Origin of the sequence: Streptomyces antioxidans, assembly GCF_000968685.2 — a bacterium.
Classification (GTDB): Bacteria; Actinomycetota; Actinomycetes; order Streptomycetales; family Streptomycetaceae; genus Streptomyces; species Streptomyces antioxidans.
The window spans coordinates 1-57,296 of record NZ_LAKD02000035.1 but is presented as its reverse complement, the minus strand read 5'-3'; the positions used below and the strand labels follow the sequence as shown (position 1 = coordinate 57,296).

Below are 57,296 nucleotides of genomic sequence, written 5' to 3'. Positions count from 1 at the left end.
CGCCGACCTGGTCGGTGACGATCTGGTTGATCTCGCCCTTGTCGAACGCGACATCGGCCGCGCCCACCGGGGACTGCTCGGCGTCGTACTCCACGCCCTGGTGTGTCGGGTCCGCGTCGAGGAGGTCGAGGCCCATGAGATCGGCGTCGGGCAGCCGCAGCACGATGCCGTCGTCGGCGTGCATGACCTGGGCGTCGATGCCGTACCGCTCGGAGAGGCGGGCGCCCAGGGCGAGCGCCCAGGGGGCGTGGACCTGCGCGCCGAAGGGGGAGTGGACCACCACACGCCAGTCGCCCAGCTCGTCGCGGAACCGCTCCACCACGATCGTGCGGTCGTCCGGTACGTGCCCGCAGGCGCGGCGCTGCTCGTCCAGATGCCCGATGACGTTCTCCGCGGCCCAGGCGTCCAGACCGGCGGCCAGCAGCCGCAGCCGGGCGTCCTCCGGCTGCAGCGCGCCCACCTCGCGCAGGAAGGCGCCCAGGGCGCGGCCCAGCTCCAGGGGGCGGCCGAGCTGGTCGCCCTTCCAGAAGGGCAGTCGGCCGGGGACGCCGGGGGCGGGGGAGACCAGGACCCGGTCGCGGGTGATGTCCTCGATCCGCCATGAGGTGGTGCCCAGGGTGAACACATCGCCCACCCGCGACTCGTAGACCATCTCCTCGTCGAGCTCGCCGACTCTCCCGCCGCCCTTCTTGGGGTCAGCACCCGCCAGGAACACGCCGAAGAGCCCGCGGTCGGGGATGGTGCCGCCGGAGGTCACCGCGAGCCGCTGCGCCCCCGGGCGGCCGGTGACCGTATGGGCGACGCGGTCCCACACCAGGCGCGGCCGCAGCTCCGCGAAGGCGTCTGAGGGGTAGCGGCCCGCGAGCATGTCGAGGACCGAGGTGTACGCCGACTCCGGGAGGGAGGCGAACGGCGCTGCGCGGCGGATGAGCGCCAGCAGCTCGTCCACGTCCCAGGTGCCCATGGAGGTCATGGCGATCAGCTGCTGGGCGAGCACGTCCAGCGGGTTGGCGGGCACCCGCAGCGACTCGATGGCGCCCTCGCGCATCCGCTCGGTGACCACCGCGGCCTGCACCAGATCGCCGCGGTACTTGGGGAAGACGACACCGGTGGAGATGGCGCCCACCTGGTGGCCCGCCCGGCCCACCCGCTGCAGGCCCGAGGCCACCGACGGCGGCGACTCGACCTGGACGACGAGGTCCACCGCGCCCATGTCGATGCCGAGCTCCAGGCTGGAGGTGGCGACGACGGCGGGCAGGCGCCCGGCCTTGAGGTCCTCCTCGACCAGCGCCCGCTGTTCCTTGGACACCGAGCCGTGGTGCGCGCGGGCCAGCAGCGCGGGCGCGCCCCGGGCCGCACCGGCCTCGGCCATCACCTCGGCCGGGGAGTGGTCCTCGGGCATGGCCTCACCGGTGGCCCGCTCATAGGCGATCTCATTCAGCCGGTTGCACAGCCGCTCGGCCAGCCGGCGGGAGTTGGCGAAGACGATGGTGGAGCGGTGGGCCTGGACCAGATCGGTGATCCGCTCCTCCACATGGGGCCAGATCGACGGCCGCTCGCCCGCCTCGCCCTCCTGGGCGGGGGCTCCGCCCAGCTCGCCCAGGTCCTCCACGGGCACGACCACCGACAGGTCGAACTCCTTGCCCGACGGCGGCTGGACGATCTCCACCCTGCGCCGCGGCGACAGGAACCGCGCCACCTCGTCCACGGGCCGCACGGTCGCGGACAGGCCGATGCGCCGGGCGGGGCGCTCAAGCAGCTCGTCCAGGCGCTCCAGGGACAGCGCGAGGTGGGCGCCCCGCTTTGTGCCCGCGACGGCGTGGACCTCGTCCAGGATCACGGTCTCCACTCCGCGCAGCGCCTCCCGGGTGGCGGAGGTGAGCATCAGGAACAGCGACTCGGGGGTGGTGATGAGGATGTCCGGCGGGCGGGTGGCCAGAGCGCGGCGCTCGGCGGCCGGGGTGTCGCCGGAGCGGGTGCCCACCCGGATCTCCGGCTCGGGCATGCCCAGCCGGACCGCTTCTTGGCGGATGCCGGTCAGCGGGCTGCGCAGATTGCGCTCGACGTCCACCGCAAGGGCCTTCAGCGGGGAGACGTAGAGCACCCGGCAGCGCTTCTTCGCCTCGGCGGGCGGCGGCTCACCGGCCAGCCTGTCCAGGGCGGCCAGGAAGGCCGCCAGGGTCTTGCCCGAGCCGGTGGGGGCGACGACCAGGACGTCCGAGCCCGCGCCGATCGCCCGCCACGCGCCCTCCTGCGCGGGCGTGGGCGCGGTGAAGGCACCCGTGAACCATCCGCGGGTGGCCGGGGAGAATCCGTCGAGCGCCGAGCCTGCCATGCCCTCCATCGTGCACCGCACCACTGACAATGGACGGAGCCGCAGGTCAGAGGGGGCCCGGGCGGGGGCGCACAATGGTGCCATGGCCAACCGGGAGAGCGCGCGGCACTGGCGGTACCCCCAGCTTCCGGGCGTCGATCTGCTGCGTGCCCGCTACATCGACAAGACCTTCGTCTGGCACACCCACGAGACCTTCGTGATCGCCGCGATCACCGAGGGCGTCGAGGAGTTCCACCACCGCGGCGCCATCGAGCGCACCGGGCCCGGCGGCCTCGCGCTCATCAACCCCGAGGTGCCGCACACCGGACGGGCCGGGGCACCCGAGGGATGGGCGTACAGCGTGCTGTACCCGGCCGCGGACGTGGTCGCCGGAATAGCCGCCGAGACGACCACGCTCCGGGGCACGGCCGGATTCCGGATCCCCACCGTCGACGATCCCCAGGGAGCGCGGCTGGTCACCGCGGTGCACCGGGCCGCCGAGGAGGGCAACGCGCTCGCCGCCGACAGCCTGCTGCGCATCGCGCTGGCCCGGCTGCTGCGCGACCACGGCGGCCCGCTCCCCGAGCGCACGGCGCGCACCGCGGGTGCGCGAACGGCGGCGCGCGCCCGCGCGATCCTCGATGAGCGGATGGCGGACCCGCCGTCCCTGGAGCTGCTGGCGGCCGAGGTGGGCACCGGTCCGTTCGCCCTCCTGCGCGCCTTCCGCGCGGTCTACGGGATGCCGCCGCACACCTGGCTCACCGACGCCCGGGTCCGCCGGGCCCGGCGGCTGCTGGACGCGGGGACGGCGCCCGCCGAGGCGGCCGTCGCCGTCGGCTTCACCGACCAGTCCCATCTGAACCGTCACTTCACCCGCATCGTGGGGGTGCCACCGGGCGCCTACCGACGAGAGCGCGCAAGAACGTACAAGACCGAAGCCGAAACGCTTTCCTAACGTGCACGCCGTGTCAGAACAGATAGAGACAGGAACCGACCCGGCCGCGCCCCCGACGGACTCGGCCGTCGTCCGTGACGCCCTGGGCGTCGGCGTCGCGGTCGGGCTCTCCGGATTCGCCTTCGGAGTGACGTCGGCGGGCGCCGGGCTCGGACTGCTGCAGACCTGCGCGCTCAGCCTGCTGGTCTTCACCGGGGCGTCTCAGTTCGCCCTCGTGGGCGCGCTGGCGGCGGGCGGCAGTCCGTTCACCGCGGCCGCCGGGGCGTTCTTCCTCGGGGTGCGCAACGCCTTCTACGGACTGCGGCTGTCCGGCCTCCTCGGACTGCCGCGCGCGGTGCGCCCCCTGGCGGCCCAGTGGGTCATCGACGAGACCTCGGCCGTCGCCCTCGCCCAGCCCGACCGGCGCACCGCGCGCCTCGGCTTCACCGTCGCCGGACTGACGCTGTACGTCCTGTGGAACCTCACCACGCTGATCGGCGCCCTGGGCGCGTCCGCGCTCGGCGACACCGACGCCTGGGGGCTGGACGCCGCCGGACCCGCCGTCTTCCTCGCCCTGCTGGCCCCCATGCTCAGCGGCACCGTCGAACGGGCCGTGGCCGGTCTCGGCGTCCTGCTGGTGCTGCTGTGCCAGCCGGTGCTGCCCGCAGGGGTCCCGGTCCTGGCGGCGGCGCTCGCCGCGCCCGTCGTCCTTACGGTGCACGGGCGCAGAGCGCGCGGCGCAAATTCGGGTGAGCGCCGATGACCACCTGGATCGCCATCGGCGTCACCGCCGCGGGCTGCTATCTGGTCAAGCTGCTCGGCCTCTCGGTGCCCGCCGGAGTCCTGGAGCGCCCACTGGTCCGGCGACTCTCCGCGTTGCTGCCCGTGGCCCTGCTGGCCGCGCTCACCGCCCAGCAGACCTTCAGCGACGGCCACCACCTCCTGCTGGACGCGAGGGCGGCCGGGCTGGGGGCGGCGGCGCTCGCGCTGGTGCTCCGCGCCCCCTTCCTGGTGGTGGTCGCCGTGGCCGTCGTCGTCACGGCCGGCGTCCGGGCCCTGTGACCGCCGCGGGCACCCGACGCTCAGATCCGCCGTCCGTAGGCCCGCAGCGTCAGCAGCGCCTCTACGGTCGCCACCGACCGCCACTCCAACGTCGCCCCCGGCGTCCACCCACGCCGGGGCGCTGGCCAGCCGCCGTCCTCCTGCTGTGCGGCCACGAGAGCGTCCAGGGACCGCTCCACCTCGGCGTCGGTGAACCACCGGCGCGCCGCTGAGCCGGGCGTACGGGCGATGTCGTGCACCTGGAGGGGCGCACAGGGCCCCGGCGCCGAGGGGTGTTCCTCGGCGGGCCCGGAGGCCGGGTGCGGCAGGATCAGCCGCTCCTCCCGCACCCGGCGGCCCAGCCGCTCGGCCGCCGCCTCGGCGCGGGCCCGGTCCGGCACCCCGTCGAGGAAGGCGACGGCGGCGGCGACCTCGTACGGACGCGCCGCCGCGCCGCCCTCCGCCAGGGCGGTGACCGCCGCCCAGCAGAAGTCCGTGGCCCGGAACAGCCACGCATGCCACACCTCATTGCGGTGCAGCAGCCCCACCACCGGTCCGGTGGTCAGCAGATCACCGCGCGGCTCGTCCGCCGCAGGGACCCAGGGGGCCGCCGGATAGCCGTGCGGCGAGGGGTGGCAGACGGGCAGCGCGCCGTCCGGGGTGGACACGGACGTCAGATAGCGGCACAGGCGCTCCACCCGCTGCCCGCCGCACCGACCGATCCCGTCGAGCACCCGTAAGGCGTGCACGGCATGCGGCGGCTGGCTCACCGGGCCGCGCAGATCCGGATCCAGCGCATGGCCGTAGCCCCCGTCGGTCCCCAGATGGGCGGTCAGCGCGGTCTCGACCGCCTCGGCGCCGCCGCCCAGGAAGTGATACGCGAATCTGCGCTGCTCCAGCACGCGGGCGGTCAGCCAGACGAACCGCTCGGCACGGGAGAGCGCGGAGGCCCGGGCCGATTCGGCGGGTTCGGGCGTCGGCAAGGAGGGTGACGACGGTGAGGAGGGGAGGCTTGCGGATCGATCCATGGACAGACCGTAGGCCGCGGGGCACGGTCCGTAGGGGGCTCACGCACCGGTGCACCCCCGGGAGCGCGATACTGGGCGCATGCGGTTGACGGACTTCTGGCAGCGAATGGCGAATCACTTCGGCGAGGCGTACGCCGACTCCTTCGCGCGCGATCACGTGATGTCGCAACTCGGCGGCCGTACGGTGCACGAGGCGCTGAGGGAGGGCTGGGAGGCCAAGGACGTCTGGCGCGGGGTCTGCGCCGCGATGGAGATCCCCGAGAGCAGGCGCTGAGCGGTCTCCGGGCGCCCCGGGCCCATCAGCTTCCCGGGGTGGCCGGATTTCTTCGACCGGTGTACGCCACACTTGCTCCCGTGGCCCCGACCGAAGAGACCCTTTCCTCCGATTCCTCCGACACCGACGACAACCCGAGCGCCGCTCGGGCCTCCTCGGAATCCCCGCAACCCGCCGCGCGCATGCCGCGCTGGCTGCCCCGCGCCATGGTCCTCGCACTCGCGCTGGTGGCCTGTTACCGCCTTGCGAGCTGGGCCTTCGACCAGCTGACCGGGCTGTTGCTGAACATCCTGATCGCGTTCTTCCTGGCGCTCGCGATCGAACCGGCCGTGGACCGGATGGCCGCCCGCGGTATGCGCCGGGGGCTGGCGACCGGGCTGGTCTTCCTCGCCATCCTCGTCGGCACCGCGGGCTTCTTCACCCTGCTCGGCTCGATGCTCGCCGACCAGATCATCACCATGGTCCAGGAATTCCCGAAGTACCTGGATGACGTGGTCAGCTGGATCAACGACACATTCCATACGCATCTGTCGCGTCTGGAGATCCAGGACAGCCTGCTGCACTCCGACTGGCTCCAGAGCTACGTCAAGAACAGCGCCAACAATGTGCTGGACGTCTCCGCACAGGTGCTCGGCGGGTTGTTCAAGACGCTGACGGTGGCCCTGTTCGCCTTCTACTTCGCCGCCGACGGCCCCCGGCTGCGCCGCGCCCTGTGCTCGGTGCTTCCGCCGACCCGGCAGGTCGAGGTGTTGCGCGCCTGGGAGATCGCCGTCGCCAAGACCGGCGGCTACATCTACTCCCGTGGGCTGATGGCCCTGATCTCCGGTGTCGCCCACTACGTCCTGCTGGAGGCCCTGGGGGTGCCCTACGCCCCGGCGCTCGCCGTCTGGGTGGGGCTGATCTCGCAGTTCATCCCGACCATCGGCACCTACCTGGCCGGGGCCCTGCCGATGCTGATCGCGTTCACCATCGAGCCCTGGTACGCGCTGTGGGTCCTGATCTTCGTCGTGATCTACCAGCAGTTCGAGAACTACCTGCTGCAGCCGAGGATCACCGCCAGGACGGTGGACATCCATCCGGCCGTCTCCTTCGGGTCGGTGATAGCGGGCACCGCGCTGCTGGGCGCGGTGGGCGCGCTGATCGCGATTCCGGCGACCGCGACGCTCCAGGCGTTCCTCGGCGCGTACATCAAGCGCTACGACGTGACCGACGATCCGCGGGTGCACGGGCGCACGCGGCGGCGCGGGGCCTCGGCCCTCGCGCGGATTCGCGCCGCGCTGGTACGGCGTGGTGGTTGACACAAAAATCGAACATCCATTCTGATGGAGGTCCGGCAGTTATCCACAGGCCGAGGACGACAGGGCCGCTTGTCAGTGGCAGGCGCTAGCGTCTTGGACGTGAAGCGATCGACTCAAGCAAACCGGGTGGGACCCATGGCAGGAACCGACCGCGAGAAGGCGCTCGACGCCGCGCTCGCACAGATTGAACGGCAATTCGGCAAGGGCGCCGTGATGCGCATGGGCGACCGGCCGAACGACCCCATCGAGGTCATCCCCACCGGATCGACCGCCCTCGACGTCGCCCTCGGCGTCGGCGGTCTGCCGCGCGGCCGGGTGGTCGAGGTCTACGGCCCGGAGTCCTCGGGTAAGACGACCCTCACCCTGCACGCGGTGGCAAACGCCCAGCGGACGGGTGGCACGGTCGCCTTCGTGGACGCGGAGCACGCCCTCGACCCGGACTACGCGCAGAAGCTCGGCGTGGACACTGACTCGCTGATCCTGTCCCAGCCGGACAACGGCGAGCAGGCGCTCGAGATCGTGGACATGCTGGTCCGCTCCGGCGCCCTCGACCTCATCGTCATCGACTCCGTCGCCGCCCTGGTGCCGCGCGCGGAGATCGAGGGTGAGATGGGCGACTCCCACGTCGGTCTCCAGGCCCGGCTGATGAGCCAGGCGCTCCGCAAGATCACCAGCGCGCTGAACCAGTCCAAGACCACCGCGATCTTCATCAACCAGCTGCGCGAGAAGATCGGCGTCATGTTCGGCTCCCCGGAGACCACGACCGGTGGCCGGGCGCTGAAGTTCTATGCCTCGGTCCGCATCGACATCCGTCGCATCGAGACCCTTAAGGACGGCACCGACGCGGTCGGTAACCGCACCCGCTGCAAGGTCGTCAAGAACAAGGTCGCGCCGCCCTTCAAGCAGGCCGAGTTCGACATCCTCTACGGGCAGGGCATCAGCCGCGAGGGCGGCCTGATCGACATGGGCGTGGAGCACGGCTTCGTCCGCAAGTCCGGGGCCTGGTACACCTACGAGGGCGACCAGCTCGGCCAGGGCAAGGAGAACGCCCGCAACTTCCTGAAGGACAACCCCGATCTCGCCAATGAGATCGAGAAGAAGATCAAGGAAAAGCTCGGCATCGGGGTGAAGCCCCAGGACCCGGCCACCGCGGAGCCCGCCACGGACGCGGCGGGTGGTGCGGGCGTGGCCGCCGCCGCGCCGGCGAAGGCCGTGGCCGCCCCGGCGGCCAAGTCCGGGGCGAAGGCGGCCAAGACCGCCGCGGCCAAGAGCTGATCCATGACGCGGCGGACCGAATGGCCGGACGGCCCAGGCCGTCCCGAGAGCCCGGACCGTCCGGACAGCGGCGCCCCCTCCTCGTCGAGGGCCGAGCAGGGGCCGCCGCCGGGCCCGGAGGAGCAGGCGCGGGCGATCTGTCTGCGCCTGCTCACCGGGACTCCGCGCACCCGTAAGCAGCTCGTGGACGCGCTGCGCGCCCGCGGCATCCCCGATGACGCGGCACAGGAGGTGCTGTCCCGGTTCGAGGACGTCGGATTGATCGACGACGCGGCGTTCGCGGAGGCGTGGGTGGAGTCCCGCCACCATAGCCGGGGGCTCGCCCGGCGGGCGCTCGCCCGTGAGCTGCGCACCAAGGGCGTGGCATCCACCCTGATCGACGACGCCGTGGGACAGCTCGACGCCGACCAGGAGGAGCAGACCGCGCGCGAGCTGGTCGACCGCAAGCTGAGGGCCACCCGTGGCCTGGACCGGGAGAAGCGGATGCGCCGTCTCGCCGGGATGCTGGCCCGCAAGGGCTACGCCGAGGGGCTGGCACTGCGGGTGGTGCGGCGCGCGCTGGAGGAGGAGGGGGAGGATCCGGAACTGCTGGAGCGTCACCTTCCGGACCTCTGAGGGCCCTAGTGGCTCCTGAGGGGCCCAGCGACCTTACGAGGGTCAGGGGCTCCGTCTCGAGAGAGGGGCAGCGGCTCCGTCTAGAGGCTGTGGAGGCGGGGGCGGTCCCTCACCTCACTGGGAGGCCCGCCGCGCGCCACGCCTGGAAGCCGCCGGTCAGATCGGTCGCCCGCGTCAGCCCCAGCTGGCGCAGCGAGACCGCGGCGAAGCTGGACGCATAGCCCTCGTTGCACACCACCACGACCCGCAGATCGTGGTCGGTGGCCTCGGGCAGCCGGTGGTCGCACTGCGGGTCCAGCCGCCACTCCAGCTCGTTCCGCTCGACGATCAGCGCCCCCGGGATGGTGCCGTCACGCTCCCGCAGCGCCGCGTACCGGATGTCCACCAGCAACGCGCCCTCGGCCTGCGCGGCAGCGGCCTCCAGCGGCTCCACCCGAACGAGCTCTTCGCGGGCCTCGGCCAGCAGCTCGTCCACACTCCGCTTGGTCGTGTTGGTCGTGCCCATGGCGTTATCCCCACTCCTCGGGCCGCTCGACCTGCTCCAGCCGTAGTGTCTGACCGGTGCGGCTGTAGCGACGCATCAGCGGCAGCGGCGGATAGTAGGCGTGCACCGACACCGCATGCTCGGTGTCGGAGGGGTTGATCACCTCATGCACATGATGTGCCCCGAAGGCCCGGCCCTGCCCGGCGGCCAGCCGCCGCTCGCGGTCCACACCGTCGGCCAGCTCCAGGGTCTTCCAGCCCTCGGTGGGCAGACGCGCGGCGAGTGACTGCTCATTGAGCTCGCCCGAGGCCGAGACGAAGGCGCCATGGGAGCCGCCGTGGTCGTGCCAGCCGGTGCCGGTGCCCGGAGGCCAGCCGATCAGCCAGGCCTCGCTGCCGCCCGGCCCGTCGAGGCGCAGCCAGGTGCGGCCCTCCGGATCGAGCGGCAGCGAGGCGACGAGCTCGGTGTCGGCGGCGGCCCGGCGGGCGAAGTCGAGCAGTTCCGCGGCGCTGGGCGGGGCAGCGGGACCGGCTCCGGGAGCCGTGATGATGTCTGCGGAGGAGCGCGCGGGACTGGAGGGGGAAGTGCGTACGTCGGGCACAGAGAACCGTCCTGAATGATCACGAAAGGAGCGCGGCCGTGCCACGCGGGAAATGAGGTGGATCAGCAGGACGGACGACAGACACAGCCCGCGTAGCGGACCAGGTCCAGATGGACCCTCCGCCAGAAGCGAGGCAAGCAGGTGTCAGTCACGCTGCGAAGTGAATCATGTGCCGGAAAGGAAGGTCAACCTCACCGGCTCGGCTCCGGAAGCGCACCCCGACCACGCACGCCGGAGAGGACCGCCCGCGCTCGCGAACCACCTCCCGCACCCGGTCAACGACCGCGCGCGCCCGGAGGCGCACCAGGCGCCCGAGCGGGGTCCCGGCCCGCCCCGCTGGGCCCGCGACGTTTCCCACGCGCCCTGCTAGCTCGCGCGGCCCCGCTGGCCCCCTGAGCCCGCGCTTCCCGCTCCTACCGCCGCGCGCTCGCCTCCGCCGGGGCGCCCCTGGCCGCGTTCCCGCCCCGGGCCGCGTCCGCGCACGCGTACAGCGCGCTCGGCCGCACCCCCGACAGCGCCGCGGCGAGATGGCCGTCCGGCCGCACCAGCAGCACGGTGTGTGCCGGGGCGCCCGGGTACGCCTCGGTGACCAGCAGCTCGGTGCGCAGGGGCAGCGCCGCGACGGCCGCCGCCAGCCGCGGCATCAGCCCGGCGCGCATCCAGTGGCGGCGGTCCCACACCCCGGTGCCGGGGGCCACCAGCACCACCAGCAGCTCACGCCCCAGCCGCTCGCGCAGCCGTACGACGGAACCGTCCGGAGCGGTCACCGGCACGTCGGCCACCGGCGCCCCGAGCGCGGTGCCCACCGTGACCGAGCCGTCCGGCGGCGCGGCCGGGGCCAGCGGCGAACGGTCGTAGACCGGCGGCGCGCCCAGCGGGCCCCGCCCGAGGTGCCCCTCGGTGAGCAGCGCGTCGTGGCCGCGCGACCCGCCGGGCCGCACCGTGCGCCGTACCGCGTGCCAGCCGCCAGCCGCCCGCACCAGCGGCAGCGCCTGGTCCGCCGCGCGCAGCCGGGCCCCGACGGCTCCGCGCCGCTCCGCCTGATAGCTGTCGAGCAGGGCGTCCGAGGCCCCGTGGTGCCAGGCGAGGGACAGCTTCCAGGCCAGGTTGTCGACGTCCCGCAGCCCTTCTTCGAGCCCCTGGGTGCCGAGCGCGCCCAGCAGATGGGCGGCGTCCCCGGCCAGGAAGGCGCGCCCGACGCGCCAGCGCAGCGCGAGCCGGTGGTGCACGGTGTGCACGCCGGTGTCCAGGAGCTCGTAGGGGGTCTCGGATCCGCCGCACCACCCCGCGAGGGTGTCGCGCACCCGCACCATCAGGGCGTCGGGGGTGACGAGATCGCGGCCGGGCGGCAGCAGCCAGTCGATCCGCCACAGGCCGTGCGGCAGCGGCCGGGCGGTGACCTCGGCGTCGATGCTGCGCCAGGGCGGGGAGCGGTGCAGCAGGGCCTCGCCGGGCCAGGGGAGTTCGGTGCGCAGCGCCGCGACGGCGTGCCGCTCCACCGCCGTACGGCCAGGGAAGCGCACGCCCAGGAGCTTGCGGACGGTGGACCGCGGCCCGTCGCAACCCACCAGATAGCTGCCCCGCCACCAGGTGGCCTGGGTGCCCCGGGTGCGCACCCCGACCCCGTGGTCGTCCTGTTCCAGGTCGTCGATCCGGGTGCCGGAGACGATCCGGACGATGTCCTCGTCGCCCATGGCGGCCAGCGAGCCCCGCAGCGCCCGGGTGAGCTCGTGCTGGGGCAGATGCAGGGGTGAGGGCGCCGACACCGGTGCCGACTCGTCCTCCGGGGCGCGCGCGTCGCCTCCGGGAGCGTCCATGGCCTCCGTAAGGCCGCCGTCCCAGCCGCCGGTGCCGCGCCCGGGCGGTGGCGAACCGCCGAAGAGGCCGCCGGGGGTGAGGGGCACCTGCCGCACCAGCTGCCGCCGCCGCATCGTCCGCCATCCGGTCCACGGCCGGGTGCGGGCGGTGACCCGGCAGCCCAGCCGTTCCAGCAGGGCGGCGGCGTCCGGGCGCAGCACGACGGTGCGGGCCAGGCGGCTCTCCTCGGCCTCGGTGGACTCGTCCAGCAGGATGACGGGCACCTCGAGGCGCGCGAGGGCGAGGGTCAGGGTGAGGCCGACCGGGCCCGCCCCGGCGACGATCACCGGGTCCACGGTGCGGTTCCTGTGGCCCTGCGGGTCGTACGTGACGTACGGAAATTGGCAGTTGAAACCCGGTGAGCGATCACAGAAAGCATGCAACCCACTGCCGCTGCCCGCGTCAAGCGACGAAGGGCGGTGGCGCGTGCGCCACCGCCCTGGTAGGGGTCTCGCTTGCCCGCCCGGTACCCCGGACGGTCCCTCAGTTCGTCTTTCCGGCGGACGCGTCCGCCGGGGTCGCCGACTGGTCGACGACGTCGAGCGCGTCGCCGGCCGCGAGCGGCTGTTCGGCGCCCGCGACCCGGATGCCGGTCTTGGCGCGCCGGCCGCGCCGCTCGATCCAGGAAGCGAGGGCGGAGAGGGCCAGACACATCGCGATGTAGATGGCGCCGCCGACGATGATCACGGGAACGTAGGGGTTGTCGTCGTTGACGACGGTGTTGCCGGCCAGCTGCTGAAGCTGGAACAGCAGCTCCTGGTAGGTGATGACATAACCGAGGGAGGTGTCCTTCAGCGTCACTACCAGCTGGCTGATGATGGTCGGCAGCATCGCCCTTACTGCCTGCGGTACCAGGACGGTCATCATGACCTGGGTCTTGCGCATGCCCAGGGCGTAGGCGGCCTCATGCTGGCCCCTGGGCACCGAGTTGATGCCCGCCCGCAACACCTCGGCCTGGACCGAGCCGTTGTAGACGGTCAGTCCGATGACCAGGGCCCAGAAACCGGTGTTGTCACCGCTGAGGCCCAGGTCCGAGCGGTAGGTCAGGAAGAGCACCCACAGCACGTAGATGGTGATCAGCAGCGGGACGGCCCGGAACAGCTCGATGAAGCCGGTCGCGAACCAGCGGACGGCCTTGTGGTCCGAGAGCCGGCCGACGGCGAGCAGGACGCCGAGGACCAGTGAGAGGACCGCCGCGACCGCGAACACCTTCAGGGTGGTGAGCACACCGTCGCGGATGCTGGTCCGCACCCCGGCGTAGTTGAAGATGTCCCACATCTCGGGTGCGAACTGGCCCTTGGCGTTCAGCCGCAGCACGGCGAAGGCGATCAGCGCGAGGACGGCCAGTCCGCCGACGACGGTGAAGACGCGGTTCCGGACGCGGGCCTTGGGGCCGGGCGCGTCGTACAGGACGCTCGAACTCATCGGGCGACCTCCAGGCGATTCTCCAGCAGCCGGAAGAGACCGCTGATGGCGAAGGTGATGACCAGGTAGCACAGCGCGATCCACAGGAAGATCCAGCCGATCGCGAAGCCCTTGTCACTCAGCAGCTTCGAGACATTGAACAGTTCGGTGTTGCTGAACGCCCCGGCGATAGCCGAGTTCTTGGTGAGCGCGATGAAGATGCTGCTCATGGGGGGAATCACGGACCGGGTGGCCTGGGGGAGGACTATCAGCCGGAGTGTCTGGATGAAGGTCATCCCCAGGCTGCGGGCCGCCTCCGCCTGGCCGAGCGGCACGGTGTTGATACCGGACCGCACGGCCTCGCAGACGAAGGACGACGTATAGCAGCCCAGCGCGCCCATGGCGAGGACGAAGGGGCTCGTCCCCGGGAAGAAGATCTGCGGGACCACGAAGAACGCGATCAGGAACAGCAGGGTCAGCGGGGTGTTGCGCAGCAGGGTGACCCAGGCCGTCCCGAATGCCCGCAGCGGCGGTATGGGCGACACCCGGAAGCCGGCTATGACGACGCCCAGCACGAGGGCCAGCGCCGCGCTGGCCGCCGTGATGGAGAGGGTTCCCAGGAACCCCTCCCGGAACTGGGGCAAATGATCGAGGAGTACGTTCATCGATTCTCCGCGGTAGCGGTCAGGTCAGCGGCGTGCGGAGCGCACCGGCTTCGAGGCGAACAGGCGGACTGGCGGCCCTGCTCAGTAGCGGGGCAGGGGGGTCTTCGGCGCGACGTAGGAGGAGCCGGACTTGCCGAGCGTGCCTTCGTACGCCTTCTTGTAGTCGCCGTTCTTGATGTGCTTCTCGAGCGAGTCGGTGATCGCGTCGCGGAGCGCCTTGTCGTTCTTGTTCATGCCGATGCCGTACGGCTCCTCGGTGAACGGCTTGCCGACCACGTGGAGCTTGCTGGAGCGCTGGGCGGCGTAGCCCTTGAGGATCGCGTCGTCGGTGGTGACCGCGTCGACCTGGCCGTCGAGCAGCTGCTTGACGCAGAGCGAGTACTTGCTCAGCTCGGTGGTCTTGGCGCCGTACTTCGGCTTCTTGATCTCCTGGAGCGGGGTGGAGCCAACGATCGAGCAGACCTTCTTGCCCTTGATGCTGTCCGGGCCGGTGATCTTGCCCTTGTCCTCCATGCGGACCAGCAGGTCAGCACCGGCCTGGTAGTACGGGCCCGCGAAGCCGACCTGCTTCTTGCGCTCGTCGTTGATGGTGTAGGTGCCGACGTAGTAGTCGACCTGGCCCTTGGAGATGGAGGTCTCACGGACGTTGGAGTCCACCGTCTTGAAAGTGATCTTGTCCGCGGAGAAACCGAGGTCGGCGGCGACCATCTTGGCGATCTCGATGTCGAAGCCGGAGCGCTTGCCCTCGGTGTCCTGGAACCCGAGGAAGGGCTGGTCGGCCTTGGCGCCGATGACGATCTTGCCGCGCTGCTGCGCACTCTTCAGGGTCGGCGAGTCGATCTTCACGCCCTTCGCGACCGTGTAGTCGCCGGTGAAGACTTCTCCGCCCTTCGGCTTGTCCCCGGCGTTGCCCTTCTCGCCGCCACAGGCTGTCGCCGTCGCGGCCAGCGCGAGAACCACCGTGGCCGCCGCGGCCGTCTTACGAATCCTCATGGTGCCCATCCCTCTGTGTTCAGTACGTGCTTCAGATACGCAGTGGCGAACGTGCCGCGGTCGGCCCGAGCCGGCTCGGCTCAGTGGTGCAGGATCTTCGACAGGAAGTCCTTGGCCCGGTCGCTGCGGGGGTTGTTGAAGAACTGCTCCGGCTCGGCCTCTTCGACGATCCGGCCGTCGGCCATGAAGACCACCCGGTTCGCGGCGGAGCGGGCGAAGCCCATCTCATGGGTGACGACGACCATCGTCATGCCGTCCCGGGCGAGCTGCTGCATGACCTCAAGGACCTCGTTGATCATCTCCGGGTCCAGCGCCGAGGTCGGCTCGTCGAAGAGCATCACCTTCGGCTCCATGGCCAGGGCGCGCGCGATCGCCACGCGCTGCTGCTGGCCACCGGACAGCTGGGCCGGGTACTTGTCCGCCTGGGCGCCGACGCCGACCCGGTCGAGCAGTGTGCGGGCCCTCTCCTCAGCGGCCTTCTTGTCCGTCTTGCGGACCTTGATCTGGCCCAGCATCACGTTCTCGAGCACCGTCTTGTGCGCGAAGAGGTTGAAGGACTGGAAGACCATGCCGACGTCGGCGCGCAGTCGGGCGAGCTCCCTGCCCTCCTGGGGCAGCGGCTTGCCGTCGATCGTGATCGAGCCGGTGTCGATCGTCTCCAGCCGGTTGACCGTGCGGCACAGCGTCGACTTCCCGGACCCGGAGGGCCCGATGACGACGACCACTTCGCCGCGGTTGATGGTCAGGTCGATGTCCTGGAGCACATGCAGCGCGCCGAAGTGCTTGTTGACTCCTGACAGCGCAACCAACGCGTTCGCCACCGGTGCGGCGTCCTTGGTCACCGATACTTCGCTCATCGGCGTCTCGCTCCGTCCTCCTCGGTTGGGAGGACCCTAATGAGCGGCCACGACCAGCGTCATTACATCTGAGCTGAAATTGAGGATAACGATATGGCTGCTACGCGACACTCTGCGTGAACGGGACGACGCGCGCTGTACCGGCTGCGTAACGGAAACCACTGTGTGACCGAATGCGTCTTGACGGCTGCCCGTCGATCGGCGTGGATGCCCTGTGGCCATGTTCGTGGCCGCGTGCGAAGACATGGTGACGGAGGCGCGTACGGGGCGCGTCCCCCCAGATGCGGGAAGGTGGCGGAGCGGGCCGGTGAGACTGCTGCTCGTCGAGGACGACAACCATGTCGCCGCGGCTCTGTCCGCCATGCTCTCCAAACACGGTTTCGAGGTCACCCACGCCCGCAGCGGCGAGGAGGCGCTGCAGGCGCTGCTGCCCGACTCCGGCGCCCCCTTCGGCGTCGTCCTCCTCGACCTCGGCCTGCCCGACCAGGACGGTTTCGAGGTGTGCGGCAAGATCCGCAAGCGCACCGCCACCCCCGTGATCATGGTGACGGCGCGCGCCGATGTGCGCTCCCGCATACACGGGCTCAACCTCGGCGCCGACGACTACGTGGTCAAGCCGTACGACACCATGGAGCTGCTCGCCCGGATCCACGCCGTCAGCCGCCGCACCGCCGCCCACGACCCGGGCCACGCCACCGAGGAGGGCCCGGACGGCTCCCACCCGCCGCTGCGGCTCGGCCCGGTGACCATCGAGTTGCCCACCCGCCAGGTCTCCGTCAACGGTATGACCGTCTCGCTCACCCGTAAGGAGTTCGATCTGCTCGCCCTGCTTGCCCAGCGCCCCGGTGTGGTCTTCCGCCGGGAGCAGATCATCAGCGAGGTCTGGCGTACCAGTTGGGAGGGGACTGGGCGCACCCTGGAGGTCCATATCGCCTCCCTGCGCTCGAAGCTGCGGTTGCCCGCCCTGATCGAGACGGTGCGCGGGGTGGGCTATCGCCTCGTCGCCCCGGCCGACTGAGCGACCGGGGCTCCCTCGGTGCGCACAAGGCTCCTCCCGCTTCTCATCGTCCTTATGGCGGGCGTGCTGCTCGCGCTCGGCTTCCCGCTCGCCGGGAGCCTGGCCGCCCGCGAGCAGCAGCGCGTGGTCGTCGACCGGATCGATGACACCGCGCGCTTCGCCGCGCTCGCCCAGTTCGTCACCGCGGGACCCATGGGGGCGGTCGGCGCCGAGGGGGACGAGCGGCTGGACACCCTGCGCGCCGAGCTCAAGCGCTACCACGACCTGTACGGCATCCGGGCCGGGGTCTTCTACCGGGACCGGGACGCACCGCCCATGGCCGAGGCGCCCCGTGGCTGGCGGCTGCAGGACACCGGCGAGAGCGCCCAGGCGTTCGACGAGGCACTTGCCGGGCGCCGCAGCCACGATCCGCCCCAGGTGTGGCCCTGGCAGCAGGGCAGGCTCACCGTGGCGTCCCCCGTCGTCCGCGACGGGGACGTGGTGGCCGTCATCGTCACCGACTCGCCCACCGGTCAGATGCGGTCGCGGATCCTGCACGGCTGGCTGGTGATCGGCGGCGGTGAATGCGCCGCGATGCTGCTGGCCGTCGGCGCCGCCTTCCGGCTCACCGGATGGGTGCTGCGGCCCGTACGCGTCCTGGACACCGCGACCCATGACATCGCGACCGGACGGATGCAGTCCCGTGTCGCGGCCGCCTCGGGGCCGCCGGAGCTGCGGCGGCTGGCCCGCTCGTTCAACGAGATGGCCGACAACGTCGAGCAAGTCCTGGAGCAGCAGCGGGCGTTCGTCGCCGACGCCTCCCATCAGCTGCGCAATCCGCTCTCGGCGCTCTTGCTGCGCATCGAGCTGCTGGCGCTGGAGCTGCCGGACGGCCATGAGGAGATCGCGTCGGTGCGCGCGGAGGGCAAGCGCCTGGCCAGCGTCCTGGACGATCTCCTCGACCTCGCCCTGGCCGAGCACTCCGCCGCGGATCTGCGGCTCACCGATATCGCGGAGCTGGCCACCGACCGGGTGGACGCCTGGCTTCCGGTGGCCGAGCGGAAGGAGGTCGGGCTCGCCTACACGGGCCCCGCGGCCGTCACCGGCTGGGCCGACCCGGTGGCCCTGTCCAGCGCGCTGGACGCCGTCGTCGACAACGCCCTGAAGTTCACGCCCGAGGGCGCGCATGTCGAGGTCTCCGCGCGCACGGAGGGCGACACCGTGGCGATCGTCGTCGCCGACGGCGGCCCGGGCCTCACCGAGGACGAGCTCGCCCGCGTCGGCGACCGCTTCTGGCGCAGCAGCCGCCACCAGAACGTCTCGGGCTCGGGCCTGGGCCTGTCCATCACCCGCGCGCTGCTGGCGGCGGGCGGGGCCACGATCGGCTACGCGCCCAATGAGCCGTGCGGTCTGCGCGTGACCATGACGGTGCCGCGGACGGGTCAGGGCGAGACGATGACGACCGTAAGGACGTGACGCGGGCCGTAAGGACGCGACGGCGGCACCGTCGGGCCAGGAGCTCGGCGGCCCGCGCCAGCGTCTCCGGGGCGGCGGTGTCGGACTACGGCTCGGTTCCCGGGCTACGGCTTGACCGAGCGGTAATAGCGCGCCGCGCCCTTGTGGAGGGCGAGGGGATCGGTGAAGACGGCTGTCCGCAGGTCCACCTTCTGGGCGGCGTGCACCTTCGCCCCGATGCGGTCCCGGTTGTCTATCACCGTGCGGGTGACACCCTCCGCCAGGGCGGGGGCCACCCGGTCCGTGGTGACCAGGAGGTTCGGTACGGCGATCGTCTTGACCGGCTCCTGCCTGCGTATCTCCTCGTACGCGTCGGCGGGCACGGTGGCCGCCCGGTAGTAGCGCGTCACCCCGCCCTGCCGGTGCAGCGGGCCGGTGAGGTCGCCGAGCTGGACGAGCCGGATCGGGTAGGCGTGGGCCAGGGTGCGCACCGCGGTGGTCGGCAGCCCGCCCGACCAGAAGAACGCGTCGAGCTTGCCCTGCCGCAGCAGCCTCGGCATGGCGTCGATGCCGACCCGCTTCGCCCGGATGTCGCGGTCGAAGTCGAGCCCGGCGGCCTTGATCAGCGCCCGGGTGATCAGCTGTACGCCCGAGCCGTCGTCGCCCACACCCACCCGCAGGTGCCTCAGATCGCGGGCCGACCGTACGGACGAGCCCTTGGGCACCACCAGCTGCATGTAGTCGTCGTAGAGTCGGGCGCAGGCCCGCAGTCGCCCCGCTCCCTCGCCCTGGTAGGCGGCGACGGCGTCGGTGGCGGCGATGGCGAACGTGGCCTTGCCCTGGGCCAGCCGCTCGACGTTGTCCGGGGACCCCCTGGACTGGGCCAGCCGCACATCCACGTCGGGGAGGTCCCGGGCGAGGTCCTGCTGGAGCATCCGGCCGTAGGTGTCGTAGACCCCGGTGGAGACGCCCGTCGCGAACGTCACCCGGCCGCTGGGCGAGGGGCCACCGCCCGACGCCAGCAGCCACCACAGCAGCAGCCCGAGGGCGACGAGGCCCGCGGCGGCTGACTGCAGGGCACGGCGCCGGTCCAGGCGCGGAAGGGTGAGGGCCATGGCGAGGATCCTGCCAGGCCCGCTGACCTGAGGGGAGGGGCGAGCCTCGACGGGAAGGCGGGGCGAGCCGCGGATCCCGTTGTACGGGCGCCGCCCGCGCACCCGACGGAGCGCAGCACCCTCCCGGGGACGGATGCGTGGCCCGGTACACCGCCCGGCGGAAGGGCTTCTGCGAACGCCTACCCTTGTTGGGTGACCATCAGCAGCGACCGGAGCCCGGCAGTGGACGTTCAAGCACCCAAGAGCTACGAGATCCGCACCTACGGGTGCCAGATGAATGTCCACGACTCCGAGCGGCTATCGGGCCTCCTGGAAGAGGCGGGCTATGTCCGCGCGCCCGAGGGCACCGGTGAGGGCGAGGCCGACATCGTCGTCTTCAACACCTGCGCGGTGCGGGAGAACGCCGACAACCGGCTGTACGGCAACCTCGGCCGACTCGCGCCGATCAAGGCCCGGCGGCCGGGCATGCAGATCGCCGTCGGCGGCTGTCTGGCCCAAAAGGACCGCGACACCATCGTCAACAAGGCCCCCTGGGTCGACGTGGTCTTCGGCACCCACAACATCGGCAGCCTGCCGGTGCTGCTGGAGCGCGCCCGCGTCCAGGAGGAGGCCCAGGTCGAGATCGCCGAGTCACTGGAGGCCTTCCCTTCCACGCTGCCGACGCGGCGCGAGTCCGCGTATGCCGCGTGGGTCTCCATCTCGGTGGGCTGCAACAACACCTGCACCTTCTGTATCGTCCCGGCGCTGCGCGGCAAGGAGAAGGACCGCCGCCCCGGCGACATCCTCGCCGAGGTGGAGACCCTGGTCGCCGAGGGCGTCACCGAGATCACCCTGCTCGGCCAGAACGTGAACGCCTACGGCTCCGACATCGGCGACCGCGAGGCGTTCAGCAAGCTGCTGCGCGCCTGCGGGAAGGTCGAGGGCCTGGAGCGGGTCCGGTTCACCTCGCCGCATCCGCGTGACTTCACCGACGACGTCATCGCCGCCATGGCGGAGACGGAGAACGTGATGCCGCAGCTGCACATGCCGCTGCAGTCCGGCTCGGACACCGTGCTCAAGGCGATGCGCCGCTCGTACCGGCAGGAGCGCTACCTGGGCATCATCGAGAAGGTGCGCGCCGCGATGCCCGACGCCGCCATCTCGACCGACATCATCGTCGGCTTCCCCGGGGAGACGGAGGAGGACTTCGAGCAGACGCTGCACGTGGTGCGCGAGGCGTGGTTCGCCCAGGCGTTCACCTTCCAGTACTCCAAGCGGCCCGGGACGCCCGCCGCCGAGATGGACGGCCAGGTGCCCAAGGCGGTCGTCCAGGAGCGCTACGAGCGGCTGGTCGCCCTCCAGGAGGAGATCTCCTGGGAGGAGAACAAGAAGCAGGTCGGGCGCACGCTGGAGGTGCTGGTCGCCGAGGGCGAGGGCCGTAAGGACGACGCCACGCGGCGGCTGTCCGGCCGTGCCCCCGACAACCGGCTGGTGCACTTCGCGCGGCCCGAGGAGCCGGTGCGCCCCGGTGACGTCGTCACCGTCGACATCACCTACGCCGCCCCCCACCATCTGCTGGCCGAGGGCCCGGCGCGGGGCGTGCGGCGCACCCGCGCCGGGGACGCCTGGGAGCGGCGGAGCGCGTCCGAGGAGAAGAAGCCCGCGGGCGTGATGCTGGGCCTGCCGACGGTGGGCGCCCCGCCGCCGCAGCCGGCCGCGCCCGCCGCGGGCTGCGGCTGCGACTGATCACACGGCTAGGCTCACGATCATGCTGATCGCCGCCGCCGTCTGCCCGTGTCCGCCGCTGCTGGTGCCCGAGGTCGCCGCTGGAGCCGCTGCTGAGCTGGACGGGCTGCGCGCGGAGTGCTTCGAGGTCATCCGCGCCCTCGCGGCGGCGGGTCCGGAGCGCCTGATCGTGGTGGGGCCCGCCGATCGGGCAGGGCGCGGGCGGCATGCGCAGGGCGCGGCCGGATCGTTCCGCGGCTTCGGCGTGGACGTGGATGTGCGGCTCGCCGTGCCGGTGGCGGGTGGCGGGGTGCCCGGAGGTGACGCGGTGCCCGGCGGGGACGGGGCGTCCGGCAGGGACGACGGGGCGTCCGGCGGCGGCGATGCCGCGGACGGCGGTTCCTCGCGCTCGCTGCCGACGTCGCTGGCGGTCGGCGCCTGGCTGCTGGAACACGCGGGGTGGGACCCGGCGGTGCCCGTGGAAGGGCTGGGTGTGGGGGAACCTCTCGCTCCCGAGCGGTGTATTGAAGTTGGAAGGGAGCTCGCCGGGCGAGCGGAGCGGGTCGCGCTGCTGGTGATGGGCGATGGCACCGCATGCCGCACGCTGAAGGCGCCGGGCTATCTCGACGAGCGGGCGGCCGCGTTCGACGCCGAGCTGGCGCGGTCGCTGGCGGCCGCCGACACCGGAGCGCTGGCCGCGCTCGACGAGGAGTTGGCGTACGAGCTCAAGGCGGCGGGTCGCGCGCCGCTGCAGGTGCTTGCGGGGGCGGGCGCGGGGGCGCGTCTGAAGGGGGAGTTGCGGTATGACGAAGCGCCGTACGGCGTGGGGTATTTCGTGGCGAGCTGGTCGTCCTAGACCGCTCGCGGCCGTGGAGCGTGCGCTCCACGGCCGCGTATCGGCGGGGCCGGCCGGTCCGGGCCCGGCATCGCCCGCCCCCGTCTTCTGTGTCTTATTCGCTTGGCCGGTATTCGCTTGGCCGGTCTTATGCGTCGCCCTTGTCCTTGGGCTTGCGCTCGTCCATCTGCGAGAGGCGGTTGAGAGCGTCCTTCGCCTTGCCCGTGCCAGTCTCGATCTTGGCGCTGTACTTGCCCTTGGTCCTGGTGTCGACCGACTTGGCCGCCTTCTCCAGGCCCCGCCCGATCCTGGCCTCGTGCTGCTGCGCAAAGCCGCCGGCCCTGCCCTTCATCTGACCGGCCTTGGCCTTGAGATTGTCCATCAGGCCCATGTGCCACCTACCCTCGTCGATTGCCTATGCGCGGGCGCCCTCGCCGGTCTCGCTGTCGGCCGCCTCGGCCGCGGACTGCTGCTTGGGGATCCCGGCGCGTTCACCCGCCGGATTCTCCTTCCCGCTCCGCGCGGTCTCAGCCCCATCGGCGGTCCCGGACCCGGTCTCCGCCGTCATGGCGTCCTCCGTGGCCTGGGCGTCCCGCACGGACGGTGCCTCCTCGGACGAACGGCTCGCCTCCCTCGACACACGACGAAACCTGGAAAACACGCCCATATCTACTCCATACCTTACTCGTGTGGGCGAAACTCGCGTGGGCGAAATCCCGTGCCGCCCGGAGTGCCCCCTAGTGCGGTGCGCGGCGACTGCGCGACGCGCGGCGGCCGATTCCCCGAACCGGCGCTCGGAACCTCGCAACAGGCAACGAACCCGGCGGTGCCCCGTCACGTCGCTCGTTCGAGGAGGCCCCCGGGCGTTTGCGAGACTGGCCCGGTGAATACTGCAGGCCATCCGCCGCGAGTCATCGCCGTCGTCGGCCCCACGGCGGCCGGAAAGTCCGATCTGGGCGTCGCACTCGCCAGACACCTCGACGGCGAGGTCGTCAACGCCGACTCCATGCAGCTGTACCGGGGCATGGACATCGGCACCGCCAAGCTGACGGAGGACGAGCGGCAGGGGGTGCCGCACCGGCTGCTGGACATCTGGGACGTCACCCAGACCGCGAGCGTCGCCGAGTACCAGCGGCTGGCCCGCGCCGAGATGGACCGCCTGCTCGCCAAGGGCCGCACCCCCGTCCTGGTCGGCGGCTCCGGCCTCTACATCCGCGGGGCCATCGACGCCCTCGAGTTCCCGGGCACCGACCCCGCCGTCCGGGCCCGGCTCGAGGCCGAGCTGGAGGAGCGGGGCTCCGGGGTCCTGCACGCCCGGCTCGCCGACGCCGACCCCGAGGCGGCGCGCGCGATCCTGCCCAGCAACGGCCGCAGGGTGGTCCGGGCGCTGGAGGTCATCGAGATCACGGGCCGCCCGTTCACCGCCAATCTGCCCGGCCACGAGGCGGTCTACGACACGCTCCAGATCGGCGTTGACGTGGAGCGGCCCGAGCTGGACCAGCGGATCGCCCTGCGGGTGGACCGGATGTGGGACGCCGGGCTGGTCGCGGAGGTCCGCCGACTGGAGAACGAGGGGCTGCGCTCCGGCCGTACCGCCTCCCGCGCGCTGGGCTATCAGCAAGTGCTCGCCGCGCTCGCGGGGGAGTGCGCCGACGAGGAGGCGCGAGCCGAAACCGTCCGCGCCACCAAGCGGTTCGCACGCCGTCAGGACTCCTGGTTCCGCCGCGATCCCAGGGTCCACTGGCTCAGCGGAGCGGCCGACCACAGAGGGGAACTCGTGGCGAGCGCGCTCACGTTGGTTGAACGGGCGGTCACAGCCTGATCACGTCATGGCATCGGGAAGCTCAGCTCGTCATTCGGGCCCCGGCGGGCATGCCATCATCAAGCTCCGATCGTGCCGTGGTGTCTGGAGTGGGGAGGGCGTGTGGCGATGGAGGCCGGCCCTCGCGACGCATCGCAGCAATCGCCGCACCAGGACGCGCGGCCGCTGACCCCGGACGGCCCCGATGAGGCCGGAGAGCTCCATGACCCCGGCGCGCCGGTGCTCGAGGACGGCTCCGAGGGCGAGGTCGGCGCGGACTCGGTCTCCGGGGAGTCGTTCCGGGAGCTGCGACCGCCGCGCCGGCTGCGGATCTGGCAGATCGCGCCGATCGTCGCCCTCGCCATCCTCGGCTCGCTGATGTTCGCCTTCCCGCTCGCCTTCGAGTTCGGCGACGGAGGGGCGGTCGTGGCCATGCTCGGCCTCCTGCTGAGCTGCTGCGCGGCGGGCTGGGGCCTGATGGCCGCCCGCCGGGTGGGCTACACCTGGCCGGGCCTGCCCCCCCGAGGCTCCGGACGCCGCCCGGACTGGCGCTTCGTCGTGCTCTATGTGGTGATCGTGGCGCTGCTGGCCGCCCTCGCCTTCTGGCGGGTGACCCGCCTCCGCTAGGCCCCTCCGGCCAGCGGGCCCCGGGCGGGCCGGGCACCGGGGGACGGCGTGCGCGGTGCCCCGTAGGATCGAGGGATGAGCACCGCACCACGGCTGCAGTTCCTGAAGGGGCACGGCACCGAGAACGACTTCGTCATCGTCCCCGACCTGGACGGCCGTCTGGAGCTGTCCGCGGCCACCGTCGCCCGGATCTGCGACCGCCGCGCCGGTATCGGCGGTGACGGCCTGATCCGTGTCGTGCGGTCCTCGGCACACCCCGGGGCGCGGGCCATGGCCGACCAGGCCGAATGGTTCATGGACTACCGCAACAGCGACGGCAGCATCGCCGAGATGTGCGGAAACGGAGTCCGTGTCTTCGCCCGGTACCTCCAGCGCGCCGGGCTGATCGAGGCGGGCGATCTCGCCATCGCCACCCGGGCCGGGGTCCGCCGGGCCCATATCGCCAAGGACGCCGGTGACGCCGCCCGGCCGGGCGATGCCACGGCCGGGTCCGACGGCCCGATCACCGTGGTGATGGGCGAGGCCACACTGCCCGAGCCCGGCCCCGAGGGGGAGATCACGGTCACGGTGGGTGACCACAGCTGGTCCGCGCGCCATGTGAACATGGGCAATCCGCACGCGGTCGCCTTCGTCGACGACCTCGCCCAGGCCGGTGATCTGCTCGCGGCCCCCGCCGTGCGCCCCGCCGCCGCGTACCCGCACGGCACCAACGTCGAATTCGTCGTGGACCGCGGCCCGCGCCACGTCGCGATGCGCGTGCATGAGCGTGGCTCCGGTGAGACCCGCTCCTGCGGCACCGGCGCCTGTGCCGTGATGGTCGCCGCCGCACGCCGTGACGGGGCCGATCCGGCCGTCACCGACCACCCGGTCACCTACACCGTGGACGTTCCCGGAGGGCGGCTTGTCATCACCGAACGGCCGGACGGTACGGTGGAGATGACCGGCCCTGCCGTGATCGTGGCCGAGGGGGAGATCGATGCCTCTTGGCTGGGCACGGACCTCGGCTGACACTTCCCTCGAATGGGTGATCCGTTTCACTCTGGGCGAGAGCCGGTCGGCCGTGCGTGATGGGCTCGATAGCATCAAGCACCGGCCCCGGGGGAGTACCCACGCCGGTTGACGCTCGACGCCGCCGGAGGTGCCCATGAGCGCAGAGGCCACCGACCAGGCCCCGTTCGGCCGCAGGCGCGGCCTTCCCCGCATCGACCTGCGCAATCTCCGCAGGTTCAGCCGGGCCGCCCTGCTGGGGTCCGCCTCCCGCGGTCGGCTGCCAGACGCGATCGAGCATGTGGCCAAGGTCCACCGCGCCCACCACCCCGGAGCCGATCTGGATGTGCTCCGCAACGCGTATGTACTGGCCGAGTCCTCCCACCGCGGCCAGATGCGCAAGAGCGGTGAGCCGTACATCACCCATCCGCTGGCCGTCACGCTGATCCTCGCCGAACTGGGCGCCGAGACCACGACGTTGACCGCCTCGCTGCTCCACGACACCGTCGAGGACACCGATGTGACCCTCGATCAAGTGGGGGAGCAGTTCGGCGAGGAGGTCCGCTTTCTCGTCGACGGCGTCACCAAGTTGGAGAAGGTCGACTACGGAGCGGCGGCCGAGCCCGAGACCTTCCGCAAGATGCTCGTCGCCACCGGCAACGATGTCCGGGTGATGTCGATCAAACTCGCCGACCGGCTGCACAACATGCGCACCCTCGGCGTGATGCGCCCCGAGAAACAGGCGCGCATCGCCAGGGTCACCGGCGATGTGCTGATTCCGCTCGCCGAGCGGCTCGGGGTGCAGGCGCTCAAGACCGAGCTCGAGGACCTGGTCTTCGCCATCCTCCACCCCGCGGAGTACGCGCGGACCCGCGAGCTCCTGCAGGCCCACGCCGACCGCCCCGACCCGCTGGCCCAGGCCGCCGAGGACGTACGGGGCGTGTTGCAAGAGGCGGGCATCACCGCCGAAGTCCTGGTCCGGCCGCGGCACTTCGTCTCCGTCCACCGGGCCGGGATCAAGCGCGGCGAGCTGACCGGCACCGACCTCGGCCGCCTTCTCGTCCTGGTCTCCGACGACGCGGACTGTTACGCGGTCCTCGGCGAACTGCACACCTGCTTCACCCCGGTGATCTCGGAGTTCAAGGACTTCATCGCTGTCCCCAAGTTCAACCTCTACCAGTCGCTGCACACGGCCGTGGCCGGGCGCGACGGCGAGGTCACCGAAGTCCTCATCCGCACCCATCAGATGCACCGGGTCGCCGAGGCCGGAGTGATCGCCCTCGGCAATCCGTATGCCCCGACGGAGGGCGCCGACGCCCCCGAGGGCGAGCGGGCCGACCCCACCCGCCCCGGCTGGCTGTCCCGGCTGCTCGACTGGCAGAGCGCCACCCCGGACCCCGACATCTTCTGGACCTCACTCCGCGACGACCTCGCCCAGGACCGGGAGATCACCGTCTTCCGCTCCGACGGCGGGACGCTCGGCCTGTCCGCCGGCGCGAGCTGCGTGGACGCGGCATACGCCCTGTACGGCGACGACGCGCACTCCTGTATCGGCGCCCGCGTCAACGGCCGGATCGCGACCCTGAGCACGGTGCTGCGCGACGGCGACACCCTGCAGCTGCTGATGGCCAGCGACACCCGGGACACCGCCTCCCACGGTCCCTCGCCGGAGTGGCTTGACCACGCGCGCACCCCGGCCGCCCGCATCGCCATCAACCGCTGGCTGGCCGCCCATCCGGCATCGCAGCACGAGCCCCGCGAGGCCGCCGAGGAGCCGGAGTCCGCCTCCGAGCTCACCGTCCAGGACGCGCACGACACGCAGGACGCCCAGAACGCGCAGGACGCCCAGGTCACGCCGGGCTCGGAGGCTCCGCAGGGCGGCCAGACCGTCGCCGCCGCGTCGCCCGGTGCGGGCCGCCCCGAGGCGGGCATCGTCGTCGACCTGCCCGGCGCCACCGTACGGCTCGCCCGCTGCTGCACCCCCGTGCCGCCCGACGCGATCACCGGCTTCGCGGTCCGTGGCGGCGCCGTCACCGTGCACCGCGAGCGGTGCGCCGGGGCGGCGCGGATGACCTCGGCCGGGCGCACGGCCGTCGGAGTGCGCTGGGTGGACGAGGACGACGGGGAGGGGGGCGGCGACTACCGCGTGACCCTCTTCGCGGAGGCGTTCAGCAGACCGCATCTCCTCGCCGATCTCACCGAGGCCATCGCCGCCGAGGGCGCGGAGGTGGTGGCGGCCGCCGTCGAACCGCCGCGTGAGCAGCGGGTCCGGCACACCTACACGCTCCAGCTGCCCGACGCGGGCAGGCTGCCGACGCTGATGCGGGCCATGCGGAACGTCCCCGGGGTCTACGACGTGACGCGCGAGGGCCGCAGGATGGCCGCGGCGCGCTGACGGGCGGGCGCGCTCCTGAGCGGCCCACTGCTGACCACCCACCGTCGCGCCGCCTGAACTCCTTCGGCCGTCTGAACTCCTTCGGCCGTCTGAACTCCTTCGGCCGTCTGAACTCCTTCGGCCGTCTGAACTCTTTCGGGCGGCTCAACTCCTTCGGGTGGATCAAGGCCGGGAGCGACTGCGCGGGCGCCGGGGCGCTGGTAGCCGTAGGCCATGACGCTTTCTTCGGGGCGCCGCCCCCGGCCGCCGCGCACCGCGCGCCGCAGGACCGCGTCGGTGGCCGCTGCCATGGCCGCCGTCTTCCTCGCGGTCGGCCCCTCCTCCGCCGCGGGGTCGGTGTCCCCCGCGCACCCGAGTCCCCTGGGCATCGGCGACCCCCTCTTCCCGCAGCTCGGGAACCCCGGATACGACGTCACGGCGTACGACATCGCGTTCGCCTACCACCGTCAGGACCGGCCGCTCGACGCCGTCACCACCATCGACGCCCGCGCGACCGCCCCGCTGCGTACCGTCAACCTCGACTTCGCCCAGGGCACCGTGGACTCGGTGCGGGTCGATGGAGCGCGGGCCAGGTTCGCGACGGCCGGTGAGGACCTGGTGATCACTCCGTCCGCCCCGCTCCCCAAGGGCGCCGCCTTCCGGGTCACTGTCCACCACACCAGCGATCCGCAGAGCGGTACGGACGGCGGCTGGGTCCGCACCAGCGACGGGCTGGCCATGGCCAACCAGGCCAACGCCGCCCATCGGGTCTTCCCCTGCAACGACCACCCCGCAGACAAGGCCCGCTTCACCTTCCGGATCACCGCTCCTGAGAGCCTTACGGTCGTCGCGGGCGGAGTGCCCGGGCAGCGCGTCCGCAAGGGATCGCGCACCACCTGGACGTACCGCCTCGCCCACCCCATGGCCACCGAGCTGGCGCAGATCTCCATCGGCCGCTCCGCCGTGCCGCGCCGCACCGGGCCCCATGGGCTGCCGGTGCGCGACGTCGTCCCCGCGGCGGACCGCGCACGGCTGGAGAAGTGGCTCGCGCGCACCCCCGGACAGCTGGCCTGGATGGAGAAGAAGGCCGGGCGCTACCCCTTCGAGACCTACGGCGTGCTGATCGCCCACGCCACCACCGGCTTCGAGCTGGAGACCCAGACCCTCTCCCTCTTCGAGCGCGATCTGTTCACCAGCGGTCAGCTGCCCCGGTGGTACATCGAGTCGATCATGGTGCATGAGCTGGCGCACCAGTGGTTCGGCGACAGCGTCAGCCCGCACCGCTGGTCCGATCTGTGGCTCAACGAGGGCCACGCCACCTGGTACGAGGCGCTGTACGCCGATGAGCACGGTAAGGCGAGCCTGGAGCGGCGGATGCGCAAGGCGTACGGGCAGTCCGACGCCTGGCGGGCCGAGGGAGGGCCGCCCGCGGCCCCCGAGGCCGCCGACCCCGGCCAGCCGATCGGCATCTTCCGCCCGGTGGTCTACGACGGCAGCGCGCTGGTGCTGTACGCGCTGCGGCAGCGGATCGGCCGGGCCGCCTTCGAGCGGCTGGAGCGGCAGTGGGTGCTCCGCCACCGCGACGGTGTGGCCTCCACCGCCGACTTCGTCCGGCTGGCCTCCACGGTGGCGGGGCGCGATCTCAGCGGATTCCTCCATCCGTGGCTGTACGGCAGGAAGACGCCGCCGATGCCGGGACACCCCGGCTGGAAGCAGACGGAGAAGGAGACCACGAAGGGCGCCGCGCTGCCCGGCGCGCGGGCGGGGCGGCACGCGGAGCGTCACGCGGTGCCATGGGCCGTGAAACCCGGGTGACGGCCCGCCTGCCGCGTGCGACCATCAAGGGGTCGGCGCTCGCGGTCGGCTCCGGCGGGGGAATCCCGCGGGCCCGCCACGCGTTGTCGACAGTGACGGTATTCCACGACGTAAGGATTCCTTTGACCCACCCCTCTTCCCTTCCGCAGGACCGGCAGCGCATCGCCGAGAGCCTTCGGGCCGACGCCCTGATGGAAGAGGACGTCGCCTGGAGTCACGAGATCGACGAGGAGCGTGACGGCGACCAGTACGACCGCTCCGACCGCGCCGCGCTGCGGCGCGTGGTGGGGCTGTCAACCGAGCTCGAGGACGTCACCGAGGTCGAGTACCGGCAGCTGCGCCTGGAGCGCGTGGTGCTGGTCGGCGTATGGACCTCCGGCACGGTGCGGGACGCGGAGAACTCCCTGGCGGAGCTCGCCGCGCTCGCCGAGACCGCAGGTGCCCTGGTGCTCGACGGTGTGATCCAGCGGCGCGGCAAGCCGGATCCCGCCACCTACATCGGCTCCGGCAAGGCCGAGGAACTGCGCGACATGGTGGTCGAGTCCGGTGCCGACACCGTGATCTGCGACGGTGAGCTGAGTCCCGGACAGCTGATTCACCTCGAGGACGTCGTCAAGGTCAAGGTGGTCGACCGGACCGCCCTGATCCTCGACATCTTCGCCCAGCACGCCAAGTCCCGAGAGGGTAAGGCGCAGGTCTCCCTCGCCCAGATGCAGTACATGCTGCCGCGGTTGCGAGGCTGGGGTCAGTCGCTGTCCCGTCAGATGGGTGGCGGTGGCTCCGGATCCTCGGGCGGCGGTATGGCCACCCGTGGTCCCGGTGAGACCAAGATCGAGACCGACCGGCGCCGCATCCGCGAGAAGATGGCGAAGATGCGCCGCGAGATCGCCGAGATGAAGACCGGCCGCGACATCAAGCGGCAGGAGCGTCGGCGCCACAGGGTCCCCTCGGTCGCCATCGCGGGATACACCAACGCGGGCAAGTCCTCCCTGCTCAACCGGCTCACCGGCGCCGGTGTCCTGGTGGAGAACGCGCTGTTCGCCACCCTCGACCCGACCGTGCGCCGGGCCGAGACGCCCAGCGGACGGCTCTACACCCTGGCGGACACCGTCGGGTTCGTCCGGCATCTGCCGCACCACCTGGTGGAGGCCTTCCGCTCCACGATGGAGGAGGTCGGCGACGCCGATCTGATCCTCCATGTGGTGGACGGCTCGCATCCCACGCCGGAGGAGCAGCTGGCCGCCGTGCGCGAGGTGATCCGCGATGTGGGCGCGGTCGACGTGCCCGAGATCGTCGTGATCAACAAGGCGGACATGGCCGATCCGCTCGTCGTGCAGCGGCTGCTGCGCATGGAGCGGCGCGCCATGGCGGTATCGGCCCGCAGCGGGCTGGGCATCGACGAGCTGCTCGCGGTGATCGACGAGGAGCTGCCCCGGCCCCAGGTCGAGATCGAGGTCCTGCTGCCGTACACCCACGGCAAGCTGGTCGCGCGCACCCACGCCGAGGGTGAGGTGCTGGCCGAGGAGCACACCCCGGAGGGCACGCTGCTCAAGGCGCGCGTGCACGAGGAGCTGGCGGCGGAGCTGCGCCGGTTCATCCCGGCCACGGCCGCCGGACAGCGCTAATCGGGACGGCCGCACGCCGCCACGCCGCGCCAGGTCGGCTACGACACTGAGACGACGAGGGCCCGCCCCCGGGAAATCCGGGGCGGGCCCTCGCCATTCGTCGTGGGGCGGACGGCTGCCTGATGGCTACCGGCTCGCTCAGCCGGTCACTGGTTCGCGAACTTCTTGCTGACCGAGCTGTAGACGCCCTTCGCCTCGGGGCCCAGGTGCGGGCCCGCCAGCCAGGTCGCGTTGGTCGGGCCGATCGAGGTGTTGGACACCAGCGCCGGCTTGCCGTTCGCGCCGTCGGCGACCCAGCCGCCGCCGGAGGAACCCGCGGTCATGGTGCAGCCGATGCGGTACATCGTCGGCTGCTTGGCGTCCAGGGAGAGACGGCCCGGCTGGTCCGCGCACTGGTTCATCTTCTGGCCGTCGAACGGCGGGGCGGCCGGGTAGCCGGTGGCCGTGATCTCGTCAATGGACTTCACCGCCGGGGCGTTGAAGTCGACCGGCAGCGCGCCGCCCACCGTCTCCTCGAGCGACTTGCCGCCGCTGACCTCCGGCTTCACATGCATCACCGCGAAGTCGTACGGAGCGCCCTTGCCGCCCACTGCCGCGCCGTTGTCGATCCACTGCGAGGAGGTCTGCGCCCAGTCGGCCCACCAGACACCCTTGGGAGCCAGCTCCTCCTTGGTGGCGTTCTGCAGCTCCGCCTGCGACTTGCCCGCGTCGTTGTAAGAGGGCACGAACATCAGGTTCTTGTACCAGCCGCCGCCCTTGCCCGCGTGGACGCAGTGGCCCGCGGTCCACACCAGGTTGGACTTGCCGGGGTGCGCCGGGTCCTTGACCACCGTCGCGGAGCAGACCATCGAGCCCTCGGGGCCGTCGAAGAAGACCTTGCCCGCGTAGGGGACGTGGGAGCTGTACGGGCTGGCGACCTCCTTGGCCGAGACGGGCTCAGGATCGGGGTCGGTCACACCCTGGTCGTCCGCGATGTCGCTGTCGTCGACCGGCTTGTCGGGCTCCTGTGCGTCGCGCATCCGGTCCGGCTTCCACAGGCCCTTGATGATCGGGTTGATGAAGTCACCGGCCTCGCGCAGCCAGTCGTCCTTGTCCCACTTGTTCCAAGCACCGTTCTTCCACTGGTCCAGATCGATGCCGAGGTTCTTCAACTTGTCGTTGAGGTTGTCGGGCAGCTTGATGTCGCCCGTGCCCTGCTGCTCCGCCGACGCGGTCGGCCTGGCATCGGTTTTGTCGTCCGAGTCGCACGCGGTTGCGGTGAGCGCCAGAACCGAGGCTATGGCGGCCACGGCCAGTACGGGTCGGCGTGTGGATGGCATGGGTGGGACTCCCCCTGAAGTTCTGAGCTGCTCTACGGCCTGTGTGGAATTGTCATGCACCGCCCCGGCCATGGGGGTGGTATCCCACTATGCCGGTGCCGCCTACGACGGCTGCGAGCGGGTCCTTGGTTCCCGGCGGCAAGGATCTTCGCCCAGCCCGTGATCCAGAGCGCCACGCGTCGTTGGTACGTACGGGGGACAGCCGGAGGGTGTTCAGCAGCAGGAGGACCGAGACGCGTGGCCGTGACCCAGCTCCCGCCGATGGCCCTGGCCGCCGTCCGCGACGACGGCGCCGCCGCCCAAGCCATTTCGCGCCTCCCGTCGCTGTGTGGGTCGCCCGCCCCCACCCGCGCCCGGGCGCTGCCCGTCGTTCCGGTGCGCACCCGGGAGATGACGGTCGAACGGGCTGACGGCCGCCGCTATCCGGACCGCCTCTCCGGGGAGCTGTTCGCCACCCTGCCGCCCGAGCTCGCCACCCGCGCGCGGGTGCGGTTCCCAACGGATGAGCAGGCAGCGGCCGTCCTGACTGACGAGCAGGCAAGGGCCGTCCTGGACCGGCTCAGCGACGCCCTGGACGTGCCGATCCACACCACCGGAACCACCTCCCGCGAACTCCCTCCCACCGCTGCCCCATTCGCCCCGGCCCCGCCATTCGCCGGAGTCCACCGGTGACACGTCCCGCACCGTACGACCGCACCGCCATCGCACCACCGAAGGAGGCAGGCGCCGGGCCCAGGACATGAACGCCGTGACGCCCGCGCCGCACCCACCATGCCGCACACCCCCGGGGGAGCCCCCATGTCTCCCCAACCGCAGCCCGTGCCCGGCGCCCTGACCGACCCCGACGACTCCGTCCGCCCCGGCCCCCCGCCGCCCCTCCCACATCCGCCCCATACGGCGCCTCCCCCGGGCGAGGCGGAAAGACCGCCCGCCCCACCGAAGGCGGCTCCGAACGTCAGGGCACCGTCCACCGCCATGACGGCCCCCAGCGACCAGCCATCGCCCCCTGCACGGCCATCGCCCCCAACGGCGGCGCCCCCGGCACCGGTACCTTCCCCGGCATCGGTGCCACTGCCCCCGGCGGCATCCCCCGCCCCTCCGCCGTTCGCCGCGGAGCCGCCCATCGCGGCGTCCCCCGCCCCGCCGGGGCCCACTGCGGCGTCCCCCGTCACACCGCCGCCCAGCACGGCACCGCCCACCGCGGCACCGCCCATCACGACGCCGTTCGCCACGACGCCGTCCGCCACGACGCCGTTCGCCAGCGCGGCAGGAGCAGACGCACCCCAGGCACCCGCCCCAGGGCCCTCGGCGGAGGAGCCGTCCGCGCTGCCGCTGCCAGCCCAGGGGGCGCCCCTCGCCGCGACGGCCGTGCCCCGGCAGAACCATGACAGCCATGAAGCGCCGCCGGACAACCGCACCCGCGCGGTTGCCACCCGCGACCTCCGCGCGGATCCGCTCGACGAGCCCGACCCGCAGATCGCCGCCGACGCCGCAGCCGTCGAGAACCTGCTGCGCTGCTGGACACGCGAGAGCGGCATCGTGCGCCCGGACGGGGACACCCTGCGCATTCCCCTCGCCGCCAGCGGAACCGTCCTCCTCGTCCCCGTGCTCTACTGGTCGCCCACCGGCTGGCACCGCTTCGGTCCGCCGCTGCTGGAGCACGGCCCCCATGACGCGCCCGCTGTCGGCGCCGTCACCCTCGCGGCTCTGCTCACCCGCGAGGCGACATACGGAGCGCGGCGGGACGACCCCGACGCGGATGCCACCGAACTCGTCGGCCGTGTCGCGGACTCCGTGCGGCGCACCGCCCTCTTCCTTACCCTCCGCCGTGCCACCCCCGCCGATCCGAGCACCAGCACCCCTTTCCTCAGTGCGGAACAGTCCCTTCTCTTCGGTCACCCCCTGCATCCCACGCCGAAGAGCCGCGAGGGCCTTTCGGACTCCGAATCCATCGTCTGCTCACCGGAAACGCGTGGCTCCTTCCCCCTTCACTGGATCGCGGTCGGCCGGTCCGCACTGGCCTGCGAGTCGGCTTGGACGGAACGCGGCCGAACCGTGCCCGCCGAGCGCCTCGCCCTCTCCCTGGCGGGCAGCGGCCTGCGACTGCCCACCGGTACCGTGCCCTTGCCCCTCCATCCCTGGCAGGCTCGCGAGATCCGGCACCGTCCGGAGGTCGCCGCGCTCTTCGACGCCGGACTGCTGCATGACCTCGGGCCGTCCGGTGGGCCCTGGCACCCCACCTCCTCGGTCCGCACCGTCTACCGGCCGGGCGCTCCCGCCATGCTGAAACTCTCCCTCGGCCTGCGGATCACCAACTCCCGTCGTGAAAACCTCCGTAAGGAACTCCGCCGCGGTGTCGAGGTCCACCGGCTGCTCCGCAGCGGACTAGCCGAGCAGTGGCGGGGAGCCTTCCCCGGCTACCCGGGCTTCGACATCGTCCGGGACCCGGCCTGGCTGGCCATCGACGGACCCGATGGCGAGCCCCTGACCGGTCTTGACGTCGTCATCCGGCACAACCCGTTCGGCCCCGGCGACGACGCCGTCTGCGTCGCCGGACTCCTCGCGCCGCGCCCCTGGCCCGGACGGCCGGTGATGCGCTCCCGGCTCGCCCGTCTCGTCGCCCGTCTCGCCGCTCGCACCGGCCGTTCCACCGCGGCCGTCGGCACGGAGTGGTTCCTGCGCTATCTGCACACGGTCGTACGCCCCCTGCTCTGGTTGGACGGAGAGGCCGGTATCGCGCTCGAGGCACACCAGCAGAACACTCTGGTGCTGCTGGACCCCCAAGGCTGGCCGGTCGGCGGCCGCTACCGGGACAACCAGGGCTACTACTTCCGCGCGTCCCGGCACGCCGAACTCCAGCGTCGGCTGCCCGGTATCGGCGGCCGCAGTGACACCTTCGTCTCCGACGAGGTCACCGACGAGCGGTTCGCCTACTACCTGGGTGTCAACAACGTCCTTGGACTGATCGGCGCCTTCGGATCCCAGCGGCTCGTCGACGAGCGCGTCCTGCTGGCCGCGTTCCGCCGCTTCCTCGCCGAGGCCGCGTCCGGCCCCGTCAGAACCCGCTCACCGCTTCCCGCCCGGCTCCTGGAGGCGCCCACCCTGCGCTGCAAGGCCAATCTGCTCACACGGCTGCGCGGCTTGGACGAGCTCGTGGGACCGGTGGACACCCAGTCCATCTATGTGACCATCCCCAACCCCCTTTCCATGTCCGTCTCGCCTTCCGGTTCCACCGGTGTCACCCCCATGGCCTGACTCCGCGACCGCGATCATGCCCCTCACCCCCCACGTCCCCGCCCGACGTGCCCAGACCCCTGAGAGGAGAGCATCGCCGTGCCGCACACCGACTCCAGTACGAGCTCCAGCGCCGACGACACCATCGACCTGCGGCTGCGTCAGGACCAGGAAGAGGAGATCGCACGACGCATCGACCTGGATTCCATTCGACCGGAGGCCGCCGCCCGGCCGGATCTGCTCGACCACATCGTCGAATGGGGGCCCACCAACACCCCGTTGGGCACCTTCCAGCTCGTCCCGGTCCGCATCGGGCGCGATCTGCGGCTCATCGCCCAATGGATGAATGACCCGTCCGTGGCCGCCTTCTGGGAGCTCGACGGCCCTGAGGAGACCACCGCGGGCCACCTCGGGGACCAGCTCGACGGGGATGGGCGCAGCGTGCCCTGTCTGGGTGTCCTGGACGGCGTCCCGATGAGCTACTGGGAGGTGTACCGCGCCGATCTGGACCCGCTCGCGCGGTACTACCCGGCCCGGCCGCACGACACGGGTATCCATCTGCTCATCGGCCGGGTCAGCGATCGCGGCCGTGGCCTGGGGACCACTCTGCTCCGCGCCGCCGCCGACCTCGTCCTCGAGCACCGTCCGTCCTGCACCCGGGTCGTGGCCGAACCGGATCTCCGCAACACCCCCTCCGTGGCCGCCTTCCTCGGCGCCGGTTTCCGCTTCTCCGCGGAAGTCGAACTCCCCGGCAAACGTGCCGCGCTGATGCTGCGCGACCGTGCCCTGCGACACGTCTTGTGAGCTTCCGCGACCATCCGTCCCCCCGGTGATTCATCTGCCTCGATGCGAGATTCCACTGTTGATACACCGCTCGACCGGTCCCGGTTCCCATGCGGCGCGGATCCGCCCGTGCCACGAAGCGAAGATCCGCCCGAACCCCGCCCCGGCCGAAACCGTCCGTCACCGACCACACCGGCAGGAGTGATGTCGGTGCCGCCCCTTAGGCTGGCAGCCCTATGACTGAATCGTCCTCGCCTCCACTCGAAGATCTGCTGCACGCCGCCGTAACCGCCGTCGGCGGCACCGAGCGCCCTGGCCAGACAGCCATGGCCCAAGCGGTGGCGGAGGCGATCGACGACAGCTCCCATCTGCTGGTCCAGGCCGGCACCGGCACCGGAAAGTCCCTGGGTTACCTGGTGCCCGCCCTGGCCCACGGCGAGCGCGTCGTGGTCGCCACGGCGACCCTCGCCCTGCAGCGGCAGCTCGTCGAGCGCGACCTTCCCCGCACCGTGGAGGCGCTGCATCCGCTGCTGCGCCACCGCCCCGAGTTCGCCATGCTCAAGGGCCGCTCCAACTATCTGTGTCTGCACCGGCTCCACGAGGGCGTACCGCAGGAGGACGCTGATGAGGCCGGGCTCTTCGACCCGTTCGAGGCCGCCGCGCCCACCAGCAAGCTCGGCAAGGACCTGATGCGGTTGCGCGATTGGTCGGACGAGACCGAGACGGGCGACCGGGACGATCTGACGCCCGGTGTCTCGGACCGCGCCTGGTCCCAGATCTCGGTCACCTCCCGGGAGTGCCTCGGCGCGTCCAAGTGCGCCTATGGCGCGGAGTGCTTCGCCGAGGCCGCCCGTGAGCGGGCCAAGCTCGCCGATGTCGTCGTCACCAATCACGCGCTGCTCGCCATCGACGCGATCGAGGGCGCCCCCGTGCTGCCCACCCATGAGGTGCTGATCGTCGACGAGGCCCATGAGCTGGTCTCCAGGGTCACCGGCGTCGCCAGCGGAGAGCTCACCCCGGGCCAGGTCAACCGCGCCGTGCGGCGCGCCGCGAAGCTGGTCAACGAACAGGCGGGGGACGCCCTCCAGACCGCCTCCGAGGGCTTCGAGCGGCTGATGGAGCTCGCTCTGCCCGGCCGTCTCGAGAAGATCCCCGAGGACCTCGGCTATGTGCTGATGGCACTGCGTGACGCGGCCCGCACGGTGATCTCGGCACTCGGCTCCACACGGGACGCCTCGGTCAAGGACGAGGACGCGGTCCGCAAGCAGGCGCTGGGCGCCGTGGAGAACATCCACCAGGTGGCCGAGCGGATCGTCGAAGCCTCCGAGTACGACGTGGTCTGGTACGAGCGGCACGACCGCTTCGGTGCCTCGCTGCGTGTCGCCCCGCTCTCGGTGTCGGGCCTGCTGCGCGAGAAGCTGTTCGAGGACCGGTCCGTCGTCCTCACCTCCGCCACGCTGAAGCTGGGCGGGGACTTCAACGGGGTGGCGGCCTCACTCGGTCTCGCTCCCGAGAGCCCACAGGATCCGGAGGGCGGTGAGGAGGCCGCGCCGCGCTGGCAGGGCCTCGACGTCGGCTCGCCGTTCGACTACTCCAAGCAGGGGATTCTCTACGTCGCCAAGCATCTCGCCCAGCCCGGCCGTGAGGGCGGCCGCGCCGATATGCTCGATGAGCTCGCCGAGCTGGTCGAGGCCGCGGGTGGTCGCACGCTCGGGCTGTTCTCGTCCATGCGCGCCGCCCAGGCGGCGGCGGAGGACCTGCGCGGGCGTCTGGACATGCCCATCCTCCTCCAGGGTGAGGAGACGCTGGGCGAGCTGATCCGCTCCTTCTCCGCCGACGCCAGGACCTGCCTGTTCGGCACGTTGTCCCTCTGGCAGGGGGTTGATGTGCCGGGGCCCAGCTGTCAGTTGGTGGTGATGGACCGGGTGCCCTTCCCCCGTCCCGACGACCCTCTGATGAGTGCCCGCCAGAAGGCGGTGGAGGAGGCCGGTGGCAATGGCTTCATGGCCGTCGCCGCGACACATGCCGCGCTGCTGATGGCTCAGGGCGCCGGCCGTCTGGTGCGGGCTTCGGGCGACCGGGGCATCGTCGCCGTCCTGGATCCGCGGGTCGAGCGGGCCCGCTACGGCTCGTTCCTCCGCAAGTCCATGCCGGAATTCTGGTACACCACCGACCGCAACCAGGTGCGCCGCTCGCTGGCCGCCATCGACGCGGCGGCCAAGGCGCAGGAGGCCTAGCGGGGCCGCGGGCGTCACATGCGACAGCGGTCCCATGCGGCAGTGCCTCTCACGACAGCGCGTCTCATACGACAACGCCCTCATGCAACAGGGCTGCGGTGGTCGCGAGACACAGCAGGGCCCCGGAACCGGCGCAGTGGTCCCGGGGCCCGGTCGTGGGGCACGCCAAGGGCGCACCTCGATCGGGCGCGCTCAGACGCGCCGCAGCACCGCGACCACCTTGCCCAGAATGGTGGCCTCGTCGCCCGGGATCGGCTGGTAGGCGGCGTTGTGCGGAAGGAGCCACACATGGCCGTCCTCACGCTTGAAACGCTTCACCGTGGCCTCACCGTCGAGCATCGCGGCGACGATGTCACCGTTTTCCGCGACGGGCTGGCGGCGCACCGTCACCCAGTCGCCGTCGCAGATGGCGGCCTCGATCATGGAGTCGCCGACCACCTTCAGCACGAAGAGCTCACCGTCGCCGACCAGCTGCCGGGGGAGCGGGAAGACATCCTCGACCGACTCCTCGGCGAGGATCGGACCGCCGGCCGCGATCCGGCCGACCAGCGGAACATAGGACGCGGCGGGCTTGCCGGTGGTGTCCGGGGGCTGGGTGCTGGGCTGGTCGGAGCCGCGGACCTCGTAGGCCCGGGGCCGATGGGGGTCGCGCCGCAGAAAGCCCTTCCGCTCCAGGGCCATCAGCTGATGGGCGACGGAGGAGGTGCTGGAGAGGCCCACCGCCTGGCCGATCTCCCGCATGGACGGTGGGTAGCCACGTCGCTGCACAGAGTCGCGAATGACCTCGATGACACGCCGCTGCCGGTCGGTCAGCCCCGAGCTGTCCGCCCGGATGCCTGGAGGTCGCCCTGGTAGCGAGCGCGCGGGCTTCTGCCCCTCCGGCGTCGTGGCGTCGTCGTTCATCGGGTGGGTCTGGTTCATCGCATGTGTCTGTTCGAGTCGGCTCTGGGAGCGCTCCTGGGCGGTAATGGTTGCGCTCTCTGCGGTGGTGGTCACGACGGCCCCTCTCGAGATGTTCTCCCTAGTTGGACAACGGTAGTTGCTTTCGAAAGGTTGCGCCAAACACACGTTCGAGTGAAATTTCGCAGATGGGCTGACGTGATCACGGGGCTAGGTGTATAGGCCGTTTGGTCCGGTCTCCGTGGGGCGGCCCCAGTCTTGCATCCCGCCCCCTGGGAATCCGGGACGCACCGGGTTCGCGTAGTCTCGTGGCTACTCCCGACCCGTGACACGCCATCCGGCTCGGTTGAGCGCCGGACACCACATCTAGTGGTTAGATGGATGCAAGCAACCCACAGGTTGTGGTCCCTGGTGGATCCGTCGACAGGGTTTTGGCCTATGCTTGTGGCCGCCTGGAGGGCTCTACGGCCCGAACGGGGCTCATCAGGCATGTTCAGGCATGTTCGTCATACGCCGTTTTTGAGGGTGAGGGAGGGATCGGAGTCATGCACTGCCCCTTCTGCAGGCACCCCGACAGTCGCGTCGTCGACAGCCGTACCACGGATGACGGCTGCTCGATCCGCCGCCGCCGCCAGTGTCCCGACTGCTCGCGTCGCTTCACGACCGTGGAGACCGCGTCACTCATGGTGATCAAGCGGAGCGGGGTCACCGAGCCCTTCAGCCGCGACAAGGTCATCTCAGGGGTTCGCAAGGCGTGCCAGGGTCGTCCGGTCACCGAGGACGCCCTCGCCAAGCTCGGCCAGCAGGTGGAGGAGGCGGTCCGGGCCACCGGCAGCGCCGAGCTGTCCACCCATGACGTCGGGCTCGCCATACTCGGCCCGCTCCAGAAGCTCGACCTCGTCGCCTACCTCCGCTTCGCCTCCGTCTACCGCGCCTTCGACTCCCTCGAGGACTTCGAGGTCGCCGTGACGGAGCTGCGTGACCAGCAACGGCCTCCCGCGCACGACCGCGGGCCCGGCGCCGAAGGGGCCGCGGAGGCCCCCGCGCCGGCCATCGCCGCCGACTGACCGGCGGCCCATATACCCGCCCGGGGCGCCTGCCGCGCCCGGGCGAAAGACAGACACACCGTGCCCGGGGAAGAAATGGGCACATCAGGGCGTTTTCGCCCGTACAGGGAGGCGGAATGACAGAGACGACGAGCGGCCCGGCACGAGGCTCCCGCTCCAAGGGCAGCAAGGCGAACAAGGGTCTGCGCATCGAGCGCATCCACACCACCCCGAGCGTGCATCCGTACGACGAGGTGGTCTGGGAGCGCCGTGACGTCGTCATGACCAACTGGCGCGACGGTTCGGTCAACTTCGAGCAGCGCGGCGTGGAGTTCCCCGACTTCTGGTCGGTGAACGCGGTCAACATCGTCACAAGCAAGTACTTCCGCGGTGCGGTGGGCTCCCCGGACCGCGAGGCGAGCCTGAAGCAGCTCATCGACCGCGTGGTGCGCACCTACCGCAAGGCCGGTGAGGACAATGGCTACTTCGCCTCGCCCGCGGACGCCGAGATCTTCGACCACGAGCTCACCTACGCGCTGCTGCACCAGGTCTTCAGCTTCAACTCGCCTGTCTGGTTCAACGTCGGCACCAAGCAGCCGCAGCAGGTCAGCGCCTGCTTCATCCTCTCCGTGGACGACTCCATGGAGTCGATCCTGGACTGGTACAAGGAAGAGGGGATGATCTTCAAGGGCGGCTCCGGCGCCGGTCTGAACCTCTCCCGCATCCGCTCCTCCAAGGAGCTCCTCTCCTCGGGCGGCAACGCCTCCGGTCCCGTCTCCTTCATGCGCGGCGCCGACGCCTCCGCCGGAACGATCAAGTCGGGCGGCGCCACCCGCCGGGCCGCCAAGATGGTCGTGCTCGACGTCGATCACCCGGATGTCGAGGCGTTCATCGAGACCAAGGTCAAGGAGGAGGAGAAGATCCGCGCCCTGCGCGACGCGGGCTTCGACATGGACCTGGGCGGTGACGACATCACGTCCGTCCAGTACCAGAACGCCAACAACTCCGTCCGCGTGAACGACACGTTCATGAAGGCGGTGGAGTCCGGCTCGCCGTTCGGGCTGCGCAGCCGGATGACCGGCGAGCCCATCGAGGAGGTCGACGCCAAGGGCCTCTTCCGCAAGATGGCCGAGGCCGCCTGGGCCTGTGCCGACCCGGGCATCCAGTACGACGACACCATCAACCACTGGCACACCTCGCCGGAGTCGGGCCGGATCACCGCCTCCAACCCGTGCAGCGAGTACATGCACCTGGACAACTCCTCGTGCAACCTCGCCTCGCTCAACCTGATGAAGTTCCTCCAGGACGACGACGCGGGCAACCAGCGCTTCGACGCCGAGCGCTTCGCAAAGGTCGTCGAGCTGGTCATCACCGCGATGGACATCTCCATCTGCTTCGCGGACTTCCCGACCGAGAAGATCGGCGAGACCACCCGCGCCTTCCGCCAGCTGGGCATCGGCTACGCCAACCTGGGCGCCCTGCTGATGGCCACCGGCCACGCCTATGACAGCGACGGCGGCCGGGCCCTGGCCGGCGCCATCACCTCCCTCATGACCGGCACCTCGTACAAGCGCTCCGCGGAGCTCGCCGCCGTGGTCGGCCCGTACGACGGCTATGCCAGGAACGCGGACGCCCACAAGCGCGTCATGAAGCAGCACTCGGACGCCAACGCCATCGCCAAGCGGATGGACGACCTGGACACCCCGGTCTGGGCCGCGGCCACCGAGGCCTGGCAGGACGTGCTGCGCCTCGGCGAGAAGAGCGGCTTCCGCAACGCCCAGGCGTCGGTGCTCGCACCGACCGGCACCATCGGCCTGATGATGGACTGCGACACCACGGGCGTCGAACCGGACCTGGCCCTGGTCAAGTTCAAGAAGCTGGTCGGCGGCGGCTCCATGCAGATCGTGAACAACACGGTCCCCAAGGCGCTCAAGCGGCTCGGCTACCAGCAGGAGCAGGTCGAGGCGATCGTGGATCACATCGCCGAGCACGGCAATGTGATCGACGCGCCGGGGCTGAAGCCCCAGCACTACGAGGTCTTCGACTGCGCGATGGGCGAGCGCTCCATCTCGCCGATGGGCCATGTGCGGATGATGGCGGCCGCCCAGCCGTTCCTGTCCGGCGCGATCTCCAAGACGGTCAACATGCCGGAGTCGGCCACCGTCGAGGAGATCGAGGAGATCTACTTCGAGGGCTGGAAGCTCGGCATCAAGGCGCTGGCGATCTACCGCGACAACTGCAAGGTCGGCCAGCCGCTCTCCGCCAAGAAGAAGGAGGAGAAGGAGCAGGCCGAGCCCGAGGTCGAGAAGGTCATCGAGTACCGCCCGGTCCGCAGGCGCCTCCCCAAGGGCCGTCCCGGCATCACCGCCTCCTTCACGGTGGGCGGCGCCGAGGGCTACATGACCGCCAACTCCTACCCGGACGACGGTCTCGGTGAGGTCTTCCTGAAGATGTCCAAGCAGGGCTCGACCCTGGCGGGCATGATGGACGCCTTCTCGATCGCCGTGTCGGTCGGCCTGCAGTACGGCGTGCCGCTGGAGACCTACGTCTCGAAGTTCACCAACATGCGCTTCGAACCGGCCGGTATGACCGACGACCCGGACGTGCGGATGGCGCAGTCGATCGTGGACTACATCTTCCGCCGGCTGGCGCTGGACTTCCTGCCCTTCGAGACCCGCTCGGCGCTCGGCATCCACTCCGCCGAGGAGCGCCAGCGCCACCTGGAGACGGGGTCCTACGAGGCCGCCGACGACGAGGTGGACGTCGAGGGCCTGGCCCAGTCCGCGCCACGCCATGTGACCGCCCCCAAGAGCGGCGGATCGTCGTCGCAGTCGCGGACCGGGTCCGAGTCGGTGAAGGAGGCCCACAGCTCCACCGAACTGGTCGAGATCCAGATGGGGTTGAACGCGGACGCGCCGCTCTGCTTCTCCTGCGGCACCAAGATGCGCCGTGCGGGCAGCTGCTACCTGTGCGAGGGCTGCGGTTCGACGAGCGGCTGCAGCTGATCGCGAGCCCCTTACGGACGACATCCGGGAGGATGACATCCGTAAGGATGGCAGCTGGGGCGGGGCGCGGCCTTCGGGCCGCGCCCCGCCGCCGTTGTCCCCGCCGCCGTGCGGCGCGATGGCGAACCGGGGGCGGACTCTCCGGTATGTGATGAGGGCCACCGTACGGCCGTAGGATGGCGCGGTGCTGGTCAAGTGGATTCGCTGCACCGTGGTGGACCGCCCGGGTTTCGAGCGGGGGCAGCGGAAGTGGGCGGGGTTGCCCGGCGAACCGGGATTCCGGGGGCAGGGCGGTGGCTGGAGCCGGGGGCGGCCGGATGTGGCGCACGTCTTCTCGTTCTGGGAGAGCCGGGCGTTCTACGACTCCTTCATGGCGCGCTCACACGACCGGCTGGCGGCCTCGCAGTCGGGCACGTACCGGGACATGCAGGTCCGGCTGTTCGAGCACCGCTTCGATGTGAAGGTCGGCTTCGAGCCACGGTTCTCCGACGCGGACGTGGTGCGCGTCGCGCACTGCCGGGTGCGCCCCGACCGGGTGGAGCACTTCACGCTGGTGCAGGAGAAGGTGTGGAATCCGGCCATGGCCGGATCGCCCGGGATGCTGCGGGGGGTGTTCGGGGAGGCACCGGGGAACGAATTCCTGGTGCTGTCGATGTGGGACTCGGCGGCCGAACACGGGAAGTACCGCGTGGAGCGGGTCGAACGGCTCGGCCTGCGTGCGCAGACGGAAGCGGATGTGGCGGCGATCACCGGCGATGTCGTACGGGTCGAGTCCGCCTGGACGGTGTGACGCAGCGCCCTCGCAGGTCACGGGGCCGTCCTGATCAGCGGCGGGCGGGTAGGTAGGCCCCGGCACGGACCGCGGCGGCGACGGCGGCCGCCGTCTGATCGGCGAGCGGGGCGTCGATGGGCTCGCGGGTGATGAGCACCCGGAAGAACAAGGGCGCGGAGACGGCGCGCACGACCGCCGCGGCGTCGCTGCCGGACGGGGCCTCACCTCGGTCGACGGCCCGCCGCACGACGGATTCGCAGCGCGCGAAGCGTTCGGTGTAGAAGTCGCGCAGCGCCTGTGCCGCGCGCTCGGACTGGAACGCGGCCGCGATGAAGGCGGTGGGCGCGGCGGCGGCCGAAGCGCTGCCGAAGGTCTCGGTCACCTCGCGGGCGAGGGCGCGCAGGTCACCCTCCAGGTTCCCGGTGTCGGGCGGCGTCCAGGCGTCCTCTCCCGCCAGGTCCAGCGCGTCCGCCACGAGCCCCTCGACGCCGCCCCAGCGCCGGTAGACGGTCGTCTTGTGGACGCCGGAGCGCTCGGCGACGTACTCCACCGTCAGCCCCGGATAGCCGTGCTCCGCGAGGCCGGTGAGCACGGCGTCGCGCACCGCCGAGCGGGTGCGCGCGGTGCGTCCGCCGGGGCGGACGGTGCCCGGCGTCGGGGCGGCGCTCTCTGTGGACAAGTGCAACTCCAGTTGTGTTAGTGGTTTCGCTGTGTCATGCTTGAGGGTAACGCAACTTCAGTTGTGTTTGGAGCGGGTGGACCGGATGTCCGCTCGCGTGCTCGGAGGTGCGCCCTTGCCCACTCAGATCTCGCTGCGAGGCGTCATGCTGTCCCGGGGCGACCGGCTGCTGTTCGACGACGTCTCCTTCGCGGTGCGGCCCGGGGAGCGGATCGGCGTCGTGGGGGAGAACGGGGCCGGTAAATCCACCCTGCTGCGGCTGCTGGCCGGGCGCGAGTCACCGGACGACGGCGCGGTGGTGACGGTGGCCGACGGCGGCGTCGGCCACCTCGGCCAGACGCCCGAGCTGCCCCCGGACCACACGGTGCGGGACGCGGTGGACATCGCCCTCGCCGAGGTGCGGGCCATGGAGCGCGGACTGCGCGAGCTGGAGGCGGACCTCGGCGGCGGCGCTCCTGACGTGCTCGCCGCATATGGCGATCTGCTCACCGCGTTCGAGAGCCGCGGCGGGTATGAGGCGGATGCCCGGGTGGAGAAGGCCCTGCACGGCCTGGGGCTCGGCGGCATCGGGTACGAGCGGCGGCTCGGCAGTCTGTCGGGCGGTGAGCAGGCCCGGCTCGGACTCGCCTGCCTGGTCGCGGCCGCTCCCGAGGTGATGCTGCTGGACGAGCCGACGAACCACCTCGACGGTGCCGCGCTCGGCTGGCTGGAGGAGGCGCTCCGGGCGCATCCGGGCACCGTCCTGGCGGTCTCCCACGACCGGGTCTTCCTGGAGCGGGTGGCGACCGCGATCGTCGAGGTGGACGCCGACCGGCGCACCCTGGTGCGGTACGGCGGGGGGTACGGCGGATTCGTCGCCGAGCAGACCGCCGCGCGCCGCCGCTGGGAGCAGGCCTACGAGGAGTGGTGCGCGGAGACGGCCGCGCTCGCCGAGGCCGCCACCACCGTCGCCCGGCGGGTCGCCCCGGGGCGCGGCATGAAGGACGGCAACAAGGTGGCCTACGACCGGGACCGGGGACGTGTGCAGTCCTCGGTGTCCAGCCGGGTGCGGAACGCGCGGGAGAGGCTGCGCAGACTCCAGGAGGACCCGGTGCCGCCCCCACCGGAGCCGCTGCGGTTCTCGGCGCTCCCCGCCGCGGGCACGGCGGACGGTCCGCTCATCGAGCTTCACGATGTTTGTGTGGGGGAGCGGCTGGCGGTCGACCGGCTCACGGTGGCGGCCGGGGAGAGGCTCCTCGTCCACGGTGCCAATGGCGCGGGCAAATCCACGCTGCTGCGGGTCATGGCCGGGGTGGAGAAACCGGAGGCGGGCCGGATGGCCCGCCGGGGCAGGATCGGCTACCTCGCCCAGGAGATACCGGTTGCCCGGCCCCGGGAGCGGCTGCTTTCGGCCTTCGGCCGGGGGCTGCCGGGGACACCGGAGGAGCAGACCGACCTGCTGCTGTCATACGGGCTGTTCCGCCCTGATGCCCTCCACGTCCCGGTGGGGGCGCTCTCCGCGGGCCAGCGCCGTCGGCTGGCGCTCGCCCGGCTGCTGGCCCGCCCCGCCGATCTGCTGCTGCTCGACGAGCCGACCAACCATCTCGCCCTCGGGCTGGTGGAGGAGCTGGAGGAGGCGCTGGCCCAGTGGGCCGGGGCGCTGGTGGTGGTCTCGCACGACCGGCTGCTGCGCAGCCGCTTCACCGGGCGGCGCCGCGAGATACGGGGCGGCCGGCTCATGGCCGAGGAGGGGAGTGAGACGCCGGCCGCGGCCTCGATCTAGGGTGGCGCCATGGCACAACCCCGGCGCATCGTCCTCCTACGGCACGGAGAATCGGAGGGGAACGCCGATGACTCGGTGTACGAAAGGGTGCCCGACCATGCTCTGGGGCTGACCGAGACGGGGCGACGGCAGGCGGAGGAGGCGGGCGAGCGACTGCGCGCCACCTTCGGCGACGAGTGCGTGTCGGTCTATGTGTCGCCGTACCGCCGCACCCACCAGAGCCTGAAGCTGCTCGGTCTCGACTCCTCCCGCACCCGGGTCAGGGAGGAGCCGCGGCTGAGGGAGCAGGACTGGGGGAACTGGCAGGACCGCGAGGACGTGCGGAAACAGATGGCGTACCGCGACGCCTACGGGCACTTCTTCTACCGGTTCGCACAGGGCGAGTCGGGCGCCGATGTCTATGACCGGGTGGACGCCTTCCTGGACAGCCTCTGGCGCAGCTTCGAGCACCCGGACCATCCGCCGAACGTCCTGCTGGTGACCCATGGGCTGACCATGCGGCTGTTCTGTATGCGGTGGCTGCACTGGAGCGTCGCCGAATTCGAGTCGCTGTCGAACCCCGGCAACGGTGAGACGCGGACCCTGCTGCTCGGCTCCGACGGGCGTTACCACCTCGACCGGCCCTTCGAGCGCTGGTGCACCCCCAAGCCCTACGGCCACACCGGTTAGAGTGCGCAGCGATGACCGCTGACCGTTTCCACCGGGCTCTGCGGAGCCTGCGCGGGCTGGCCGTGGGCGACGCCCTCGGCTCCCAGTTCTTCGTCCCCGCCAACTATCCCTACCTCAAGCGTCGCCAGCTGCCGCCCACGCCCTGGCAGTGGACCGACGACACCGAGATGGCCTGTTCGATCCTGGCCGTCCTGGCGGCCCACGGCCGGATCGACCAGGACGAACTCGCCCGGTCCTTCGCCGACCGCCATGACTTCGACCGGGGCTACGGCCCCGCCGTGAACCGGATGCTCCGCCTGATCAGGGAGGGCGGCGACTGGCGCGACCTGGCCGCCGGGCTGTTCCAGGGGCAGGGTTCGTGGGGCAACGGTGCCGCCATGCGGATCGCCCCCCTCGGCGCCTGGTACGCGGGAGATGTGGAGCAGGCCACACATCAGGCGGAGATCTCGGCGTACACCACCCATCAGCACCGCGAGGCGGTGGCGGGAGCCATGGCGGTGGCCGCGGCCGCGGCGCTGGTGGCCGATCCGGCGGGCTACGGAGGGCCTGGGGAACTGCTGGACCGGGTGGTCGAGGTGGTGCCGCGCAGCGCCGTCCAGGCGGGGCTGCGTCGCGCCCGCGACATGCTCGACTACGCGGACGCCGGGACCGTCGCCGCGGTGCTCGGCTGTGGCCGCCGCACCAGCGCCCATGACACCGTGCCGTTCGCCCTGTGGGCGGCCGCCCGCCATCTGGGCTCCTTCGAGGAGGCGTTCTGGGGGACGGCCTCGGCCGGCGGAGATGTGGACACCACCTGCGCGATCGTCGGGGGAGTGGTCGCGTCCGGGGCCGCCGGTGCGCCGCCCGCCGGTTGGCTGGACCACACCGAGGCGCTGCCGGCGTGGGTCCCGGCGGGCGCCGGCTGACCCCTCCCATGAGTGTGACGCGTGGTGTGGTCCGGTTTGTGCCCATCCACCGAACCCGCCGCGTGCCGAGTCGTGTTGGGCGGAAGCGGCCACCGGGCCGACCAGGGCGGCGACCGCCGGAGGCGGCCGGTGATTCCTGCCGGGGATCCGGGTTCCGAACGCAGGTAAGAGCGGCGTAAGGTTGTCCTTGCCATGGCCTATGAACCACCGACCCACAGTGTCGAGCGCTCGCTCCGAGCCACGACGGGAGCCAAGATCGTCGTCGGTATCGACGAGGTCGGGCGCGGGGCATGGGCCGGTCCGGTGACGGTCTGCGCGGCGGTCACCGGTCTGCGCCGTCCGCCGACCGGGCTCACCGACTCCAAGCTACTGAGCCCCAAGAAGCGCACGTCCCTGGCCCTGCAGTTGGACTCGTGGGTCACCGCACACGCCCTGGGCCACTCCTCTCCCGAGGAGATCGACGACCTGGGGATGACGGCCGCCCTCCGGCTGGCCGCCACGCGTGCGCTGGACGCGCTGCCGGTCCGGCCGGACGCGGTCATCCTGGACGGGAAGTATGACTACCTCGGCGGTCCTTGGACGGTTCGTACGGTCATCAATGGTGATCAGTCCTGTGTGTCCGTCGCCGCAGCCTCGGTGATCGCCAAGGTCCGCCGGGATGCGATGATGGCCGAACTGGGAGCCGCGCACACGGACTTCTGCTTCGGGGACAACGCCGGATATCCGTCCCCCACGCACCGCGCCGCCCTGCGGGAACTGGGGCCCACACCCCACCACCGGCTGTCCTGGGCCTATATGGACGGGCTGCCCCGCTGGCGGCACCTGAAGCGGTTCCGCAGCACATCCGAACCGGTCGAGCTGGAGGACGAAGGCCAACTCGGCTTCGACTTCTGAGCAGACCAAGCGGTCGAAACCGCCACCCGCCGATGCGACTCGCACCGACGTTTGATAGACATCAGCCCATGCCTCTCATCCCCGAGGAGCCTCAGATTCACGAGAGTGTCCCGGGTCCCCGCGCGACACCGGCCGCAGGCCGTACCGCGCCGACCCCTCGCCCTGTCCCTGGTCCCGGCCCCCGGCCCGCACCGCGGCGGCCCGGAAGCCCCGGTCCCAACCGTGGCCCCGCCGGAACCTCGTCGGCTCAGTCGCAGCGCACCACGAGCGATGCGACGAAGCCCGTGCCGACCGCCCCGGCGGCCTCGGCTGCCAAGGCCGCACCCACCGCCACCAAGGCCGCGCCCCAGATCCAGCTGATCCCCGCCACGGTGGACGGCGCCCTGGACGCGGCGGATGAGGCGGTCGACCTGCTCCTGGATTCCGGCCGCGCCCCCGGTGACATCCTGGTGCTGACCACCGGAGAGCAGCATCCGTGGGCGGCACATGAGTTGTCCTTCGGTGAGGCGTCCTACTGGGCGCAGCACGACGCCGGAGACGATGTCTTCTACGCCGCCGCGGATGCCGACCGCCTCAAGAGCCGCCCGGTCGTGATCGTCGCCGTCAACGGCGGTACGAACGACACGGTGGCCCAGGCGCTGCCCGAAACTATGGGCCGTGCCGGGACGCTGCTGATCGTCTGCGGCGATCCGAAGCGCATCGACACCCTTCTCGGTACGGGCGCCTGAGGCCGCACATCCCCGAACGCCCGGTGTCCGGCAGCCTCTGTCCCCCGTGGCGGAGCTGTCCGGCGTCCGGACGGCCGGTGACCGCGCGGACCGCGGCCGGTCAGACGGCGGCGGAGTGGCTCAGTGCCTTGCGACGCCCTCCGAGGTGGGGCCGCGGCAGCGCCTTGGCGTCGCCGTCCCCCTCGACGGCCACGCCCAACTCGGTCGGCAGCGAAGCGGAGTGTGGCCGACGGCCGCCCCGTCCCTCGCCGAGGACCCGCCATCCGTCGTGAGTCAGGGTTATGTACGCACCACAGCGCAGTCCGTGCAGGGTGCAGGCGTCGCGTAGCCCCCACATCCAGGCGCCGTCCTCCTCCGTCCACCGGCTCTCGCCCTCGCGGCAGTAGAGCAGCACGGCGGTGCGGATCGGTGTGCGGCGCCGCAGATCGTGCGGGATCACCCGGCGCAACTGCGCCAGCAGTGCGTTCCGGAAGTCCCAGCCATCGATGGCGCCGCGGCGGACGAACGACGCGCTCGCCGCGAGCCGTTCCTCCGGATCGAGGACCGCGACGACGGCGGTCGAGGGCGTCGGCAGATGGCGGATGTGCAGCCCGGTGACCACCTCGCGCGGATTGCGCAGCAACGGGATTCCCGCTGCCGCCCACTCGGCGGGCTGAAGCATCCGGCCGGATCGGGAAGCGGAATCGGCGGCCGGTGGCGGAGCGAAGCCGAAGGTCACGGTCCTCCCTTCGTCTGCGCCCACAGTCCGTGCGAAGGGTCGGGCACGGGCGCGGGCCACGACACAGCCCCGTCGGTACCACGGCCGGACCGGGGGCGGGGGAGCTACTGACAATTCTCGCGGCAGCGCCCGCGTGCGGCAATGCACAGTCGGCACCACTGACTGTTTTACCTGGATGTGCGTTCTACATTCCTGGCCGGTTTGCGCCCCGCGGCGGCCGCCGCTCTCCCTACCCTTGCACGGCCAGGACCAGCGGAAACACCCCGGTCGCCCCGGCCCGGCGGAGCAGCCGGGCGGCGACGGCCAAGGTCCAGCCGGTGTCCGCCAAGTCGTCCACCAGCAGCACCGGTCCACCGGCCTCGGCAAGGGCCGCCGCCAGCGGGGGCGGTACGGTCAGCGCGCCGTGCAGTGCCCGCAGCCGCTGGGCGCTATTGGTGCGCGGCACCCGGGTGTCGAACTCGCCGTCGTGGTACGCGACGCTCCCGAGCAGGGGCAACCGGCCAACGGTGGCGATCCGTTCGCCAAGCGACCGGATCAGCCGCGGGCGGGTGCGCGAGTCGATCGTGACCACGCCCACCGGGCGGTCCGGGGCGTCCGGCGCCCCCGCGGCCCAGCCACCGGGGCCCTTCGCCCAGTCGGCGAGCACCGTCACCACCGCACCGGCCACATCGTCGGGCGCCGGGGCGTCCGGGCTCTGTGGGGCCAGCAGTGGCCGCAGCCGGTTTCCCCAGCCGATGTCGGACAGACGGCCCAGGGCCCGGCCCAAAGCGGCCTGCTCACCCGCCGGAATGCGGCCCTTGAGATCGACGCCCACCGCGGGCAGCCCAGTCGGCCACATGCGGCGCGGCTCCACCTCGACACCGGGCCGCCCCAGCTCACCGCGCGCCGCGTCCAGCGCGGCTGCGGACACCTCGGTGGTGAACCGCGCCCCCGCGCAGTTGTCACAGCGGCCACAGGGCGCCGCCTTCTCGTCGTCCAGCTGCCGCCGCAGGAACTCCATCCGGCAGTCGGCCGTCGTGGCGTACTCCCGCATGGCCTGCTGCTCGGTCTCCCGCTGGCGCGCCACCCACGCATACCGCTCCGCGTCGTATGCCCAGGGCTGCCCGGTGGCCGTCCAGCCGCCGCGCACCCGCCGCACCGCGCCGTCCACATCAAGCACCTTGAGCATGATCTCCAGACGCGATCGCCGCAGCTCCACCTGGGGCTCGAGCGCGGGCAGCGACACCGGCCGGTCCGATGCCGCGAGCACGTCGAGCGTGCGGCGCACCTGCTCCTCGGGCGGGAAGGCGAGCGAGGCGAAATACCGCCAGATCGCCTCGTCCTCGCGGCCGGGCAGAAGCAGCACCTCGGCATGCTCCACACCGCGCCCGGCGCGCCCGACCTGCTGGTAGTAGGCGATGGGGGAGGACGGCGAGCCGAGATGCACCACGAAGCCGAGGTCCGGCTTGTCGAATCCCATGCCCAGCGCGGAGGTGGCGACCAGCGCCTTGACCCGGTTGGCCAGCAGGTCCTCCTCGGCCTGCTGGCGATCCGCGTTCTCCGTCTTGCCGGTGTAGGACGCGACGGTGTGGCCGCGCTGCCGCAGGAACGCGGACACCTCCTCGGCCGCGGCCACGGTGAGGGTGTAGATGATCCCGGAGCCCGGCAGCTCATCGAGGTGGTCGGCGAGCCAGGCGAGCCGATGCGCGGCGTCCGGCAGCGGCAGCACACCCAGCCGCAGGCTCTCCCGGTCCAGTGGGCCGCGCAGCACCAGCGCCTGCCCGGCGCCTTCGCCCGTGCCCAGCTGTTCGGCCACATCGGCGGTGACCCGCGCGTTCGCGGTCGCGGTGGTGGCGAGCACGGGCACGCCCTGGGGAAGATCGGCGAGCATGGTGCGCAGCCTGCGGTAGTCGGGCCGGAAATCATGGCCCCAGTCGGAAATGCAGTGTGCCTCGTCGACGACCAGCAGGCCGGTGGCGGCGGCCAGCTGGGGGAGCACTTGATCGCGGAAGTCGGGGTTGTTGAGCCGCTCCGGGCTCACCAGCAGCACATCCACCTCACCCGCGGCCACCTCCGCCTGGATCGTGTCCCACTCCTCGGTGTTCGCGGAATTGATCGTGCGGGCCTGGATACCGGCGCGCGCGGCGGCCTCGACCTGGTTGCGCATCAGCGCGAGCAGCGGGGAGACGATCACGGTCGGACCGCCGCCGCGCTCGCGCAGCAGCGCGGTGGCGACGAAATACACCGCCGATTTGCCCCAGCCGGTGCGCTGCACGACCAGCGCCCGGCGGCGCTCGGCGACCAGCGCCTCGATCGCCCGCCATTGATCTTCCCGGAGCCGGGCGGAGCCGGTGGTGTCCCCGACGAGGCGGGCTAGGACGCGGTCGGCCGAGATGCGCAGGTCTTCGTCGCTCATGCCCCCATGCAACCCGATCCCGCCGACATCGCGCCAACGCCTCCGGCAGCCTGTGGATAACCTTATCCACAGGGGTGGCGGGGTCGGCGGGGCTGAGGGACCGTCGGGCCATGACTCGACACAACGAAGCGGCCGGTCTGCCCGGCGAAGAGCAGGTCACCCTCCGCAGCCCGGCGGAGCTCGCCGATGCCCTGCCCTATGTCCTGGGCTTCCAGCCGGACGACAGCATCGTGATGATCGCGCTGCACGGCGCCCGCGGCCGGTTCGGCGGCAGGCTGAGGCTCGGCATTCCCCGGGTCCCGGAGGAGTGGCCCGAGATCTGCGATCAGCTCGCCGAATGCCTGATCACCGGCAGCGAGCGGCGTGGCGTGCGGCCGGACGGGGTCGTGCTGTTCCTGTGCCAGGAGCCGGCCGAGGGCGAGTCCGCGCAGGAGGCGATGGAGCGGCTGCGGCCCCTCTCCCAGCGGCTGCGCATCGCGTGCGGCGGGTTGGAGGTGCCGGTCTTCGAGGCGCTGTGCATCTCCGGCGGCCGGTTCTGGTCATATGTCTGCCCCGACCGGCGCTGCTGTCCGCCGGAAGGCGTTCCGCTCGCCCTGCCCGGCACCTCGGTCATGGCCGCGGCGGCGACATTCGCGGGGGTCCAGGTGCGCGGCTCGGTGCGCGAGATGGAGGCCAGGCTCGCCCCGCTCGACGGACCCCGGGCCGATGGCCAGGAGCGGGCGCTGGACGTGGCCGGAGCCGAACTCGTGCCGAGGACCCTGGACGGTGCCGACTCCGCGACGGTGCGGGCCCAAACCCTCGGTCTGGTGGGCCGGTTGCTGGACACATTCCAGGCCGCGCCGCCGGTCGCCGACGCCTGTGCGGCCGATCTCCGCGATGACGGTCTGCTCGACGACCAGGAGGCGGCGGCGATGATCATCGGGCTCCAGGACCGGCGGACCCGGGACCGGGTGGCCGGATGGATGGAAGAAGCGGACGCCGACGCGGCGCTGCGGCTGTGGCGCGCGCTGGCCCGCCGCTGCGTCGGCTCCTACGGGGAGCATGCGGCGGCACCGCTCACCCTGGCCGGGTGGGTCGCCTGGTCGGCGGGTGATGAGCTCATGGCACGGGTGGCGCTCGGCCGTGCGCTCCGGGTCGATCCGGACTACCTCTTCGCGAGGTTGTTGCACCAGGCGTGCAATGAGGGGGTCCATCCGAAGCTGTTGCGTCAGTGCCTGCGCCGGGAGGACTCAGACGGCGCTGACTCGGCCGACCGTACCGACCTGGCTGATCGCGCCGATCGCGCCGATCGTGCTGTACACGCCGCGGTGCACGCGGAGCTGGAGCGGCTGGGCGAATTGGCGTCCACCGAGCCGTTGGGGGCGGCCGGAGCCCCGGCCGAAACGGCCAAGGAGAGTGCCGGACCGGTTGAGTCAGCTGTGCCCGCCGAGTCGGCCGAACTCGTGGAGTCGGCCGCCCGCATGGGCGCGGAGGAGCCGGAGGAAGTTGCGGGGGAATCGGGGGAGGCGGAAGGCCAGCCGGAGCGGCAGTCGGCGCGGGAGCGGCAGAGCGGGGCGGCGGGCCCGGGCGGCAGCGCCCCGGCAGGGACGAGTGCCCCGGGTGGCAGGCGCCGCCCGGAAGGACGGCCGCGCACCCGGCGCCGGACCGGCGGCCGGAGCACTCGCAGCCGACGCTGACCCGGACGGGCCGCGGGAGCCCGGTGGAGTCCGGGGGCGGAGGCCAGGGGCGGCCTGCGGCCTGCCCTCGGGGGACCCCGATCCACTGGAGGCTGGACGACTCGGGCCTCATACATGCGGTCCGGGGCAGCCGACGAGCCAAAGCCGGGTGGGTCCGGCCCGGCGGCCAGTGGCGGCCCGTGGGCCCGAAGGCGGGAGAGGTAAGCCGAGAAGCGGGCGTCGCGGCCGGACGCCCCCTCCCGGTACTGCTCGCTGAAGGCGTACGGCGCGCGGACAGGGGACATACGGACAGGGGACATACGGACAGCGAGGGAGATCCGCCGTGGCGCGGCGGACCGGAGCGGCCGGTGGGTTGGGCTGGGGCGGTTTGCCCGGGAGAGGCGGGCCGGGGGATTCGGAAGGAGGTGCGGGAACCGTGCAGGCGAGCGCTTGAGAGAGCGATTTCACGAACATCGGTGATCATGCTCAAGAGCCTGATTATCGTCAGGCAGACGACTATGATCGCGTCATGCCCTACGACCCGTCGGCCTTTCCGGCATTCGCCGTCACCGTTGATCTGGTCGTGCTCACCGTGCGGCGGCATTCGCTGTGTGCGCTGGCCGTACGCCGCGGGGAGCCGCCCTTCAAGGGGCGGTGGGCGCTGCCCGGCGGTTTTGTGCGGTCCGATGAGGACCTGTCCGTCGCCGCTGCCAGGGAGTTGGCGGAGGAGACCGGGCTGCTCGCGCATGATCCCACGCTTCCGGTCCCGCCGAACGCGGCCCACCTCGAGCAGCTCGCCACCTACGGCGATCCGAAGCGTGACCCCCGGATGCGCGTGGTCAGCGTGGCGCATCTCGCGCTGGCGCCCGATCTGCCCGCGCCCCGCGCCGGGGGTGACGCGCACAGCGTGCGCTGGGCGCCGGTCGAGTCGCTGCTCGACCAGGAGGGGGTCTTCGGGCGGGACAGCGATCTGGCCGCCCCGCTCGCCTTCGACCATGCCCGCATCCTCGCGGACGGGGTCGAGCGCGCCCGCTCCAAGATCGAGTACTCCTCGCTGGCCACCGCCTTCTGCCCGCAGGAGTTCACGGTCGGCGAGCTGCGCCGGGTGTACGAGGCGGTGTGGGGCGTGGCCCTTGACCCGCGGAACTTCCACCGCAAGGTCACCGGCACCCCGGGCTTCCTGGTGCCCACCGGCGGTACGACGACCCGTCAGGGGGGCCGCCCCGCCCAGCTGTTCCGGGCCGGTGGGGCAACGCTGCTCAATCCGCCCATGCTTCGTCCCGAGGTGTGAGGAGGCGGGTCATGACACGACGACTCCCCGGGAGTGCTATGTCCTGAAGAAATAGGACATAGCGGGTTACCGTTCTCCGGTACGTCACCAGTCCCCACGTGCCATCGAGCGGTTCCATGCCCCGCGGGAGAAGCCATGATCCAGGCCACCGGACTGACCAGCACCCCCCGCCGCGACCAACCGCCCGTTGTCGATGACCTCACCTTCGAGGCCCCGGCGGGCCGGGTCACCGCACTGCTCGGTGGCCCCGGCGCGGGCAAGACCACCGCGCTGCGGCTTCTGCTGCAGCTCGATCGGGGCCATGGCTCCGCCTTCTTCCGGGGCCGCCCCCTGCACCGCATCCGGCGCCCGGCTCATGAGGTCGGCGTTCTCCTCGAGGACGTCCCCGGTCACCCGGGCCGCACCGTGCGGGGGCATCTGAGGATGCTCGGTGCCGCGGCCGGGGTGGCTGCCGCTCGCGCAGATGTCGTGCTCGATGTGGTCGGCCTCACTGATCTTGCGGACGAGCGTCTCGGTGATCTGTCCACTGGGGCGGAGCGTCGCCTCGGGATCGCCACCGCGCTGCTCGGGGACCCGCACACCCTGGTCCTCGACGAGCCCGCACGGGGCCTGTCGCCCCGGGAGACCGCGTGGTTGCACGGGCTGCTGCGCCAATTCGCCGCCCAGGGCGGCGCCGTCCTCGTCGCCACCGAGGACGCCGAGGGCGCGATCCGCCTCGCGGACCAGGTGCTCACCCTGGAATCGGGGCGGCTGGTGGCGGATCAGCCGGTGGACGAATTCGCACGCACCCGGATGCGCCCCCGCGTCGTCGTCCACTCGCCGCTCGTCGGCCGCCTCGCGGCCGTCCTGGAGGAAGAGGTCGAGGCCGCCCGGCAGTTGGCCGAGGCCCAGGCGGCGGAGGAGGCCCGGGTGGCGGCCGAGCTGGTGGCCAAGGCCGAGGCCGCTCGGGCCGACGCCCCCCAGCCCGACGTGGCCGACGGGGTCGATGTCGTCAAGGCCGAGGGCGCCGGGCCCAAGGCCAGGAAGAGGGCGATCTGGCGCAAGGTCAGGATGACCCAGTTCACCTCCCGGGGCTCCGCCGCGGCCGAGGTGAAGAAGGCCCCCGCGGAAGCCACCGCCCCTGCGGAAGCCACCGCCCCCGCGGAAGCCGCGGCCAACGACAAGGCGCCCAGCGACACGACGCCGAGCGACACAACGGCCAGCGACAAGACGGCCAACGACAAGACGCCTAGTGCCAAGGCACCTAGCGACAAGGCGAGCAAGGCCGACACTGCCAGCCCGGTGGACAAGGCTGACCCCGCCCCGCCCCCCGCCTCCATCCCCGCCCCC

50 protein-coding genes (1 of these 50 running past the window's edge) are annotated in these 57,296 nt (G+C 71.7%); 32 read left to right on the top strand and 18 right to left on the bottom strand.

Features of this window, described 5'->3' with window-relative positions; translation table 11 throughout:
- Positions 1–2,335: the 5' portion of an ATP-dependent helicase gene (locus VT50_RS15335; protein WP_046087836.1), read on the bottom strand. It extends 2,429 nt beyond the left edge of the window; 2,335 of the gene's 4,764 nt are visible here — the first part of the coding sequence; the start codon lies at positions 2,333–2,335; the stop codon falls past the left edge of the window.
- Between the two features lie 82 nt (positions 2,336–2,417).
- On the opposite strand from VT50_RS15335, the gene VT50_RS15330 reads away from it, so the two are divergent.
- The 3 genes from VT50_RS15330 to VT50_RS15320 are packed head-to-tail and all read left to right on the top strand — an operon-like array spanning position 2,418 to position 4,310.
- Positions 2,418–3,269 (top strand): AraC family transcriptional regulator, encoded by an 852-nt coding sequence (locus tag VT50_RS15330; protein ID WP_046087837.1) that lies wholly within the window; start codon positions 2,418–2,420, stop codon positions 3,267–3,269.
- A gap of 1 nt (position 3,270) precedes the next feature.
- Positions 3,271–4,011 carry an AzlC family ABC transporter permease gene (locus tag VT50_RS15325; RefSeq protein ID WP_046087838.1) on the top strand — a complete coding sequence of 247 codons (741 nt, stop codon included), beginning with the start codon at positions 3,271–3,273 and terminating at the stop codon, positions 4,009–4,011.
- Positions 4,008–4,310: an AzlD domain-containing protein gene (locus VT50_RS15320; RefSeq protein ID WP_046087839.1), complete on the top strand. Its 303-nt coding sequence runs from the start codon at positions 4,008–4,010 to the stop codon at positions 4,308–4,310. The genes VT50_RS15325 and VT50_RS15320 overlap by 4 nt, the downstream gene beginning before the upstream one ends.
- A 20-nt stretch (positions 4,311–4,330) precedes the next feature.
- Here the strand turns inward: VT50_RS15320 and VT50_RS15315 are convergent, their stop codons facing one another.
- Positions 4,331–5,317, bottom strand: a complete 987-nt coding sequence (locus tag VT50_RS15315) for a hypothetical protein (protein ID WP_046087840.1) — start codon at positions 5,315–5,317, stop codon at positions 4,331–4,333.
- Between the two features lie 79 nt (positions 5,318–5,396).
- On the opposite strand from VT50_RS15315, the gene VT50_RS15310 reads away from it, so the two are divergent.
- From VT50_RS15310 to recX, 4 genes are all read left to right on the top strand, one after another.
- On the top strand, positions 5,397–5,591 hold the full coding sequence (locus VT50_RS15310; RefSeq protein ID WP_046087841.1) for a DUF3046 domain-containing protein: 195 nt from the start codon (positions 5,397–5,399) through the stop codon (positions 5,589–5,591).
- Positions 5,592–5,671: 80 nt separating this feature from the next.
- Complete coding sequence (locus VT50_RS15305; RefSeq protein WP_075200425.1) at positions 5,672–6,889, top strand: AI-2E family transporter; 1,218 nt, start codon at positions 5,672–5,674, stop codon at positions 6,887–6,889.
- A 135-nt stretch (positions 6,890–7,024) separates the two neighbouring features.
- On the top strand, positions 7,025–8,164 hold the full coding sequence (gene recA / locus VT50_RS15300) for a recombinase RecA (RefSeq protein WP_046087842.1): 1,140 nt from the start codon (positions 7,025–7,027) through the stop codon (positions 8,162–8,164).
- A gap of 3 nt (positions 8,165–8,167) precedes the next feature.
- Entirely contained in the window at positions 8,168–8,779 is a 612-nt protein-coding gene (recX, locus tag VT50_RS15295) for a recombination regulator RecX (RefSeq protein ID WP_046087843.1), read from the top strand.
- Between the two features lie 109 nt (positions 8,780–8,888).
- Here recX and VT50_RS15290 read toward each other — a convergent pair whose 3' ends face one another.
- The 8 genes from VT50_RS15290 to VT50_RS15260 form a co-directional block, all read right to left on the bottom strand.
- Positions 8,889–9,284, bottom strand: a complete 396-nt coding sequence (locus VT50_RS15290; protein ID WP_046087844.1) for a rhodanese-like domain-containing protein — start codon at positions 9,282–9,284, stop codon at positions 8,889–8,891.
- A gap of 4 nt (positions 9,285–9,288) precedes the next feature.
- The gene (locus tag VT50_RS15285; RefSeq protein WP_075200426.1) at positions 9,289–9,864 is read right to left on the bottom strand and encodes a cupin domain-containing protein; all 576 of its coding nucleotides are present in this window, start codon (positions 9,862–9,864) and stop codon (positions 9,289–9,291) included.
- A gap of 62 nt (positions 9,865–9,926) precedes the next feature.
- Complete coding sequence (locus VT50_RS41170; RefSeq protein ID WP_309471148.1) at positions 9,927–10,016, bottom strand: putative leader peptide; 90 nt, start codon at positions 10,014–10,016, stop codon at positions 9,927–9,929.
- 261 nt (positions 10,017–10,277) lie between these two features.
- Positions 10,278–12,017: an FAD-dependent monooxygenase gene (locus VT50_RS15280; protein ID WP_046087845.1), complete on the bottom strand. Its 1,740-nt coding sequence runs from the start codon at positions 12,015–12,017 to the stop codon at positions 10,278–10,280.
- A 187-nt stretch (positions 12,018–12,204) separates the two neighbouring features.
- Positions 12,205–13,146 carry an amino acid ABC transporter permease gene (locus tag VT50_RS15275; RefSeq protein WP_046087846.1) on the bottom strand — a complete coding sequence of 314 codons (942 nt, stop codon included), beginning with the start codon at positions 13,144–13,146 and terminating at the stop codon, positions 12,205–12,207.
- Entirely contained in the window at positions 13,143–13,790 is a 648-nt protein-coding gene (locus VT50_RS15270; protein WP_046087847.1) for an amino acid ABC transporter permease, read from the bottom strand. Before VT50_RS15270 ends, VT50_RS15275 begins: the two co-directional genes overlap by 4 nt.
- An 81-nt stretch (positions 13,791–13,871) precedes the next feature.
- Positions 13,872–14,783, bottom strand: a complete 912-nt coding sequence (locus VT50_RS15265) for a glutamate ABC transporter substrate-binding protein (RefSeq protein ID WP_046087865.1) — start codon at positions 14,781–14,783, stop codon at positions 13,872–13,874.
- An 80-nt stretch (positions 14,784–14,863) separates the two neighbouring features.
- On the bottom strand, positions 14,864–15,640 hold the full coding sequence (locus VT50_RS15260) for an amino acid ABC transporter ATP-binding protein (protein WP_046087848.1): 777 nt from the start codon (positions 15,638–15,640) through the stop codon (positions 14,864–14,866).
- A 307-nt stretch (positions 15,641–15,947) separates the two neighbouring features.
- Here VT50_RS15260 and VT50_RS15255 point away from each other — a divergent pair, with 307 nt between their 5' ends.
- On the top strand, positions 15,948–16,658 hold the full coding sequence (locus tag VT50_RS15255; RefSeq protein WP_046087849.1) for a response regulator transcription factor: 711 nt from the start codon (positions 15,948–15,950) through the stop codon (positions 16,656–16,658).
- An 18-nt stretch (positions 16,659–16,676) separates the two neighbouring features.
- Positions 16,677–18,113 (top strand): sensor histidine kinase, encoded by a 1,437-nt coding sequence (locus VT50_RS15250; RefSeq protein WP_046087850.1) that lies wholly within the window; start codon positions 16,677–16,679, stop codon positions 18,111–18,113.
- Positions 18,114–18,217: 104 nt separating this feature from the next.
- On the opposite strand, the gene VT50_RS15245 is transcribed toward VT50_RS15250, so the two are convergent.
- The gene (locus tag VT50_RS15245; RefSeq protein WP_046087851.1) at positions 18,218–19,207 is read right to left on the bottom strand and encodes a TAXI family TRAP transporter solute-binding subunit; all 990 of its coding nucleotides are present in this window, start codon (positions 19,205–19,207) and stop codon (positions 18,218–18,220) included.
- Between the two features lie 192 nt (positions 19,208–19,399).
- Here VT50_RS15245 and miaB point away from each other — a divergent pair, with 192 nt between their 5' ends.
- Together miaB and VT50_RS15235 are read left to right on the top strand one after the other, a co-directional pair.
- On the top strand, positions 19,400–20,932 hold the full coding sequence (gene miaB / locus VT50_RS15240) for a tRNA (N6-isopentenyl adenosine(37)-C2)-methylthiotransferase MiaB (protein ID WP_075200427.1): 1,533 nt from the start codon (positions 19,400–19,402) through the stop codon (positions 20,930–20,932).
- 22 nt (positions 20,933–20,954) lie between these two features.
- Positions 20,955–21,767, top strand: coding sequence for a class III extradiol dioxygenase subunit B-like domain-containing protein (locus VT50_RS15235; RefSeq protein WP_046087852.1), 813 nt, complete (start codon positions 20,955–20,957; stop codon positions 21,765–21,767).
- A 127-nt stretch (positions 21,768–21,894) separates the two neighbouring features.
- Here VT50_RS15235 and VT50_RS15230 read toward each other — a convergent pair whose 3' ends face one another.
- Positions 21,895–22,137 carry an antitoxin gene (locus VT50_RS15230; RefSeq protein ID WP_046087853.1) on the bottom strand — a complete coding sequence of 81 codons (243 nt, stop codon included), beginning with the start codon at positions 22,135–22,137 and terminating at the stop codon, positions 21,895–21,897.
- Between the two features lie 24 nt (positions 22,138–22,161).
- Complete coding sequence (locus VT50_RS15225) at positions 22,162–22,344, bottom strand: gliding motility protein (RefSeq protein ID WP_240529180.1); 183 nt, start codon at positions 22,342–22,344, stop codon at positions 22,162–22,164.
- Between the two features lie 285 nt (positions 22,345–22,629).
- Between VT50_RS15225 and miaA the strand changes: the two genes are divergently transcribed.
- The 6 genes from miaA to hflX all read left to right on the top strand — a co-directional run bounded on the left by miaA (position 22,630) and on the right by hflX (position 30,975).
- Entirely contained in the window at positions 22,630–23,568 is a 939-nt protein-coding gene (gene miaA / locus VT50_RS15220) for a tRNA (adenosine(37)-N6)-dimethylallyltransferase MiaA (protein WP_046087854.1), read from the top strand.
- 108 nt (positions 23,569–23,676) lie between these two features.
- On the top strand, positions 23,677–24,174 hold the full coding sequence (locus VT50_RS15215) for a hypothetical protein (RefSeq protein WP_046087855.1): 498 nt from the start codon (positions 23,677–23,679) through the stop codon (positions 24,172–24,174).
- A 75-nt stretch (positions 24,175–24,249) separates the two neighbouring features.
- Complete coding sequence (gene dapF, locus VT50_RS15210) at positions 24,250–25,182, top strand: diaminopimelate epimerase (protein WP_046087856.1); 933 nt, start codon at positions 24,250–24,252, stop codon at positions 25,180–25,182.
- Between the two features lie 136 nt (positions 25,183–25,318).
- A complete protein-coding gene (locus VT50_RS15205; protein WP_046087857.1) occupies positions 25,319–27,556 on the top strand; it encodes a RelA/SpoT family protein in 2,238 nt (745 codons plus the stop codon).
- A 213-nt stretch (positions 27,557–27,769) separates the two neighbouring features.
- Positions 27,770–29,350 (top strand): M1 family metallopeptidase, encoded by a 1,581-nt coding sequence (locus VT50_RS15200; protein WP_046087858.1) that lies wholly within the window; start codon positions 27,770–27,772, stop codon positions 29,348–29,350.
- Positions 29,351–29,472: 122 nt separating this feature from the next.
- Positions 29,473–30,975, top strand: coding sequence for a GTPase HflX (gene hflX / locus VT50_RS15195; protein ID WP_046087859.1), 1,503 nt, complete (start codon positions 29,473–29,475; stop codon positions 30,973–30,975).
- A gap of 146 nt (positions 30,976–31,121) precedes the next feature.
- Here the strand turns inward: hflX and VT50_RS15190 are convergent, their stop codons facing one another.
- Positions 31,122–32,294 (bottom strand): trypsin-like serine peptidase, encoded by a 1,173-nt coding sequence (locus tag VT50_RS15190; protein WP_046087860.1) that lies wholly within the window; start codon positions 32,292–32,294, stop codon positions 31,122–31,124.
- Between the two features lie 237 nt (positions 32,295–32,531).
- Between VT50_RS15190 and VT50_RS41355 the strand changes: the two genes are divergently transcribed.
- The 4 genes from VT50_RS41355 to VT50_RS15170 all read left to right on the top strand — a co-directional run bounded on the left by VT50_RS41355 (position 32,532) and on the right by VT50_RS15170 (position 38,548).
- Positions 32,532–32,966 (top strand): hypothetical protein, encoded by a 435-nt coding sequence (locus tag VT50_RS41355; protein WP_046087861.1) that lies wholly within the window; start codon positions 32,532–32,534, stop codon positions 32,964–32,966.
- Positions 32,967–33,269: 303 nt separating this feature from the next.
- Complete coding sequence (locus VT50_RS15180) at positions 33,270–35,549, top strand: IucA/IucC family protein (RefSeq protein WP_420822194.1); 2,280 nt, start codon at positions 33,270–33,272, stop codon at positions 35,547–35,549.
- 78 nt (positions 35,550–35,627) lie between these two features.
- Positions 35,628–36,332 carry a GNAT family N-acetyltransferase gene (locus VT50_RS15175; protein WP_046090346.1) on the top strand — a complete coding sequence of 235 codons (705 nt, stop codon included), beginning with the start codon at positions 35,628–35,630 and terminating at the stop codon, positions 36,330–36,332.
- A gap of 215 nt (positions 36,333–36,547) precedes the next feature.
- Positions 36,548–38,548, top strand: coding sequence for an ATP-dependent DNA helicase (locus VT50_RS15170; RefSeq protein ID WP_046090347.1), 2,001 nt, complete (start codon positions 36,548–36,550; stop codon positions 38,546–38,548).
- Between the two features lie 192 nt (positions 38,549–38,740).
- On the opposite strand, the gene lexA is transcribed toward VT50_RS15170, so the two are convergent.
- Positions 38,741–39,544 carry a transcriptional repressor LexA gene (gene lexA / locus VT50_RS15165; RefSeq protein WP_046090348.1) on the bottom strand — a complete coding sequence of 268 codons (804 nt, stop codon included), beginning with the start codon at positions 39,542–39,544 and terminating at the stop codon, positions 38,741–38,743.
- 449 nt (positions 39,545–39,993) lie between these two features.
- On the opposite strand from lexA, the gene nrdR reads away from it, so the two are divergent.
- From nrdR to VT50_RS15150, 3 genes are all read left to right on the top strand, one after another.
- On the top strand, positions 39,994–40,515 hold the full coding sequence (nrdR, locus tag VT50_RS15160) for a transcriptional regulator NrdR (RefSeq protein WP_046090349.1): 522 nt from the start codon (positions 39,994–39,996) through the stop codon (positions 40,513–40,515).
- Between the two features lie 116 nt (positions 40,516–40,631).
- Positions 40,632–43,499 (top strand): vitamin B12-dependent ribonucleotide reductase, encoded by a 2,868-nt coding sequence (locus VT50_RS15155; protein ID WP_079343836.1) that lies wholly within the window; start codon positions 40,632–40,634, stop codon positions 43,497–43,499.
- Between the two features lie 184 nt (positions 43,500–43,683).
- The gene (locus VT50_RS15150; protein WP_079343835.1) at positions 43,684–44,289 is read left to right on the top strand and encodes a YdbC family protein; all 606 of its coding nucleotides are present in this window, start codon (positions 43,684–43,686) and stop codon (positions 44,287–44,289) included.
- A 34-nt stretch (positions 44,290–44,323) separates the two neighbouring features.
- Here VT50_RS15150 and VT50_RS15145 read toward each other — a convergent pair whose 3' ends face one another.
- Positions 44,324–44,950: a TetR/AcrR family transcriptional regulator gene (locus VT50_RS15145; RefSeq protein ID WP_107424807.1), complete on the bottom strand. Its 627-nt coding sequence runs from the start codon at positions 44,948–44,950 to the stop codon at positions 44,324–44,326.
- An 85-nt stretch (positions 44,951–45,035) separates the two neighbouring features.
- On the opposite strand from VT50_RS15145, the gene VT50_RS15140 reads away from it, so the two are divergent.
- The 5 genes from VT50_RS15140 to VT50_RS15120 all read left to right on the top strand — a co-directional run bounded on the left by VT50_RS15140 (position 45,036) and on the right by VT50_RS15120 (position 49,908).
- Positions 45,036–46,712 carry an ABC-F family ATP-binding cassette domain-containing protein gene (locus VT50_RS15140; protein WP_167396603.1) on the top strand — a complete coding sequence of 559 codons (1,677 nt, stop codon included), beginning with the start codon at positions 45,036–45,038 and terminating at the stop codon, positions 46,710–46,712.
- A 9-nt stretch (positions 46,713–46,721) separates the two neighbouring features.
- Positions 46,722–47,381 carry a histidine phosphatase family protein gene (locus tag VT50_RS15135; RefSeq protein WP_046089693.1) on the top strand — a complete coding sequence of 220 codons (660 nt, stop codon included), beginning with the start codon at positions 46,722–46,724 and terminating at the stop codon, positions 47,379–47,381.
- Between the two features lie 11 nt (positions 47,382–47,392).
- Entirely contained in the window at positions 47,393–48,286 is an 894-nt protein-coding gene (locus VT50_RS15130; protein ID WP_046089692.1) for an ADP-ribosylglycohydrolase family protein, read from the top strand.
- Positions 48,287–48,478: 192 nt separating this feature from the next.
- Entirely contained in the window at positions 48,479–49,180 is a 702-nt protein-coding gene (locus VT50_RS15125; RefSeq protein ID WP_046089691.1) for a ribonuclease HII, read from the top strand.
- Between the two features lie 68 nt (positions 49,181–49,248).
- Complete coding sequence (locus VT50_RS15120) at positions 49,249–49,908, top strand: hypothetical protein (protein WP_075200525.1); 660 nt, start codon at positions 49,249–49,251, stop codon at positions 49,906–49,908.
- 100 nt (positions 49,909–50,008) lie between these two features.
- Here the strand turns inward: VT50_RS15120 and VT50_RS15115 are convergent, their stop codons facing one another.
- The gene (locus VT50_RS15115; protein ID WP_046089689.1) at positions 50,009–50,626 is read right to left on the bottom strand and encodes a hypothetical protein; all 618 of its coding nucleotides are present in this window, start codon (positions 50,624–50,626) and stop codon (positions 50,009–50,011) included.
- Positions 50,627–50,855: 229 nt separating this feature from the next.
- On the bottom strand, positions 50,856–53,021 hold the full coding sequence (locus VT50_RS15110) for a RecQ family ATP-dependent DNA helicase (protein ID WP_046089688.1): 2,166 nt from the start codon (positions 53,019–53,021) through the stop codon (positions 50,856–50,858).
- Between the two features lie 110 nt (positions 53,022–53,131).
- Between VT50_RS15110 and VT50_RS15105 the strand changes: the two genes are divergently transcribed.
- From VT50_RS15105 to VT50_RS40430, 3 genes are all read left to right on the top strand, one after another.
- Positions 53,132–54,697: a DUF4192 domain-containing protein gene (locus VT50_RS15105; protein WP_075200524.1), complete on the top strand. Its 1,566-nt coding sequence runs from the start codon at positions 53,132–53,134 to the stop codon at positions 54,695–54,697.
- A 508-nt stretch (positions 54,698–55,205) separates the two neighbouring features.
- A complete protein-coding gene (locus tag VT50_RS15100; protein WP_046089687.1) occupies positions 55,206–55,967 on the top strand; it encodes an NUDIX hydrolase in 762 nt (253 codons plus the stop codon).
- Positions 55,968–56,102: 135 nt separating this feature from the next.
- Positions 56,103–57,296 (top strand): ATP-binding cassette domain-containing protein (locus VT50_RS40430; protein ID WP_240529179.1); only part of this gene is annotated, 1,194 nt, incomplete at its 3' end.

What these genes read in the sequence shown, in the direction of transcription:
- VT50_RS15330 (WP_046087837.1), top strand. Translation starts at nt 2,418, where the DNA reads ATGGCCAACCGGGAGAGCGCGCGGCACTGGCGGTACCCCCAGCTTCCG.
- VT50_RS15320 (WP_046087839.1), top strand. Translation starts at nt 4,008, where the DNA reads ATGACCACCTGGATCGCCATCGGCGTCACCGCCGCGGGCTGCTATCTG.
- VT50_RS15315 (WP_046087840.1), bottom strand. Translation starts at nt 5,317, where the DNA reads ATGGATCGATCCGCAAGCCTCCCCTCCTCACCGTCGTCACCCTCCTTG.
- VT50_RS15310 (WP_046087841.1), top strand. Translation starts at nt 5,397, where the DNA reads ATGCGGTTGACGGACTTCTGGCAGCGAATGGCGAATCACTTCGGCGAG.
- recA (WP_046087842.1), top strand. Translation starts at nt 7,025, where the DNA reads ATGGCAGGAACCGACCGCGAGAAGGCGCTCGACGCCGCGCTCGCACAG.
- recX (WP_046087843.1), top strand. Translation starts at nt 8,168, where the DNA reads ATGACGCGGCGGACCGAATGGCCGGACGGCCCAGGCCGTCCCGAGAGC.
- VT50_RS15290 (WP_046087844.1), bottom strand. Translation starts at nt 9,284, where the DNA reads ATGGGCACGACCAACACGACCAAGCGGAGTGTGGACGAGCTGCTGGCC.
- VT50_RS15275 (WP_046087846.1), bottom strand. Translation starts at nt 13,146, where the DNA reads ATGAGTTCGAGCGTCCTGTACGACGCGCCCGGCCCCAAGGCCCGCGTC.
- VT50_RS15270 (WP_046087847.1), bottom strand. Translation starts at nt 13,790, where the DNA reads ATGAACGTACTCCTCGATCATTTGCCCCAGTTCCGGGAGGGGTTCCTG.
- VT50_RS15265 (WP_046087865.1), bottom strand. Translation starts at nt 14,783, where the DNA reads ATGAGGATTCGTAAGACGGCCGCGGCGGCCACGGTGGTTCTCGCGCTG.
- VT50_RS15260 (WP_046087848.1), bottom strand. Translation starts at nt 15,640, where the DNA reads ATGAGCGAAGTATCGGTGACCAAGGACGCCGCACCGGTGGCGAACGCG.
- VT50_RS15245 (WP_046087851.1), bottom strand. Translation starts at nt 19,207, where the DNA reads ATGGCCCTCACCCTTCCGCGCCTGGACCGGCGCCGTGCCCTGCAGTCA.
- VT50_RS15235 (WP_046087852.1), top strand. Translation starts at nt 20,955, where the DNA reads ATGCTGATCGCCGCCGCCGTCTGCCCGTGTCCGCCGCTGCTGGTGCCC.
- VT50_RS15230 (WP_046087853.1), bottom strand. Translation starts at nt 22,137, where the DNA reads ATGGGCCTGATGGACAATCTCAAGGCCAAGGCCGGTCAGATGAAGGGC.
- VT50_RS15215 (WP_046087855.1), top strand. Translation starts at nt 23,677, where the DNA reads ATGGAGGCCGGCCCTCGCGACGCATCGCAGCAATCGCCGCACCAGGAC.
- dapF (WP_046087856.1), top strand. Translation starts at nt 24,250, where the DNA reads ATGAGCACCGCACCACGGCTGCAGTTCCTGAAGGGGCACGGCACCGAG.
- VT50_RS15205 (WP_046087857.1), top strand. Translation starts at nt 25,319, where the DNA reads ATGAGCGCAGAGGCCACCGACCAGGCCCCGTTCGGCCGCAGGCGCGGC.
- VT50_RS15200 (WP_046087858.1), top strand. Translation starts at nt 27,770, where the DNA reads ATGACGCTTTCTTCGGGGCGCCGCCCCCGGCCGCCGCGCACCGCGCGC.
- VT50_RS15190 (WP_046087860.1), bottom strand. Translation starts at nt 32,294, where the DNA reads ATGCCATCCACACGCCGACCCGTACTGGCCGTGGCCGCCATAGCCTCG.
- VT50_RS15180 (WP_420822194.1), top strand. Translation starts at nt 33,270, where the DNA reads ATGACGGCCCCCAGCGACCAGCCATCGCCCCCTGCACGGCCATCGCCC.
- VT50_RS15170 (WP_046090347.1), top strand. Translation starts at nt 36,548, where the DNA reads ATGACTGAATCGTCCTCGCCTCCACTCGAAGATCTGCTGCACGCCGCC.
- nrdR (WP_046090349.1), top strand. Translation starts at nt 39,994, where the DNA reads ATGCACTGCCCCTTCTGCAGGCACCCCGACAGTCGCGTCGTCGACAGC.
- VT50_RS15155 (WP_079343836.1), top strand. Translation starts at nt 40,632, where the DNA reads ATGACAGAGACGACGAGCGGCCCGGCACGAGGCTCCCGCTCCAAGGGC.
- VT50_RS15140 (WP_167396603.1), top strand. Translation starts at nt 45,036, where the DNA reads ATGTCCGCTCGCGTGCTCGGAGGTGCGCCCTTGCCCACTCAGATCTCG.
- VT50_RS15135 (WP_046089693.1), top strand. Translation starts at nt 46,722, where the DNA reads ATGGCACAACCCCGGCGCATCGTCCTCCTACGGCACGGAGAATCGGAG.
- VT50_RS15130 (WP_046089692.1), top strand. Translation starts at nt 47,393, where the DNA reads ATGACCGCTGACCGTTTCCACCGGGCTCTGCGGAGCCTGCGCGGGCTG.
- VT50_RS15125 (WP_046089691.1), top strand. Translation starts at nt 48,479, where the DNA reads ATGGCCTATGAACCACCGACCCACAGTGTCGAGCGCTCGCTCCGAGCC.
- VT50_RS15120 (WP_075200525.1), top strand. Translation starts at nt 49,249, where the DNA reads ATGCCTCTCATCCCCGAGGAGCCTCAGATTCACGAGAGTGTCCCGGGT.
- VT50_RS15110 (WP_046089688.1), bottom strand. Translation starts at nt 53,021, where the DNA reads ATGAGCGACGAAGACCTGCGCATCTCGGCCGACCGCGTCCTAGCCCGC.
- VT50_RS15105 (WP_075200524.1), top strand. Translation starts at nt 53,132, where the DNA reads ATGACTCGACACAACGAAGCGGCCGGTCTGCCCGGCGAAGAGCAGGTC.
- VT50_RS15100 (WP_046089687.1), top strand. Translation starts at nt 55,206, where the DNA reads ATGCCCTACGACCCGTCGGCCTTTCCGGCATTCGCCGTCACCGTTGAT.